At 61.8% G+C, this 55,837-nt stretch carries 59 protein-coding genes and 1 tRNA gene (1 of these 60 cut by a window edge); 39 read left to right on the forward strand and 21 right to left on the reverse strand.

Features of this window, described 5'->3' with window-relative positions:
* The first annotated feature begins 60 nt into the window (after positions 1 to 60).
* On the forward strand, positions 61 to 1,047 hold the full coding sequence (mvk, locus tag NJU76_RS00005; protein ID WP_254530763.1) for a mevalonate kinase: 987 nt from the start codon (positions 61 to 63) through the stop codon (positions 1,045 to 1,047).
* Positions 1,044 to 1,784 carry an isopentenyl phosphate kinase gene (locus NJU76_RS00010; RefSeq protein WP_254530764.1) on the forward strand — a complete coding sequence of 247 codons (741 nt, stop codon included), beginning with the start codon at positions 1,044 to 1,046 and terminating at the stop codon, positions 1,782 to 1,784. Before mvk ends, NJU76_RS00010 begins: the two co-directional genes overlap by 4 nt.
* Positions 1,785 to 1,837: 53 nt before the next feature.
* Here NJU76_RS00010 and NJU76_RS00015 read toward each other — a convergent pair whose 3' ends face one another.
* The gene (locus tag NJU76_RS00015) at positions 1,838 to 3,370 is read right to left on the reverse strand and encodes a TrkH family potassium uptake protein (protein WP_254530765.1); all 1,533 of its coding nucleotides are present in this window, start codon (positions 3,368 to 3,370) and stop codon (positions 1,838 to 1,840) included.
* Between the two features lie 198 nt (positions 3,371 to 3,568).
* Between NJU76_RS00015 and NJU76_RS00020 the strand changes: the two genes are divergently transcribed.
* Positions 3,569 to 3,772, forward strand: coding sequence for a hypothetical protein (locus NJU76_RS00020; RefSeq protein ID WP_254530766.1), 204 nt, complete (start codon positions 3,569 to 3,571; stop codon positions 3,770 to 3,772).
* A 30-nt stretch (positions 3,773 to 3,802) separates the two neighbouring features.
* Here NJU76_RS00020 and trkA read toward each other — a convergent pair whose 3' ends face one another.
* Entirely contained in the window at positions 3,803 to 5,134 is a 1,332-nt protein-coding gene (trkA, locus tag NJU76_RS00025) for a Trk system potassium transporter TrkA (protein WP_254530768.1), read from the reverse strand.
* Between the two features lie 390 nt (positions 5,135 to 5,524).
* Here trkA and NJU76_RS00030 point away from each other — a divergent pair, with 390 nt between their 5' ends.
* The 4 genes from NJU76_RS00030 (at position 5,525) to NJU76_RS00045 (ending at position 10,176) form a co-directional block, all read left to right on the forward strand.
* Entirely contained in the window at positions 5,525 to 6,877 is a 1,353-nt protein-coding gene (locus NJU76_RS00030) for a ribonuclease J (protein ID WP_254530770.1), read from the forward strand.
* A 1-nt stretch (position 6,878) separates the two neighbouring features.
* A complete protein-coding gene (idsA3, locus tag NJU76_RS00035; protein WP_254530772.1) occupies positions 6,879 to 7,931 on the forward strand; it encodes a geranylfarnesyl diphosphate synthase in 1,053 nt (350 codons plus the stop codon).
* 140 nt (positions 7,932 to 8,071) lie between these two features.
* Entirely contained in the window at positions 8,072 to 8,278 is a 207-nt protein-coding gene (locus tag NJU76_RS00040; RefSeq protein WP_254530774.1) for a twin-arginine translocation signal domain-containing protein, read from the forward strand.
* Between the two features lie 179 nt (positions 8,279 to 8,457).
* Positions 8,458 to 10,176, forward strand: coding sequence for a glutamate--tRNA ligase (locus NJU76_RS00045; protein WP_254530775.1), 1,719 nt, complete (start codon positions 8,458 to 8,460; stop codon positions 10,174 to 10,176).
* Positions 10,177 to 10,409: 233 nt separating this feature from the next.
* On the opposite strand, the gene NJU76_RS00050 is transcribed toward NJU76_RS00045, so the two are convergent.
* From NJU76_RS00050 to NJU76_RS00065, 4 genes are all read right to left on the reverse strand, one after another.
* Positions 10,410 to 10,574, reverse strand: a complete 165-nt coding sequence (locus NJU76_RS00050; RefSeq protein ID WP_254530777.1) for a DUF8014 family protein — start codon at positions 10,572 to 10,574, stop codon at positions 10,410 to 10,412.
* 69 nt (positions 10,575 to 10,643) lie between these two features.
* A complete protein-coding gene (locus NJU76_RS00055; RefSeq protein WP_254530779.1) occupies positions 10,644 to 11,129 on the reverse strand; it encodes a DUF456 domain-containing protein in 486 nt (161 codons plus the stop codon).
* Positions 11,130 to 11,223: 94 nt separating this feature from the next.
* Positions 11,224 to 11,760, reverse strand: a complete 537-nt coding sequence (locus NJU76_RS00060; protein WP_340681236.1) for an IS630 family transposase — start codon at positions 11,758 to 11,760, stop codon at positions 11,224 to 11,226.
* The gene (locus NJU76_RS00065; RefSeq protein WP_254530780.1) at positions 11,724 to 12,242 is read right to left on the reverse strand and encodes an IS630 family transposase; all 519 of its coding nucleotides are present in this window, start codon (positions 12,240 to 12,242) and stop codon (positions 11,724 to 11,726) included. Before NJU76_RS00065 ends, NJU76_RS00060 begins: the two co-directional genes overlap by 37 nt.
* 271 nt (positions 12,243 to 12,513) lie before the next feature.
* Here NJU76_RS00065 and NJU76_RS00070 point away from each other — a divergent pair, with 271 nt between their 5' ends.
* Positions 12,514 to 13,254, forward strand: a complete 741-nt coding sequence (locus NJU76_RS00070; protein WP_254530782.1) for an SDR family NAD(P)-dependent oxidoreductase — start codon at positions 12,514 to 12,516, stop codon at positions 13,252 to 13,254.
* Between the two features lie 108 nt (positions 13,255 to 13,362).
* Here the strand turns inward: NJU76_RS00070 and tmcA are convergent, their stop codons facing one another.
* Positions 13,363 to 15,726, reverse strand: coding sequence for a tRNA(Met) cytidine acetyltransferase TmcA (gene tmcA / locus NJU76_RS00075; protein ID WP_254530784.1), 2,364 nt, complete (start codon positions 15,724 to 15,726; stop codon positions 13,363 to 13,365).
* Positions 15,727 to 16,112: 386 nt separating this feature from the next.
* On the opposite strand from tmcA, the gene rpl7ae reads away from it, so the two are divergent.
* The 8 genes from rpl7ae (at position 16,113) to NJU76_RS00115 (ending at position 23,637) form a co-directional block, all read left to right on the forward strand.
* Complete coding sequence (rpl7ae, locus tag NJU76_RS00080; RefSeq protein WP_254530786.1) at positions 16,113 to 16,475, forward strand: 50S ribosomal protein L7Ae; 363 nt, start codon at positions 16,113 to 16,115, stop codon at positions 16,473 to 16,475.
* Between the two features lie 11 nt (positions 16,476 to 16,486).
* Positions 16,487 to 16,711 (forward strand): 30S ribosomal protein S28e, encoded by a 225-nt coding sequence (locus NJU76_RS00085; RefSeq protein ID WP_006064297.1) that lies wholly within the window; start codon positions 16,487 to 16,489, stop codon positions 16,709 to 16,711.
* Positions 16,711 to 17,103 carry a 50S ribosomal protein L24e gene (locus NJU76_RS00090; RefSeq protein WP_254530788.1) on the forward strand — a complete coding sequence of 131 codons (393 nt, stop codon included), beginning with the start codon at positions 16,711 to 16,713 and terminating at the stop codon, positions 17,101 to 17,103. The genes NJU76_RS00085 and NJU76_RS00090 overlap by 1 nt, the downstream gene beginning before the upstream one ends.
* A complete protein-coding gene (ndk, locus tag NJU76_RS00095; protein WP_254530789.1) occupies positions 17,100 to 17,564 on the forward strand; it encodes a nucleoside-diphosphate kinase in 465 nt (154 codons plus the stop codon). The genes NJU76_RS00090 and ndk overlap by 4 nt, the downstream gene beginning before the upstream one ends.
* Before the next feature lie 254 nt (positions 17,565 to 17,818).
* On the forward strand, positions 17,819 to 18,640 hold the full coding sequence (locus NJU76_RS00100; protein WP_254528552.1) for an IS5 family transposase: 822 nt from the start codon (positions 17,819 to 17,821) through the stop codon (positions 18,638 to 18,640).
* Between the two features lie 507 nt (positions 18,641 to 19,147).
* A complete protein-coding gene (locus NJU76_RS00105) occupies positions 19,148 to 19,561 on the forward strand; it encodes a DUF7344 domain-containing protein (RefSeq protein ID WP_254530790.1) in 414 nt (137 codons plus the stop codon).
* Positions 19,562 to 19,775: 214 nt separating this feature from the next.
* Complete coding sequence (gene sod / locus NJU76_RS00110; protein WP_254530791.1) at positions 19,776 to 20,378, forward strand: superoxide dismutase; 603 nt, start codon at positions 19,776 to 19,778, stop codon at positions 20,376 to 20,378.
* Positions 20,379 to 20,574: 196 nt separating this feature from the next.
* On the forward strand, positions 20,575 to 23,637 hold the full coding sequence (locus tag NJU76_RS00115) for an FAD-binding and (Fe-S)-binding domain-containing protein (RefSeq protein WP_254530792.1): 3,063 nt from the start codon (positions 20,575 to 20,577) through the stop codon (positions 23,635 to 23,637).
* Positions 23,638 to 23,646: 9 nt separating this feature from the next.
* Here the strand turns inward: NJU76_RS00115 and NJU76_RS00120 are convergent, their stop codons facing one another.
* Entirely contained in the window at positions 23,647 to 24,330 is a 684-nt protein-coding gene (locus NJU76_RS00120; RefSeq protein ID WP_254530793.1) for an RNA ligase partner protein, read from the reverse strand.
* A 138-nt stretch (positions 24,331 to 24,468) separates the two neighbouring features.
* Here NJU76_RS00120 and NJU76_RS00125 point away from each other — a divergent pair, with 138 nt between their 5' ends.
* From NJU76_RS00125 to NJU76_RS00135, 3 genes are all read left to right on the forward strand, one after another.
* Entirely contained in the window at positions 24,469 to 25,593 is a 1,125-nt protein-coding gene (locus NJU76_RS00125) for an RNA ligase (RefSeq protein WP_254530794.1), read from the forward strand.
* Between the two features lie 245 nt (positions 25,594 to 25,838).
* Complete coding sequence (locus NJU76_RS00130; protein ID WP_254530795.1) at positions 25,839 to 26,105, forward strand: DUF5827 family protein; 267 nt, start codon at positions 25,839 to 25,841, stop codon at positions 26,103 to 26,105.
* Positions 26,102 to 26,932 carry an ATPase gene (locus NJU76_RS00135; protein WP_254530796.1) on the forward strand — a complete coding sequence of 277 codons (831 nt, stop codon included), beginning with the start codon at positions 26,102 to 26,104 and terminating at the stop codon, positions 26,930 to 26,932. Before NJU76_RS00130 ends, NJU76_RS00135 begins: the two co-directional genes overlap by 4 nt.
* A gap of 136 nt (positions 26,933 to 27,068) precedes the next feature.
* Here the strand turns inward: NJU76_RS00135 and NJU76_RS00140 are convergent, their stop codons facing one another.
* Complete coding sequence (locus NJU76_RS00140) at positions 27,069 to 27,647, reverse strand: MBL fold metallo-hydrolase (protein WP_254530797.1); 579 nt, start codon at positions 27,645 to 27,647, stop codon at positions 27,069 to 27,071.
* 189 nt (positions 27,648 to 27,836) lie between these two features.
* Here NJU76_RS00140 and NJU76_RS00145 point away from each other — a divergent pair, with 189 nt between their 5' ends.
* The 3 genes from NJU76_RS00145 (at position 27,837) to NJU76_RS00155 (ending at position 30,387) form a co-directional block, all read left to right on the forward strand.
* Complete coding sequence (locus NJU76_RS00145; RefSeq protein WP_254530798.1) at positions 27,837 to 29,111, forward strand: helix-turn-helix transcriptional regulator; 1,275 nt, start codon at positions 27,837 to 27,839, stop codon at positions 29,109 to 29,111.
* Between the two features lie 126 nt (positions 29,112 to 29,237).
* Positions 29,238 to 29,312: transfer RNA gene (locus tag NJU76_RS00150), tRNA-Glu, on the forward strand.
* A 94-nt stretch (positions 29,313 to 29,406) separates the two neighbouring features.
* Complete coding sequence (locus tag NJU76_RS00155) at positions 29,407 to 30,387, forward strand: asparaginase (RefSeq protein WP_254530800.1); 981 nt, start codon at positions 29,407 to 29,409, stop codon at positions 30,385 to 30,387.
* Positions 30,388 to 30,849: 462 nt separating this feature from the next.
* Here NJU76_RS00155 and NJU76_RS00160 read toward each other — a convergent pair whose 3' ends face one another.
* Positions 30,850 to 31,209, reverse strand: a complete 360-nt coding sequence (locus tag NJU76_RS00160; protein ID WP_254530802.1) for a GerW family sporulation protein — start codon at positions 31,207 to 31,209, stop codon at positions 30,850 to 30,852.
* A 491-nt stretch (positions 31,210 to 31,700) separates the two neighbouring features.
* Between NJU76_RS00160 and NJU76_RS00165 the strand changes: the two genes are divergently transcribed.
* Together NJU76_RS00165 and NJU76_RS00170 are read left to right on the forward strand one after the other, a co-directional pair.
* The gene (locus tag NJU76_RS00165; protein WP_254530804.1) at positions 31,701 to 32,843 is read left to right on the forward strand and encodes a hypothetical protein; all 1,143 of its coding nucleotides are present in this window, start codon (positions 31,701 to 31,703) and stop codon (positions 32,841 to 32,843) included.
* Between the two features lie 72 nt (positions 32,844 to 32,915).
* A complete protein-coding gene (locus tag NJU76_RS00170) occupies positions 32,916 to 33,161 on the forward strand; it encodes a DUF8119 family protein (protein ID WP_254530805.1) in 246 nt (81 codons plus the stop codon).
* Positions 33,162 to 33,586: 425 nt separating this feature from the next.
* Here NJU76_RS00170 and NJU76_RS00175 read toward each other — a convergent pair whose 3' ends face one another.
* Positions 33,587 to 34,177 (reverse strand): DsrE/DsrF/DrsH-like family protein, encoded by a 591-nt coding sequence (locus NJU76_RS00175; RefSeq protein WP_254530806.1) that lies wholly within the window; start codon positions 34,175 to 34,177, stop codon positions 33,587 to 33,589.
* Between the two features lies 1 nt (position 34,178).
* Positions 34,179 to 34,424, reverse strand: a complete 246-nt coding sequence (locus tag NJU76_RS00180) for a sulfurtransferase TusA family protein (protein WP_254530807.1) — start codon at positions 34,422 to 34,424, stop codon at positions 34,179 to 34,181.
* 262 nt (positions 34,425 to 34,686) lie between these two features.
* Between NJU76_RS00180 and NJU76_RS00185 the strand changes: the two genes are divergently transcribed.
* From NJU76_RS00185 to NJU76_RS00195, 3 genes are read left to right on the forward strand one after another with little or no spacing between them, the layout of a single operon-like run.
* Positions 34,687 to 35,880 carry an MBL fold metallo-hydrolase gene (locus NJU76_RS00185; protein WP_254530808.1) on the forward strand — a complete coding sequence of 398 codons (1,194 nt, stop codon included), beginning with the start codon at positions 34,687 to 34,689 and terminating at the stop codon, positions 35,878 to 35,880.
* 20 nt (positions 35,881 to 35,900) lie between these two features.
* Entirely contained in the window at positions 35,901 to 36,392 is a 492-nt protein-coding gene (locus tag NJU76_RS00190; RefSeq protein ID WP_254530809.1) for a YeeE/YedE family protein, read from the forward strand.
* Position 36,393: 1 nt separating this feature from the next.
* On the forward strand, positions 36,394 to 36,855 hold the full coding sequence (locus NJU76_RS00195; protein ID WP_254530810.1) for a YeeE/YedE family protein: 462 nt from the start codon (positions 36,394 to 36,396) through the stop codon (positions 36,853 to 36,855).
* A gap of 28 nt (positions 36,856 to 36,883) precedes the next feature.
* On the opposite strand, the gene NJU76_RS00200 is transcribed toward NJU76_RS00195, so the two are convergent.
* Positions 36,884 to 37,582: a TMEM165/GDT1 family protein gene (locus NJU76_RS00200; RefSeq protein ID WP_254530811.1), complete on the reverse strand. Its 699-nt coding sequence runs from the start codon at positions 37,580 to 37,582 to the stop codon at positions 36,884 to 36,886.
* A 215-nt stretch (positions 37,583 to 37,797) separates the two neighbouring features.
* On the opposite strand from NJU76_RS00200, the gene NJU76_RS00205 reads away from it, so the two are divergent.
* The 3 genes from NJU76_RS00205 to NJU76_RS00215 all read left to right on the forward strand — a co-directional run bounded on the left by NJU76_RS00205 (position 37,798) and on the right by NJU76_RS00215 (position 42,656).
* Positions 37,798 to 40,392 carry a calcium-translocating P-type ATPase, PMCA-type gene (locus tag NJU76_RS00205; protein ID WP_254530813.1) on the forward strand — a complete coding sequence of 865 codons (2,595 nt, stop codon included), beginning with the start codon at positions 37,798 to 37,800 and terminating at the stop codon, positions 40,390 to 40,392.
* 114 nt (positions 40,393 to 40,506) lie between these two features.
* Positions 40,507 to 41,139 (forward strand): TMEM175 family protein, encoded by a 633-nt coding sequence (locus tag NJU76_RS00210; RefSeq protein WP_254530815.1) that lies wholly within the window; start codon positions 40,507 to 40,509, stop codon positions 41,137 to 41,139.
* A gap of 143 nt (positions 41,140 to 41,282) precedes the next feature.
* Positions 41,283 to 42,656, forward strand: a complete 1,374-nt coding sequence (locus tag NJU76_RS00215) for a TIGR00341 family protein (protein ID WP_254530816.1) — start codon at positions 41,283 to 41,285, stop codon at positions 42,654 to 42,656.
* Between the two features lie 32 nt (positions 42,657 to 42,688).
* On the opposite strand, the gene NJU76_RS00220 is transcribed toward NJU76_RS00215, so the two are convergent.
* On the reverse strand, positions 42,689 to 43,270 hold the full coding sequence (locus NJU76_RS00220) for an HdeD family acid-resistance protein (RefSeq protein WP_254530817.1): 582 nt from the start codon (positions 43,268 to 43,270) through the stop codon (positions 42,689 to 42,691).
* A gap of 387 nt (positions 43,271 to 43,657) precedes the next feature.
* Between NJU76_RS00220 and NJU76_RS00225 the strand changes: the two genes are divergently transcribed.
* Both NJU76_RS00225 and NJU76_RS00230 read left to right on the forward strand, forming a co-directional pair.
* Positions 43,658 to 43,951 (forward strand): DUF211 domain-containing protein, encoded by a 294-nt coding sequence (locus tag NJU76_RS00225; protein ID WP_254530818.1) that lies wholly within the window; start codon positions 43,658 to 43,660, stop codon positions 43,949 to 43,951.
* A 12-nt stretch (positions 43,952 to 43,963) separates the two neighbouring features.
* Positions 43,964 to 44,533, forward strand: coding sequence for a VIT1/CCC1 transporter family protein (locus NJU76_RS00230; protein ID WP_254530819.1), 570 nt, complete (start codon positions 43,964 to 43,966; stop codon positions 44,531 to 44,533).
* Between the two features lie 117 nt (positions 44,534 to 44,650).
* Here the strand turns inward: NJU76_RS00230 and NJU76_RS00235 are convergent, their stop codons facing one another.
* Positions 44,651 to 45,496, reverse strand: a complete 846-nt coding sequence (locus NJU76_RS00235) for a universal stress protein (protein WP_254532512.1) — start codon at positions 45,494 to 45,496, stop codon at positions 44,651 to 44,653.
* A gap of 688 nt (positions 45,497 to 46,184) precedes the next feature.
* On the opposite strand from NJU76_RS00235, the gene NJU76_RS00240 reads away from it, so the two are divergent.
* Positions 46,185 to 46,586: a helix-turn-helix domain-containing protein gene (locus tag NJU76_RS00240; RefSeq protein ID WP_254530820.1), complete on the forward strand. Its 402-nt coding sequence runs from the start codon at positions 46,185 to 46,187 to the stop codon at positions 46,584 to 46,586.
* A gap of 310 nt (positions 46,587 to 46,896) precedes the next feature.
* Here NJU76_RS00240 and NJU76_RS00245 read toward each other — a convergent pair whose 3' ends face one another.
* Entirely contained in the window at positions 46,897 to 47,532 is a 636-nt protein-coding gene (locus NJU76_RS00245; protein ID WP_256566669.1) for a YIP1 family protein, read from the reverse strand.
* Between the two features lie 400 nt (positions 47,533 to 47,932).
* Between NJU76_RS00245 and NJU76_RS00250 the strand changes: the two genes are divergently transcribed.
* The 5 genes from NJU76_RS00250 (at position 47,933) to NJU76_RS00270 (ending at position 51,380) form a co-directional block, all read left to right on the forward strand.
* Positions 47,933 to 48,355, forward strand: a complete 423-nt coding sequence (locus tag NJU76_RS00250) for a CBS domain-containing protein (protein ID WP_254530822.1) — start codon at positions 47,933 to 47,935, stop codon at positions 48,353 to 48,355.
* Positions 48,356 to 48,632: 277 nt separating this feature from the next.
* Positions 48,633 to 48,995, forward strand: a complete 363-nt coding sequence (trxA, locus tag NJU76_RS00255) for a thioredoxin (protein ID WP_254530823.1) — start codon at positions 48,633 to 48,635, stop codon at positions 48,993 to 48,995.
* The gene (locus NJU76_RS00260) at positions 48,992 to 50,038 is read left to right on the forward strand and encodes an NAD(P)/FAD-dependent oxidoreductase (protein ID WP_254530824.1); all 1,047 of its coding nucleotides are present in this window, start codon (positions 48,992 to 48,994) and stop codon (positions 50,036 to 50,038) included. Before trxA ends, NJU76_RS00260 begins: the two co-directional genes overlap by 4 nt.
* Positions 50,039 to 50,195: 157 nt before the next feature.
* Positions 50,196 to 50,600, forward strand: coding sequence for a universal stress protein (locus NJU76_RS00265; protein WP_254530825.1), 405 nt, complete (start codon positions 50,196 to 50,198; stop codon positions 50,598 to 50,600).
* Between the two features lie 282 nt (positions 50,601 to 50,882).
* Positions 50,883 to 51,380, forward strand: a complete 498-nt coding sequence (locus NJU76_RS00270; protein ID WP_254530826.1) for a universal stress protein — start codon at positions 50,883 to 50,885, stop codon at positions 51,378 to 51,380.
* 59 nt (positions 51,381 to 51,439) lie between these two features.
* Here the strand turns inward: NJU76_RS00270 and NJU76_RS00275 are convergent, their stop codons facing one another.
* A complete protein-coding gene (locus NJU76_RS00275) occupies positions 51,440 to 51,769 on the reverse strand; it encodes a DUF7344 domain-containing protein (RefSeq protein ID WP_254530827.1) in 330 nt (109 codons plus the stop codon).
* Positions 51,770 to 51,944: 175 nt separating this feature from the next.
* Between NJU76_RS00275 and NJU76_RS00280 the strand changes: the two genes are divergently transcribed.
* On the forward strand, positions 51,945 to 53,327 hold the full coding sequence (locus NJU76_RS00280; RefSeq protein ID WP_254530828.1) for a TIGR00341 family protein: 1,383 nt from the start codon (positions 51,945 to 51,947) through the stop codon (positions 53,325 to 53,327).
* A 136-nt stretch (positions 53,328 to 53,463) separates the two neighbouring features.
* Here NJU76_RS00280 and NJU76_RS00285 read toward each other — a convergent pair whose 3' ends face one another.
* From NJU76_RS00285 to NJU76_RS00300, 4 genes are all read right to left on the reverse strand, one after another.
* Positions 53,464 to 53,892, reverse strand: coding sequence for a pyridoxamine 5'-phosphate oxidase family protein (locus NJU76_RS00285; RefSeq protein ID WP_254530829.1), 429 nt, complete (start codon positions 53,890 to 53,892; stop codon positions 53,464 to 53,466).
* 64 nt (positions 53,893 to 53,956) lie between these two features.
* Positions 53,957 to 54,664 (reverse strand): DUF2238 domain-containing protein, encoded by a 708-nt coding sequence (locus tag NJU76_RS00290; protein WP_254530830.1) that lies wholly within the window; start codon positions 54,662 to 54,664, stop codon positions 53,957 to 53,959.
* Positions 54,665 to 54,825: 161 nt separating this feature from the next.
* Entirely contained in the window at positions 54,826 to 55,446 is a 621-nt protein-coding gene (locus tag NJU76_RS00295; RefSeq protein WP_254530831.1) for a metal-dependent hydrolase, read from the reverse strand.
* Between the two features lie 172 nt (positions 55,447 to 55,618).
* Positions 55,619 to 55,837, reverse strand: partial view of a universal stress protein gene (locus NJU76_RS00300; RefSeq protein WP_254530832.1) — the end only. Its footprint extends 678 nt past the window's final position; the window shows 219 of its 897 coding nt (coding positions 679–897); its start codon lies off the right edge, out of view; the stop codon is at positions 55,619 to 55,621.

A 55,837-nucleotide genomic window follows, 5' to 3' on the forward strand; every position in this document is an offset into this window, starting at 1 on the left:
CCACCAGCGGGACGGTCCGGAGAAGATAGGTATTAACCGTCGTCGTGCGAACGGCCGGGCATGACACTCTCGAGCGCTCCCGGCAAAGTGTACCTGTTCGGGGAGCATGCGGTAGTTTACGGCGAACCGGCCGTTCCGTGTGCGATCGAGCGGCGGGCGCGGGTCGGCGTGCAACGACGTGACGACGGCAAGCTCCGGGTTCACTCGAAAGATCTCAGTCTGAACGGCTTTACGGTCGAGTACGACGGATCGACCAGCAACGGACCGGACATCGACGTCTCGGAATCGTTGATTAGTGCCGCGATGGGCTACGTCGACCACGCGATCGAGCAGGTCCGCGACGCAACCGACGAAGACGAGGTGGGCTTCGACGTAACGATCGAGAGTGACATCCCGCTCGGCGCGGGACTCGGTTCCTCCGCGGCAGTCGTCGTCGCCGCGATCGATGCCGCCACCCGCGAACTCGGAGTTACCCTCGAGACGGACGAACTCGCAGAGCGAGCCTACCGGACAGAATACCAGGTCCAGGACGGTCAGGCCTCGCGGGCGGACACGTTCTGTTCGGCCACCGGCGGCGCGGTCCGTGTCGAAGGCGAGGACTGTCGCTCGCTCGATGCGCCGGACTTGCCGATCGTGATCGGATTCGACGGTGGCGCAGGCGATACCGGGAAACTGGTCGCGGGCGTGCGCGACCTGCGCAACGAGTACGATTTCGCCGCCGATACGGTCGAAGCGATCGGCGACGTCGTCCGCAACGGTGAGGACGCGCTCGCCAACGGGGATATCGACGAACTCGGCCGATTGATGGATTTCAACCACGGGCTGCTGTCGGCCCTCGGCGTCTCCTCGCGGTCGCTCGACACGATGGTCTGGGCGGCCCGCGATGCGGGCGCACGGGGTGCGAAGCTAACCGGTGCTGGCGGCGGCGGTTGCATCGTGGCGCTGGACCCGACACCGGAGACCGAGACGGCGCTGTCGTTCACGCCCGGCTGCGAGGACGCCTTCCGTGCCGAACTCTCCGAGAAGGGGGTGGCGCGACTCGAATGATCGTCCTGAAACTCGGCGGCAGCGTTATCACCGAGAAAGATCGCGCGGAGACGCTCGATGGCGAGGCGATCGAGCAGGCGAGCGATACGATTTCGGCGGCGCTGACCGGCGGACCCGAAGACCTCGTGGTCGTTCACGGCGGTGGCAGCTTCGGTCACCCCAACGCGAGCGAACACGGCGTCAGTACGACCGAGGGAACTCGTGACGCGACGGCGGTCATGGACATCCACGGCGCGATGAAGACGCTGAACGAGTTCGTCCTGAGCCGACTGCTCGAGCGAGACGTACAGGCGGTACCGGTGCATCCGTTTTCGGCAGCCTATCGAGACGGTGCGGGGACGCTTTCCGTGCCGACCGGACAGATCGAGGCGATGCTCGCGGAAGGGTTCGTGCCCGTCCTTCACGGAGACGTGATCGCCCACGCCGGTGTCGGTGCGACGGTCGTCAGCGGAGACGAACTCGTGGCCGAACTCGCCCGACGCCTCTCGGCAGACCGCGTGGGCCTCTGCTCGACGGTTCCCGGTGTGCTGGACGAAGACGACGACGTCATCGATCGCATCGACGATTTTGAGGCCGTCGCGACGGTGCTCGGTGCGAGCGATGCGACCGACGTGACCGGCGGAATGGCCGGCAAGGTTCGAACGCTGCTGGATCTCGAGGCCGAGGCGGCGATTTTCGGCCTCGACGCGCTGGAGTCGTTCCTCGACGGGTCGAATCCGGGGACCACGATTGACTGATCGCGAGTCGACGAGCGTGGCGAGCGGCGAGCAGCGAGCGGTATCGTGCGCGGTCAACGGGTCCAAAATCCGCCGGTAAACATGACGAGGACCGGGATTATTTCGAGCCGGCCGATCCACATGAGAAAGATCAGCAAGAGTTTCGAACCGATCGGGAACTCGTGGTACGACCCAAAGGGGCCGAGAAATCCGAATCCGGGACCGATGTTCCCGATCGTCGCGAGACTCGCGCTAAACGCCTCGAGCGGCGTATCGACGAGATGGTTGGCGTCGAGAGCGATGAGCAGTGTCGCGATGGCAAAGATGAAGAGGTACAGGAAGGTGAATCCGAGCACGCCGCGGATCGCGTCCTCGTCGACGACGTTGCCGCCGAGGCGAATCGGGCGGACGACCTCGGGGTGGGAGGCCGTGAACAGTTCACGGCGGAGGAATTTGAACACGATCAGCCACCGTACGACCTTGACTCCACCGCCGGTGGAGCCGGCACAGCCGCCGACGAGCATTGCGAACAGGAGAACGATTTTGCCGGTCGAACTCCACTCCGCGAAATTACTGGTCGCGTACCCTGTCGAGGTCAACAGTGATGCGATCTGGAAGGAACTCTGTCGGAGCGAGTTCTCGAATACGCCGTCCGTGACGCCGCCGAGTTCCGAAAGCGGCGGTGCGGCACCGGTATATAGTATTCCGGCGAGCACCGCTGTCAACGCGGTGATCGCCCCGATGTAGGCGCGAAATTCGGAGTTGCGCACGAACCGATGGCGCTCGCCGCTGAAGACGTGCCAGAACAACGCGAAGTTGGTCCCGGCGACGATCATAAACGGCACGAACGTCCACTGAACGATCGCAGAGAACGCCGCGACGCTGTCGGCTTCGGGCGAGAACCCGCCCGTCGGAAGCGCCGTGAACCCGTGAGCGATCGCGTTGTACAGCCCCATTCTGGGAGCCATCCCCACGAGGTGGAGGCCATAGAGAATGGTGATGAATGTGAGGGTAAAGACGAAGTAGACGAGCCAGAGGATACGCGCTGTCTCGGCGATTCGCGGCGTCAACTTCTGTAACTCCGGTCCCGGTGCCTCCGACTGAACGAGCTGTGCGCCGCTCACCGCTAACTCGGGTAAAATCGCGACCATTAATACGATGATACCCATCCCGCCGAGCCACTGGGTGAGCTGTCGCCACATCATCACGGCGTGAGAGTGGCGGTCGAGCGAAATCTCGGCGAGGACGGTCGCTCCCGTCGTCGTGAACCCGGACATCGATTCGAACAGCGCGTTTACCGGATTGGCGAGTGTCGATTCGGTTCCCCAGCCCGCGAGGATATACGGCACTGCACCGACGGTCGCAACGGCGAGCCACGATATCGCGACGAAGAGCATCGCTTCTCGGACCTGTAAGTCCGGGACGGGACTGAGTCGCTCGAGTGCGAAGCCGACCACGATTGCCAGGCCGATCGTCGCGACGAACGGAAAGACGGGCTCCGAATAGACGAGCGCGACGACAATCGGAACCAGGAGCGGGACGGAAAGGTATTTGATGACAGTCCCGACGAGCGCGATACTGGCGCGCCAATCGGTTCGAAGTCTCATAGAAATATTCCGACCCCCGATTTTCGTCTGGACACGTTACAGTATCGATTTTGGGTAAGTCGTATTAATCCATCGTCACACGATTGCCGGCGAGGGGTGCCCGATCCTGAACGGCGCCTACGAAACCAGTCCCGACAGGGAACGCCCCGGGCCGCCACCGCAGAGAGGTCTATACGTGAATCGCACGTAGGCTGCAATATGATCGCTCGGTTCCCAAGCATTCGACATCCACGTTCGTTTTACGACGTGTTCGGCGTCGTTGCGACGGCAGTAGCCGTCATGGCGGTCGTCCTCGCCGTTCGATATGGATCGGTAGTCCGCCTGGAGATGGTTCTCTTGATGACGATCGTCTTCTTCTGGGTCGTGTGGGCCATCGAACGTATCCTCGAGGAAGCCAGCTAACCGTTCGGCGACCGCTGAAACTGTCGCAGATCAGATCAATTCGACGACATCGTCGAGAACCGTCGCGTCGACGAAGACGATCACGTGATCGCCAGGTTGAACGACCGTCGATCCGCGGGGAGTGATGTGTTCGCCGCTTCGAGAAATTGCACCGATGACGACGCCGGCCGGAAGGTCGTTCGTCGCGTCGGCGATTTTCCGGCCGACGAGAACGCTGTCGACGCCGACTTCGATCTCGATCACCTCCGCGCGATCGTGCTCGAGCATCGCGACCTTTTCCGTGTGATCGGTTCGCGTAAAGCGGACGATTTCCTCGGCGGTCTCCTCTCGAGGGTTGATCGCGACGTCGATTCCGACGGTCTCGAAGAGATCAGCGTACTCGGCGGTTTCGATGACGGCGACGGTACGGTCGACGCCGAGGCGTTCTGCGAGCAGGGAGACGAGGAGGTTCTTCTCGTCGCTGTCGAGTGCGGCGACCACGACGTCCGCTTCACCGACGTGTTCCCGTGCGAGGAAATCGGCGTTCGTCGCGTCGCTTTCCATGACCATCGTGTTCGGTAACGATTCGGCGACCTCACGGGCGCGGTCGTGATCTTGCTCGATCAGTCGTGGACGAAAGCCGTGATCTTCGAACTCGCGAGCAGCCTGGAATCCAATCTCGCTCGCGCCGACGATGACGACCTCTTCTGCGTCGTCGGGCGCCGTCGCGACCTCGTCGGCGAAGTCGGTAGTCGATTCGGGGCTGCCGATCACGACGATCCGGTCACCGCCCCGAATGACCGTGTCGCCTCGAGTCACGATCATCTCGTCGTCCCGGAAGAGTGCAGCGAAGGTCAGCGAATCGTAACAGTCGGCTTCGCTGACGGTCCGGTTCGCGATCGGGCTGTCCGCCGGAATGTCGAACTCGGCCATGCGGACGAGTCCGCTGGCGAACGTATCGACGTCGTGAGCACTGGGCAATCCGGAGATACGGAAGATCGTCTGGGCCGTCAGCAAGTCGGTACACACCATGAAGTCGACGCCGAAGGCACCTTGCGATCCCTGCCAGGTTTCGAGTAGCGTCCGCCGACGAACCCGCGCGATGGTGAACACGTCGGTAACGGCCTTCGCCGCGCCGCAGACGACGGCGTTGGTTTCGTCGTTGTCCGTACAGGCGATGACGAGCCCGGCTTGCGAGAGGCCGGCCTCGCGCAGGATTTCGAGATCAGTCCCGTCGCCGTGGATCGTTAACACGTCCAGCGCATAGGTGAGTTCTTCGGTCACCTCGGCGTCGCGGTCGACGACGACCACGTCGTGGGTCTCTTCTAAATTTGCGGCGATCGAACGGCCAACTTCGCCGGCTCCGACGATGATTACGTACACAACGATGCCTCCAAAATCATAGTTGCTGCCCACCGATTTCGAGGCAACCGGCAAAGGAATTACGATGCACGACCCGGTCTCGAGTCGAACCCAAACCATGCGCGACGCAGCCGCCAGCCGCAATCTCCGCCGCGGCACCGAGTGGGTTGGCTCGCGTGACGACCCAACCCGCTGCGTTTTTAACACCCGGCCGTGTACAGGTACCTAGCGAAACCCGCGGGCAAGTGCGTTCGGGGCTCACGATGTCGTGAGCCGGCGACGACGGGCCGACCGTCATCCGGGCGCATAGCGGGATGGCCGACGCGCTGCAAGATGCCGGGGCCGCACAACCGGGAGTCCGCGGACCGTTTCGATGAGAGTCCACAACGCGACTTTCAGTGCTACAGAATCATGGAAATCGAAATCGCAACCATCGGCGGCTACGAAGAAGTCGGACGGCAGATGACCGCCGTCCGCGCCGGCGACGACGTCGTCATCTTCGATATGGGTCTGAACCTCTCGCAGGTACTGATCCACGACAACGTCGAAACCGAACGAATGCACAGCCTCGACCTGATCGACATGGGTGCTATCCCCGACGACCGGGTCATGAGCGACCTCGAAGGCGACGTAAAGGCGATCGTCCCGACGCACGGTCACCTGGACCACATCGGTGCCATCTCCAAACTGGCCCACCGGTACAACGCGCCGGTCGTCGCGACGCCGTTTACGATCGAACTCGTCAAACAGCAGATCGAGGGCGAACAGAAGTTCGGCGTCGAGAACGACCTGATCAAGATGGACGCCGGCGAGACGATGGCAATCGGCGACAGCGGCAAGGTCGACCTCGAGTTCGTCAACGTCACCCACTCGATCATCGACGCGATCAATCCCGTCCTCCACACACCGGAGGGAGCGGTCGTCTACGGGCTGGACAAGCGAATTGACCACACGCCCGTCATCGGCGATCCGATCGATATGGACCGGTTCCGAGAGATTGGGCGTGAGGGCAACGGCGTTCTCGCTTACATCGAGGACTGTACCAACGCGAGCAAGAAGGGGCGCACCCCCAGCGAGCGAGTCGCGCGCGAGCACCTTCGCGACGTCCTCTACAGCCTCGAGGACTACGACGGCGGCATCGTCGCGACGACGTTCTCTAGCCACATCGCTCGTGTAAAGTCGCTGGTCGAGTTCGCGGACGATATCGGCCGTCAGCCCGTTCTGCTGGGTCGGTCGATGGAGAAGTACTCCGGCACCGCAGAACGGCTCGACTTCATCGACTTCCCGACCGATCTGGGAATGTTCGGCCATCGGAAGTCCGTCGACCGCACGTTCAAGCGGATCATGAACGAGGGGAAAGGCGACTACCTACCCGTCGTCACCGGCCACCAGGGCGAGCCGCGCGCGATGCTCACCCGGATGGCACGCGGCGAGACGCCGTATGAACTGGACGACGGCGACAAGGTCGTCTTCTCGGCCCGCGTTATTCCGGAGCCGACCAACGAAGGCCAGCGCTACCAGGCAGAGAAACTGCTCGGCATGCAGGGCGCGCGGGTGTACGACGACATTCACGTCTCCGGCCACCTCAATCAAGAGGGCCACTACGAGATGCTCGACGCGCTTCAGCCCCAGCACGTCATTCCGGCTCACCAGGACATGAGCGGCTACTCGAGCTACGTCAACCTTTGCGAGAGCGAAGGCTACAGCATGGGGCGAGACCTCCACGTTACGCGCAATGGGAACCTCATCCAATTAGTCGACTGATATGACGAGCCCCGAGGCACGTGAGGAAGCGGTGCTCGAGGCAGTCCGGCACCGGCGCGAACAGGTCAACGAGGCGATCACAGAGGAGTTACCGATCCAGCAGCCGGAACGGCTCTACGAAGCGTCCCGGTACCTGCTCGATGCGGGCGGCAAACGGCTGCGGCCGGCCGTCCTGCTAACGACCGCAGAGGCGCTGTGTGACGTCGAATCTCTCACGGCGGAGTATCGATCGTTCCCGTCGCTCGACGAGGACGGTCCGGTCGACGTGATGGCAGCCGCTGTCAGCGTCGAGGTCATCCAGTCGTTCACCCTGATCCACGACGATATCATGGACGACGACGATCTCCGACGTGGCGTTCCCGCCGTTCACGAGGCCTACGATATCGAGACCGCGATTCTCGCCGGCGACACGCTCTACTCGAAGGCATTCGAGATCATGCTCGAGACGGGGGCCCAGTCTGATCGACTCGTCGAGGCGTTTTCCATCCTCTCGACGACCTGTACGAAGATCTGTGAGGGCCAGTCCCTGGACGTCACATTCGAGGAGCGGACCGACGTCTCGCCCACGGAGTACCTCGAGATGGTCGAACAGAAGACGGCCGTCCTGTACGCCGCCTCCGCGTGTCTCCCCGCAATCTTACTGGGAGCGGATGACGATACGGTCGATGCCCTCTACGGTTACGGCCTGGACATCGGTCGCGCGTTCCAGATTCAGGACGATGTGTTGGATCTGACGGTTCCGAGCGAGCAACTTGGAAAACAGCGAGGCAGCGACCTCGTCGAGAACAAGCAAACGCTGATAACCGTCCACGCCCGCAGGCAGGGCGTCGACGTCGATACCTTAGTCGATACAGATGACGTCGACGCGGTCACCGAAGCCGAAATCGACAACGCAGTCGCCGAACTCGAGGCGGCCGGCTCGATCTCCTACGCGAACGACACGGCCCGCGACCTCGTCGAACAGGGGAAGAGCCGACTCGATGTGCTGCCGGATAACGAGGCCCGCAACCTCCTCTTCGAGATCGCAGACTATCTGATCGAGCGCGGGTACTGAGACGTTCGTTGCCCGACCGAACGCGGGTACTGTACGGGATCCGGCTCGCCGTCCAAAAGCCGGCCACACTCGCGTCTCGCTGTAACTCACTGCTCGATACCGACCTGATCTTTTTGCGGATACCTCAGCGACCGACGGACGTGACCGAAGGCACGTCTCGATCGGGGGCGGGGCACTCCCGACGTGGATTCCTCGCAACGGTCGCGGTCGCCGGATCGGCCGCGACGGCAGGTTGCGTCGGGTCGCTGCTCGAGACCTCCCCATCGAACGAAATCGAAGCCGAAACGTCGAGTCAGCCGTGCAAGGGGACTCCCGGCGAATTTCACGAAGCGGACCTCGAGGACTGATACGGACTGCTGTAAGTCATTGCCGGTGCAACCGCGACCGCCCTGCGGTTGCACCGGTACATCGTTACAGCAGACCGTATGAGGCGGGAGCGAGGTGGCCGCCGTGCGCCCGGGCCGACACGAGCGGGAGATACGACGAATCGCGAGGGTTTTGGGCCGGGCACGAATACCGGTCGGTAATGAACGATGAGTTACGCGAGCAGGTCGAGCGCGAGGCGGAGAAGCACGCGCTGTTGAACGCTGTCAAACACCAGAGCGACGCCGCCGTCGGCGCCGTGATGGGGCCGTTGATGGGCGACAATCCGGACTTTCGTGAACACGCCGATGCCGTTCCAAGCGTCGTCGGCGGCGTCGTCGCACGGGTCAACGAACTCGAGTACGACGAAAAGCGTGCCCGTCTCGAGGAACTGGCACCCGAGGAACTCGCCGAAATCGAGGCCGAAGACGAAGCAGACGAACACGATTTGCCAGACCTGCCGAACGCGGACGACTACGACGAGATCCGAATGCGGTGTGCGCCGAACCCGAACGGCCCGTGGCACGTCGGCCACGCCAGGATGCCCGCCGTCATCGGCACCTACCGCGACCGCTACGACGGCTGGTTCTGCGTCAGATTCGACGATACCGACCCCGAGACCAAGCGCCCGGACCTCGATGCGTACGAAGCGATTCTCGAGGACTGCGACTACCTCGGCTTCAAACCCGACGCGACATACAGGGCGAGCGATCGACTCGAGACCTACTACGGTCACGCTCGCGACCTGATCGAGATGGGCGGCGCGTACACGTGCTCGTGTTCGGGCGAGGCGTTCTCCGATCTGAAAAACAGCGGCGAACCGTGTCCACACCGGGACAAAGACGCCGAGACGGTTCTCGAGGAGTTCGAAGCGATGATCGACGGCGAGCACAGCAGCGGCGAGTTGGTCCTCCGGGTCAAAACCGACATCGAACACAAGAATCCGGCGCTTCGCGACTGGGTCGCGTTCCGGATGATCGATACGCCACACCCCCGGGAAGAGGCGAGCGGATACCGGTGCTGGCCGATGCTAGACTTCCAGTCCGGTGTTGACGATCATCTGCTCGAGATAACCCACATCATCCGCGGCATCGACCTGCAGGACTCCGCGAAACGCCAGCGATTCGTTTACGACTACTTCGGCTGGGACTACCCCGAGGTGATTCACTGGGGCCACGTCCAGCTCGACGAATACGACGTGAAGATGAGTACGTCGACCATCACGGCGCTGATCGAGGCCGGCGAACTCGACGGCTGGGACGATCCGCGGGCACCGACGCTGAAGAGCCTTCGACGGCGCGGAATTCGAGGTGAAGCCATCGTGGAGGCGATGGTCGACCTCGGCACCTCGACCAGCGACGTCGACCTCGCGATGAGCACGATTTACGCGAACAACCGCGAACTGATCGACGACGAGACCGATCGACGGTTCCTCGTCCGCGACGGCAATCAGCTCCCGCTCGCCGGCAGTCCGCCCGACGAAGCGAATCCGCCACTGCACCCCAACCACGAGGACCGCGGCGTTCGCGAGATTCCGGTCGGCGATTCCGTCCTGCTCGAGCCAGAGGACCTTCCCCAGCGCGAGGACCGCATCTGGCTCAAGGGACTGGGCTGCTTCCAATTCACGCGCGACGTGTTGCAGTATACGGGCGAGGACATCGACGTCGTCCGCGAGGGTGACGTAGACGTCGTCCACTGGGTGCCGGCCACAGAGAGCGTCCCTGTCCGCATGCGGACGATGGAAGGCGACGTGACCGGACGGGCGGAGCCGGGCGTCGCCGACATCGAACCAGACGAGATGGTCCAGTTCGAGCGAGTCGGGTTCGCGAGAATCGACCGCCACGACGAGAAGGAGACCGTCGCGTACTACGCGCATCCCTGACTGTCGGCGACTTTGTCGCTCAGTCGGCGTTCTGCCTCGGCGTTCTGCCTAATCGTACGCGCTCGCACGTGCGTGGAATTAGCGAACAACCGTTCCGATAACCGACGCGATCGCGTGGTCACGGTCGGCGCAGTGGCGTGGCCGAATTTCGCTTATCCGGCGCCGGCCACGGGATCGTCGCCGTCCGCGCTCGCCGTGACCCAATGGCAGCCGTGCTCGGGTCTAACGTTGCGTCACTCGAGCAGATCCGCGGCCCGATCCGGATCCGGATCGGCGACGACGCCGTCCTGTCGGCCAAGAACGCGGGCGTGGGCGGCGCAGACGAATCGGTTCTCGTCCCAGGGGATGTGTAACTCGACGGTACCGGGGCGCTCGCAGTCGGATTCCGAACACTCCATCTAGTCGTGTGAACGGCAGCCACGGCTTCAGTGTTTCCCCGCGGGAAGACGCGGTCCGCGCTCGAGGAATCAGAGAAGGAAGACGGCGACGACGAACCCGAAGAGGATCGACGTGGTCAGGAGGACCTGGACCGCCGTCGACGCGAGGATTCCGATCGTCGTGTAGATGGCCGAGCGGGTGCTCCCCTCGAGTTCCCCGTTTCGGACGAACTCGAGCGCGAAAACTGTTCCGAAGAGGCCGACGAGGAGGCCGAGTGGCCCAGTGACGACCATGAGGATGAGCCCAACGATAGCCGCGACGGCGGTCGTCATCCAGGACGCGCCACCGGCCCGCGCGGCGATCGACCCGCCGAAGAACTCGATGAGTGCAGTCAGGATGGCGAGGGAGACGAGAACCGCGAACGTGAGTACGCTCAGTTCGGTGAAACCAGTGCCCCACCAGTAGAGCGCGAGTCCGGCGAGCGAGAGGAGTCCGCTTGGGACCATCGGAGCGGCCGCCCCGACGATACCGCCGAGGAGCAACGCGATCGCCAGGACAGTGACGAGATCGACCATATCGGAAGTAACGAACGACGAGGACAAAACGGTGCTGCCTTCGACGGTGTGCAACCGTTCGGAGAGCCGAGAGACACGAGTCCAGCTATAGTGATTAGCAGAGATACTCATAGATTTGCGGTGAGTTGAGTGCTGGCAGAGCCATTGAGAGATATTCGTTGACGTCATCGAGTGTTCGAAAGAGGTGGTTGGCTCGGCCCTCACGGAGCTGTCGCCAACAGTTTTCGAGCGGGTTCATTTCCGGCGAATGCGCCGGCAAGAATTCCAGAAGCAGGCCGTCTGCGGCGGCCTGCTTCTTCAGCGTCTTCGCGATGAAGTAGCTCGCATTGTCCAAGACAATGGCGAGCTTCTTGCCGAATTCGTGCTGTATCGCCCGAAGAAAGTGCTTTGCGATTTCAGCGTTGAACCGATTCGACGTCAGAGCAACAAAGCGCTCACGGTCGTCGGTGACTGCTCCGAGCATGTTCACCTTCTCACGAGCGCCCGAGACCGGCAGTCTCGGGCGCGAATTCACCGGGAACCAATCGGGTTTTTGCTCGGTTGCGACTTTCTGCGTGTGTTGGTCGATGGCGACGATTCGATACCCTTCAGCCTTCAGCGTCGGCCACTTTTTTTGAACTCCGCACGCCAGCGTCGCTGTTCTTCTGGGTCAGCCTGGTAGTGAATCGGCCGGGCTGTCTGGACCGACAGCCCGGCCTTTTTCATCAGGCGGTACATGTGCGCGTGAGAATACTTAACGCCGAAGTTCTCGGCGATGTATTCACGGACGAGGGATGGTCTCCAGGCTGGTGCGTCGATGCCAGCTTCTGACGGCGGCGCCTGAAGCGTCGCCGTCAGTTCGTCCCACTGATCGTCGGTAAGGCGAGGACGGCTCCCGCCACGAGGGAGGTCGCCGAGCGCGACGCCCTCGCGCTCGGCGACAGTGTCGAGCCAGTCGTAAACGGTCTGTGCGGGGATCCCAAGGAGACGTTCGATCTCGTATGGAGAAGAGCCATCGGCGTAGAGCAGTGCAACGGTCAGACGTTTGACCGCCTTTGGATCAGTTTCCGTGCGCAGTTGCTGGCGCAACTGCTCCTCATCGACATCAGCCAGCTTCTTTCCCCATCCGGTCATACCCGTCTCTACGCACCGTGAAGATATGAACCAGAGTGCTGATCCCTATAGTTCGTACACCCTCGAGATGGCCTGTCAGGGACCGACGGGGTGCGTACGATCCGAGCTCGCAGCGGTGAACGTGGATGCGGTCCGAGACTCGGCGGTAGACATAGATACGGTCTGCGTCGGAGGTGATGGATGCGGTCGGAACAGACGGTTGGACGGCTGGAACTGGAACGACTGGAACGAACAGCGAATGATATACGCATCAGCAACCGAACGTGTCGGTATGAATCAGCACCGTGGAGCGATCATCGTCGGCGGATCGTCGGGTATCGGGGAAGCGCTGGCCCGACGGCTCGCGGCCGATGGCTACGAAATCGGCCTCGCTGCACGCCGAACGGATCGCATGCGTCGGATCGGGAAGGAACTCCCAACCAAATCGTACGTCGCCACGATGGACGTTAGCGATACCGAGGACGCCCGGGAGGGATTTTGTGAACTCGCCGACGCCATGTCGTCGGTCGACGTCGTCGTCATCAGTTCCGGCGTCGCACACGTAAACCATGACCTCGAGTGGGGCCCCGAACGCGAGACGATCGACGTCAACGTCCGCGGGTTTACGGCCATCGCGACCGCCGCGATGCAGTACTTCGAGCACCACTCCGATCAGGTGAGCGAAACGGACGGCCACCTCGTGGGCATCTCTTCGGTCGCGGCCCACTTCGGGACCGGCGGCGTACAGGCCTACAATGCCTCGAAGGCCTACGTGTCGACGTACCTCGAAGGACTGCGCAGTCGGCAAGCAGACAGCGATACGAACGTGACGATCACGACCGTCGAGCCGGGGTTCGTCGACACTGATCTCTCCCTGGGTGGTTTCTGGGAGTCGTCGCCGGAGACGGCGGCCGACCGGATCGCTCGAGCGATCTACAAGAAACGAAACCACGCGTACGTTACCCGACGGTGGCGGCTGATCGCGTGGTTCCTGGATCTGGTCCCCGAGAGGTTGCTTCGGCGGTTGTTCTGACACCTCTGTGATATCAGCTGCGGGACTCATACGGTCTGCTGTAACGGTTTATCGGCGCAACCGCAGGGTGGTCGCGGTTGCACCGGAACTGACGTACACCAGTCCGTATCAGTCGTCGGCGAAGCGATTTCGTACCGAACGCGCCGCATCCGTCCCGTAGTGATCGACGAGCGGGCACAACGCGTCGCCGAGTGCACGCATGCACTGCCCGGTGGAGTGGTACTCGAGTCGGTCGGCGACGGTCGACCAGTCGCGTCCCTGAAGCACGCGGAGGACGAGCAGTCGTTCCTCGCGGTCGTTCAGGTCGACGGGATTGGGATCGGTGATGAAGTATCGGACGACGAGTCGCCTGAACGGACCGGGATCGACGTCGAACAGTCCCGGTCCGTAGGCGGCACCGGCGACGACGTGCCACTCGTGGTCGGTCAGCGTGAGGGGCGGTCCAGCGCTCGATTCGACGCTCCGGAGTACTGCTCGGGCGACGTCCGGATCAAGGTCGTCCAGCGCATCCGAACAGAGGGCGGCGAATCGGCCGGCGAACCAGTCCGCGTGGCGGTCGTGGAGCGTCCGACCCGCGTCGCTCGTGGGAGCGAGCATGAGCGCGGAGTACTCGCCACTGGCGTCGTTACGAGTAGTCGAGACGTGAACGGTCCGGTAGCCGTTTTCGGTCCAGAACTCGAGGAGGCCGGGCGTCGCGCCGAAGCCGGTTCCGAGCCAGTCGAGTGCGTCGTCGCCGTCCTCGTCGGCGACGATGGCCTCACCCCCTGCATTGCTGAATTCCTCCTTGACGCGTTCCAGCAGGCAGGAACCCAGCCCACGCGACCGAACGGCGTGGTGGGTCGCGATGCGGACGACGCGAATTCCCGCAGACTCGCCCGCCGCTTCGTCGCGTAACTGGCTCGTTAGCACGTCCGGAAGCATGTTGCCGCGAACGCGGCCCCCCTCGTACATCATCGATCGAGTTTCCGGGGACAGGTTTCCCTCGCGTGCCAGCAGTGCGACGCTGACCACGTGGCCATCGTAACGGAGTGCGCGGGCCTCGAGGTTCGGTGCGTCGAGCAGTCTCGCGAGGTCGTTCGGTTCCGTTCGGTAATGTGCGAGGACGAGGAGACCGAACGCCTCCCGGAGGAGAGTTTCGTCCTCGATGAGGGCCGCCGGCTCGAGTCGACGATAGACGACGGTTTCCGGCCGAGCGTCGGTCACAAGCGCCTCGACCGGCGGTCGAGCGTCGAGGAGCAGCGCGCGGAAGGCCCACACTTCGACGGGATCACCCGCGGCGTATCGAATCGGCTCGACCAACGTGCACTCGGTTACGTCGTGACCGCTCTCTGCGAGTCGGTCCCGGAATCGGACGGAGAATCCACGGCCGGCACCCTCGTAGCCGTGGACGGTCGTCGCGAACGCGACCCGGTCGGCGGCGAGCAGCGCTTCGAGCGTCGCAACCGGGAGCGCAGCAGCCTCATCGACCACGACGATATCGGCCGCCTCGAGTCCCGCGACGGCCGCCGTCGGTTCGAGAAATCGAACGGTTCCGCCGGTCGCGGTTTCGACCCGCCCAGGCTCGATGACTGTGGTCCTCTCGAGGCCTTCGATGCGCTCGCCGTCGCTCCCGCTTTCGTGGTCGCTGTCGTCCTCGTCGTGCTCCCTCGCGAGTGTCTCGCAGAGTTCGCCGGCACGGTCGAACAGTTCGCTCGCGTTTCCGGCGGCCGGTGCGGTCACGAGGACGTCGTTTCCGCAGGTGGCGAACGCACCAGCCGCGAGCCCTGCCGCGCTCGATTTGCCGCGGCCGCGGTCCGCCTCGAGGACGACTGCTCGCTCGTCGTCGAACAGTCCCTCCAGCGCAGCGACGGCTTCGGCCTGATCCGACGTGAGGCAGGCCTCGTAGGTGGCGTCCGGAAAACGGTGCTCCCGTGGAAGGCCCGGGGCGACCGTGGCAAGTCTGGGTGCGGGATCGGTCAGCCCGTTGGTCTCGAGTCGACCGCGCTCAAGGTCGACAATCGCGACACCCCGATGTGCTCTGAGGGTCTCGACGAAACGGCGTTTGAATCGGCCGGTGACGTCGTCCAGTTCGAACGGCGGGACGGCCAGCGAGGCGTCGAACTCGGTTCGGCGATCCGGCCAGGCCTCAAGCGACGGCAGTAGTAAGACGAGCAGCCCACCGCCGTCGACTGCGCCGACGACTTTCCCGAGCGCGTTCGGCCGAAAGTCGTCGTGGGCGTCGAGAGCGATCACCGTGCGGGTCTTCCCGAGGAGTTCGCCCGCGTGTTCCTGCGGGAGTTGCTCACAACGGAGTCGATCCTCCGTGCCGATGAGCGTCGTCTCGGTGATCGCAACGGGGAGCGATTCGAGGATCGACTGGAGAGCGTCGTATCCACGGTTGCGTGGGCCGGAAAGAACGACAATTCTGCGTTCGTTCGTTCGCGTCGCTTCCTCGTGGAGCGAGACGGCACAGTCGACGACGTCGACGTCCATGTGTTCGTACTTGGCGCTCGAGAGTAATAGGCACCGACGACCGACTAGAGGCGCTCACCGCCGCGGACCTCGCGCGCCGTCCACTGGACCCGTGCGGCCCACCACGTATTACCCGGCACCACCACACTCGTCCGGCCCGACCACAACGGAAGAATGTAGCTCGCACAACACGTCCTGATGCCGAACGGTCCATGCGGTAGTATCGCATGGCTTCGGTCGTTTGAACACGCTTTTAAGGGGGGCAGCGCTATTCGAGTGTACACCCTACGCGGGGTTGATGATGCTCCTAGCCTCACAGGACTTCCGCCGAGTCGAACTCGGCCCGGGTGCCCAGCTCCCGGATGGCAGGGGAGTGCGAGCCCGCGCGTAGGAGAGGTGAACAACCAATGTCAGTCTACGTAACAACCGACATCCCAGCCGACCTCGCCGACGACGCCCTCGAGGCGCTCGAGGTCGCACGAGATACAGGACGTGTAAAGAAAGGAACCAACGAAACGACGAAGGCCATCGAGCGCGGTAACGCCGACCTCGTCTACGTCGCCGAAGACGTGTCTCCCGAGGAGATCGTGATGCACCTCCCGGAACTCGCCGACGAGAAGGGCATTTCGGTCGTCTTCATCGAGACCCAGGACGATGTCGGCCACGCCGCCGGTCTCGAAGTTGGCTCGGCCGCCGCGGCGATCGTCGATGCCGGTGAAGCGGAAGACGACGTCGAGGACATCGCCGACAAGGTCGAGGAACTCGACTGAGGTGATCAGAGATGAGTGCTGAAGAGGAAGAAAGCGGCTCTACGCCCGCCGAGGTCATCGAGATCGTCGGCAAGACCGGCATGCACGGCGAAGCCATGCAGGTCAAATGCCGAATCAAGGAGGGCGAGAACCAGGGACGCATCATCACCCGTAACTGCCTCGGGCCGGTCCGCGAAGGGGACGTACTCCAACTTCGCGAGACCGCTCGCGAGGCTGATTCCATCGGTGGACAATAATGGTCGAAAAACGAACCTGCGACTACACGGGCGAAGAAATCGAGCCCGGCACGGGCATCATGTACGTCCAGAACGACGGTACTGTACTCCACTTCGTCGACTCGAAGGCGGAGAAAAACTACAAGCTCGGGCGCGAACCGCGCGACCTCGAGTGGACCCAGGAAGGCCGCCGCGGCAAGGGCACCGCCCAGACCGACACGGCCACCGACGAGGACGTTTCCGCTGACGAAGGCGCAGAAGCGGAAGCCGAAGCGGAATCCGAGGCCGAAGCCGACGGCGACGAAGACAGCGACGAGGCCGCTGCCGACGGCGATGAAGACAGCGACGAGGCCGCTGCCGACGGCGATGAAGACAGCGACGAGGACGAAGCCGAGACCGAGGCCGAACAATGAGCGAGCACGAGCGCACGTTCGTGATGGTCAAGCCAGACGCGTTCGCACGCGGTTTAGTCGGCGAAGTCATCTCCCGACTCGAGGACCGCGGACTCAAACTCGTCGGCATAAAAGTCGAGACCATGCCCCGCGAGCGAGCGGAGGAACACTACAGCGAGCACGAGGACAAGTCGTTCTACGACGATCTCGTCGAGTTCATCACCTCCGGTCCGGTCGTTCCGATGGTCTGGGAAGGCCAGGACGCGACACGGCAGGTCCGCCATATGATCGGCGAAACCGATCCCCTCGAGGCCGACCCCGGCACTATCCGTGGTGACTACGCGCTGGACCTCGGTCGGAACGTCGTTCACGCCGCGGATCACGAGGACGAAGGCGCGAACGAACGAGAAATTGGGATTCACTTCGACGACGACGAATTGACCGACTACGAACAACACGACGCCGAGTGGCTTTACGAATAACTCTCTCGAGGTCCGTTGACCGTCCCACCCTAGGCGAACGACGTGCCAAGAAATCGAGTCCGAATGTTCCCGACCGTTCCTCCCAGTCTACGGTGACCGAGCAACGTGTACGCTCAGCGCGGTCGGTCTCTCCACTATCAGCGGTCGGCCCATCACCGCCAGTCGCTGACCGTCTTTTTTTGTGCTCTGTAGGATCGCTAGACGGCGTCGCCTCAATCTCGTTATCTTCGTAGAAAGCGAAGAGACGGATTACTTTGGTATCCGAATTCCGTCTCCTCACCCGAGAAATCGTTGCGAAAGCTAAAAACGTTGTCGAGAATCCGGACGAACCCGCCGACCCCGTAGGGGGTGGCGGGTTCGCCGAATGGGCGATGCTCACGTTGCAAGCACTGCGGATCGAACTCGGGAAATCCTACCGCCAGACAATCGATCTGTTGAGCGAAATGCCCGGCATTCTCGACGAAATCGGCCTCACGCGGCTTCCGCATTTTACCGTCCTGCGTGACTGGTTTGAGACTATCTCGATGGAGACCTATCGTGCGTTTCTCGGCGAATCAGCCGAGAAACGCACTGGCCATGCCGCGATCGACTCGACTGGTTTCGACCGCGACCAGCCCTCGCGGTACTACGCGACGCGAAAACACTACCGCGTTCGCTCGCTCAAAGTCACTGCCCTCGTGGACGTGAAAACGCTGTACGTCTACGATGTTCACTGTACGACCACGAAAAAACATGATGCGAAGATTGGTCCGCAGGTCGCTCGGCGAAACGCCGAGGACCTGCGGTCATTGGCCGCTGACCGTGCTTACGATGGAAAGCCATTCCGAGACGATCTTCATCTTGATCGCATCCGACCGTTGATCAAACACCGGATCTACTCCTCGCTCGACCGGGCACACAACGCCCGGATGAGCAGCTGCTGGTACAATCGCCGCTGGATGGTTGAGACTGTCTTTTCGTCGATCAAGCGCACGCTCGGCTCCGCCGTGCGTGCGCGAAGCTGGCACCTCGAATTCCGCGAGATGGTGCTCAAATGTGCCGTCTACAATCTTCGTCGAACAGTTAGATATCCGTAGAATCAACCGCAGTGTATCGGTTTTCGACCGGCGGTGGCATTAGTGAAAACGCCGAAATCAAGCTTCGTCTAGCGATCCTACGAAGCATTTTTTTGCTCACGGTCGTTCTCGATCGACCCATCGACGGCTACGTTCGTCCACGAGAAACGGATTATCTCGGTCGGGGTGGCAGCAGTCGTCGGGGGAAATCACGATTCGAAGCGCACACCGAACACGGAACATCGAGAACGAGGGCGGTCCGAGTCGACGCCGCGTGAGGCAAGCTCTTTCCAGTCAGTCACGTCTCCGTTCGAGGTCAAATTCGTCTCGACGGTACCGAAACAGTCGGTTTATTACTATTATATTCCTTGTTTTAACTGGGAAAGAACCGATTTCCGGTTATAATACCGAAACATCGTAACGGATATAACACAGGTATTTTTCTAGGTAGACGTAAGGTCTAATGTGTCGGCCCGAGAAAGATCGACCGGTGGTTTCGAATGGTAACATACGGTAGGTGGTTCGTGAATGCGTGAAACAGAGGGAGAAGCGACATCATTTACGGCAGATACGACGCCGTCGCTCAGCCTCGTTTTCGATCTGCTCTCGAATAACAGACGCCGGTACGCGCTGTACTATCTCAATGATCAACCGGACGGCGTCGCCTCCGTGGAGGCCCTCACCGAGAACGTTTTCAAGATCGAGCGAACGACCGAAACTCCGGAAGGAACGCTGACGAGTTCGGCGTCAGATATTGGTCCCGCAGGCGACCCGGAGGACCAGCAAACCGGAATCCGCACGGAACTTCAGCACGTTCATCTCCCGAAACTCGAGGATGCAGGCATTCTCGAACACGATCAGCGGAGCGAGACGGTTCGATACTGGAGTCAACCGTCGCTCGAGGAGTGGCTCGAACACGCGTACCACAAAGAAATCGCGTAAGCGAACCTGATATCACACAACGTCACAGTCGACGTGACGATGGGGACGTTCTGATAGAAGGCGCTGAAAGGTTTAACACGCAGCCCGTGGTGGGGTCCACCGGAGTGTCGGTACATCGCCCGACAGACCGGCCGAGTATTTATGAGGTGTGATACCGTTTCACTCCTCAAAACTTAACAAGCGAGATACCGATACAGACAGTGAGGTGCATACTATGGCTAACAATGAACTTCCACCACTCCCATACGATTACGACGCGCTCGAACCGTCGATTTCCGAGCAGGTACTGACCTGGCATCACGATACCCATCATCAGGGGTACGTCAACGGCCTCAATGCCGCCGAGGAAACCCTCGCGGAGAACCGCGAGAGCGGGGACTTCGGCTCAACGCCCGGCGCACTGAGCAACGTCACCCACAACGGCTGTGGTCACTACCTTCACACGCTGTTCTGGGAGAACATGTCCCCTGACGGCGGCGGTGAACCCGAAGGCGACCTCGCCGACCGTATCGAGGAGGACTTCGGCTCGTACGAGGGCTGGAAGGGCGAGTTCGAGGCTGCTGCCGGTGCCGCCGGTGGCTGGGCGCTTCTGGTATACGACCCGGTCGCAAAGCAACTCCGAAACGTGGCGGTCGACAAGCACGATCAGGGTGCGCTCTGGGGCTCCCACCCCATTCTCGCGCTCGACGTCTGGGAACACTCGTATTACTACGACTACGGCCCGGACCGTGGGGACTTCATCGACGCGTTCTTCGACGTCGTCAACTGGGAGAAGTCCGAAGAAGAGTATCAGAAGTGCCTCGACCACTTCGAATAATTCGGCCACCGAGACGAGCGACGAGCCAGTCAATCCCGACGTTTTTATCGCCGGTGAAAAATTCATCGCGAGTGATACCACAGGCCAGTATGCTACCAGTTCGACCCCCATCGCCGATTCGCTCGAGTTAATATCGTTTCTGTGATACGTCTGGCTGCGATGGTTTAACTACGTGTGGGACAATTTCACATCGTACATGGCTGCCGAGGACAGCAGCGCGGAAACGACCGCCGAGGACCGGACACAAGAGCGCCAGCGCTCACGACTCGAGGCGCACCAGGAACCAGACGCCCTCGTCGAGGGGCTCGCAGCCGACCTGCGGGCCGCCTGTGACGGTGACGTTCGATTCGACGAGTACACCAGGGTTCTCTACGCAACGGACGGCAGCATTTACGGCGCGCAACCGGCGGGCGTCGTCTTCCCCCGAGACACGGCCGACGTCCGCGCGGCCGTGGCCGTTGCTGCCGATTACGACGCACCCCTGTTGCCGCGCGGTGCTGGCTCCTCACTCGCAGGACAGGCGGTAGGTCCGGGATGTGTGATCCTCGATCTGTCACGACACATGGACGCGATCCGCGAGATCGATCCGGCCGAGCGAACTGCCGTCGTTCAGCCGGGCGTCGTACAAGACGTACTCGATACTGCACTCGAACCACACGGCCTCCGCTTCGCGCCCGATCCCGCTTCCTCGAACCGTGCGACGATCGGGGGTGGGATCGGAAACAACTCGACTGGGGCGCATTCGGTGCGCTACGGTATCACCGATGCCTACGTCGAAGAGTGCGAGGTGGTCCTCGCCGACGGGTCACTGATCCGGACGCGAGATGTCGTCCTCGACGGTCCGACGTGGGATCGGATCGTCTCGAAGGACGACCGCGAGGCCGCGATTTATCGAACGGTGCGAGCGATCGTCGAGAACAATGCAGACGAGATCGAGTCGCGCTATCCGAACCTCAAGCGCAGCGTCAGCGGGTACAACCTGCAGAAGGTGATCACTGAAACAGGCGAGGGAGACCGGATCATCAACCTCTCGAAACTGCTGGTCGGCGCCGAAGGGACGCTCGGAGTCGTCGTCGAAGCAACGCTCTCGCTCGTGACCCGACCCGATGAAACGGCTCTCGCCGTCTACTGTTACGACGACCTGCTCGAGGCGCTGGCCGCTGTCCCGGACGCGCTCGATGTCGAGGCCAGCGCGGTCGAACTCATGGACCGAGAAGTGTTCCGACTGGCTGCCGAATCGTCGGAGTACGCCGAGTACGCGGAGCCGATTCCCGACGGAACGGCGGCGGCGCTGATGCTCGAATTCGACTCCGAAGTGGTCGACGAGTTGCCGGACGCGATTGACGTGGCGACGACGGCTCTGGTAGCTGACGGAAACGCGTTCGACTCCCTCGAGGCGTTCTCACTGGCGAAGCAGGATCGGCTCTGGAAGCTCAGGAAGGCCGCCATTCCGCTGTTGATGAGCATGAAAGGCGATCCGAAGCCGTACCCGTTCGTCGAGGACGCGTCCGTCCCACCTGCGGAACTCGCTGAGTACGTGGCCGGGTTTCAGGACATCCTCGACGCGCACGATACGGCGGCCGCCTACTTCGCACACGCAGGCGTCGGCACGCTTCACATTCGGCCGGTGTTAAACCTGAAAGACGGTGACGACGTCGAGAAAATGCGTGCGATCGCCGACGACGTCACGTCGCTCGTCGTCGAACACAACGGTTCGTTCTCGGGCGAACACGGCGACGGCCTCGCACGAACCGAGTTCAACCCCAAACTGTACGGTCCCGACCTCTGGGCGGCGTTCAAAGACCTCAAGTCGGCGTTCGACCCGGACTGGCGGATGAATCCAGGGAAGGTCGTCTATCGAGATGAAGAGCCGACCGACATCCGCGAACACCTTCGATATGGGCCAGACTACGCCTCGCTCGAGCCGCAAACGACGCTTGACTTCGAGGAGGACGGCGGCTTCTCGCACCTCGTGGAGCTCTGCAACGGTTGTGGGACCTGTCGGCAGACCGATACCGATGTGATGTGTCCGACGTATCGAGCGACCGAGGAGGAAATCGCCACTACGCGGGGGCGAGCCAACCTGCTCAGAGCCGCGATCAGCGGGGAGATCGATCCCGAGGAGCTCTACGGCGAGCGATTCCAGGACGACGTACTCGACCTCTGTATCGGGTGCAAGGGCTGTCAGAGCGACTGTCCCACGGGGGTCGACCTCGCGAAGCTCAAGGCCGAGGTCAAACACCAGTACCACGACCGCGAGGGGACCAGCCTCCGAGAACGGCTGTTCGCGAACGTCGACCGGCTCGCGTCGATCGGGAGTGCGCTCGCGCCCGTTTCCAACCGTGCCGCGAGGCTGCCTGGCTCCCGAACCGCCCTCGAGAAGACGGTCGGGATCGCGCACGACCGAACCATGCCGACGTTCCGGCGGGAATCGCTCGTCGAATGGTTCCGGGAGCGAAGCGCCGCCGTCGATCCAGAGACCGCGACGGCCGGAGTCGTCCTCTACCCCGACACGGACACGAACTACTCGAATCCGGCACCAGGCAAAGCCGCCGTCGAGGTTCTCGAGGCCGCGAACATCCACGTCGCCGTCCCCGACCTGGGACCGACCGGGCGCGCGGCCTACTCCCAGGGGATGCTCGAGGTCGCAGCCGAGCAGGCGCAGGCATTACTGGACGACCTCGAGCCCTATCTCGAGCGGGGCTGGTCTGTTCTGTTCGTCGAACCGTCAGACGTCGCGATGGTCGTCGACGAATATCGGTCCCTGATCGCTGATACGCGCACAGAGACGCTCGCAGCGAACGCGTTCGGTGTCTGTGAGTACGTAGACGTGAATCGGCTGGACGACGCGTTGTCGTTCGACGCCGCAGTGACGACGGACACACCCCTGACATTTCACGGCCACTGCCACCAGAAGGCCCGTGGTGTGGATCATCACGCGGTCGGCGTGCTTCGGCGAGCGGGCTACGCCGTCGACCCCGTCGAGTCAGGCTGCTGTGGGATGGCCGGCAGCTTCGGCTACGAGGCCGAACACTACGACCTCTCAAAAGCGATCGGGTCGCTCCTTCGGCAGCAACTCGAGGCGAGCCAGAACCGCGACTCCGGGAACGGCCGACCGACGGCCGACGAATCCGGTGAGGGCGGCGAACCGGCCGTCGTCGCGCCGGGGACCTCCTGTCGGACGCAGATCGGCGACTTTGACGGGTACGACCGGCCCGACCATCCCGTCGAACTCCTCGCGCGAGGACTCGAAACGTAGCCGGTCCGGTCACTCGTCCTCGATGCCGGTCGCTCGCAGATATTCCTGGAGTAGCGTCGGGAACTGCCCGCCGCGAACGTACCGGAGTCCGAACTCGTCGGCCCAGGAGATGATACCCCGGTCTTCGGTGACCACGCCTGCGTCCAGTTCTCGCGCGAGGATCAGCAAATCGAAATCTTCCCGAGAATCGAGGACGCCCTGTCGGAGGGCGCGCCGGTACTTGTCTCGCATGTCCGAGAGGATCCGATCGGCCTCGGTCATGTATTCGTCTCGACCGTCCGTGTCCGAGCTGGTGACGAGCTCGTCCGGGTCGAGCTGTTCGACCTCGCGGATCGCCTTCTCCGACACGCGGAGGCCGCGATCCACTCGGTCACTCATCTCGTCGATGAAATTATTGACGACGTTCGCCGGAATCGTCACGCCGTACCGGTCAGGGCTCTTACGAACGACCCACGTGTCGAGCCGCGAGAACACATCCTCGTCGACGTTTCGCTCGCGCAACATCGTTCCGAGTTCATCGTGGATCGACGGAGGCACGTAACAGGAGATATTGAGCTCGAGTCGAGCCGTCGAGATCAGATCGAGCAGGCGATGGATGGCTTCTTCTAGCGACTCGTCGTCCTCGCGTATCTCCTCGGTGATGAACAGCGACGTGTCCAGTACGAACCGTTGACGTGGCAATGCTCCGGGCATAGTCGTCGTTTGGACGCTAACCTACATAGGCTCCAGCCCCAGGTCCCCCCGCGACGCATCATCGAAACCGACCGTCGACACCATCCGTCGACAGACGACCAACTCGGTTTTTTCACCGAGAGCGTCGTCGAACGACGTATGGATCGGGACGCGTACCTCGAGCGGCTCGACGCCTCCACCACGGAGCCCACCGACCTCTTCGAACACTTCGAGCAGCGGTCGGTGGCAGGTCGAACGCACCACATTCTTACCGCTGCCCGCCACGGCGTGGAGCGCGGGACCGTCGTCGTCGAGGAGACCGACATCATCGTCCGCGGCTATCCGAGCGTTCCGCGGACCCTCGTACTCGATCCAGGGATTCCCTCGTTCTTCGAGGGGGACGAAACCGTCACGATCGAGGAGAAACTCGACGGGTTCAATGTCCGGATCGCGGACGTCGGCGATCACCTCGCGTTCACTAGGAGCGGATACGTCTGTCCGTACACGACGGCTCGAGCGCGCGATCGTCTCCCGCTTGCGGACTTCTTTGCGGACCACCCGGATCGAACCATCTGTGCCGAGCTTATCGGGCCGGAGACGCCGTACACGATACACGAGTACGATGACGTCGACTCCCACGACTTTCGAGTGTTCGACGTCCGCCACCGCGAAACGGGCTCGCCGCTCCCCGTCGACGACCGGCGGGCGCTCTGCGAAGAGTATGGCTTTTCCCAACCACAGCTCTTCGGGCGAGAGGAACCGTCCGACGCCGTCGCGGCGGTTCGGGACGCCATCGCCGACCTCGACGTGGCAGGGCGAGAAGGGGTCGTCCTCAAATCGGGAGACGGAGATGCGATGATCAAGTACACGACGGCGTCCCAGCACCACGACGAACTCGCATACGCGTTTTCGCTTCCGTTCGATCACGGTCGGGACTTCGTCTTTTCGCGGATCGTTCGCGACGCGTTTCAGGCCGCCGAGCTAGACGACGACGACCGGATTCGGGAGCGAGCGCAAGACCTCGGCGAGTCGATCCTCACTCCGATGGTTTCGACGATTCGAGACGTGGCCGACAGCGAGACCGTCGGAGAACGGCATACAGTCAGGGGCGATCCCGACTCGATCGACGCGCTATTCGATCACCTGCACGACCAATCGATGACGATCGAGCTGAAATCGGACCGCCTCGAGGACGGCGAGCGCGTCGTCGAGTTCGTAAAAGTGGCCGAGTCGACCCGCGATCGCATCCAGTACTACCTGGCGGGCGGAACACGACAGGAATGACCGATCCAGTTCTCTCGACGCGATCGGCTCCGACGAGTCGGGCGTCTCCCGGCAGCTCTGTTCGGCCTGTCCGCGCCGATCAGCGTCGGTCACGTCGTTGAGGGCTGTCGTCGATCCGGCGGTTTCGATATCGGTGAATTTCGAGGGAAGAGAAGAGTACTATCTCGTGGACTCGCGAGTCCCAACCATCGCACACGCGAGCGCGAACGAACGATTATAGGCCTCGACCCCCAGTACGAAGTTGTATGCCCGTCCCGAAATCCGAATTCGAGAACCTTCCGCCGTGTGACTTCTACACGCCCGAAGAACTCCTCGAGACGGATCAGATGTACACCGTTTACGAAATCGCACGCCTGTTGCAGGGTCTAGAGCCCGACGCGGACATCGACCGCGAGACCGAAGACATCCTCTTGGACTGGGCAATTCCGTGGATCATGACCCACGCGGACGACCTCGTCGTCGCCGAACCTCGCCATGAGGACGAACCTGGGTACTACGGCCTGAAAGAATGATCCTCCTCGTGGTCGGTTCTGATCGGGTCGACGCTGGCAAGACGACCTTTTCTACTGGGCTGCTCGATCGAACCGGTGCAGTCGGCTACAAACCGCGTGCTGGGAACGATTTCTGGTTCGATCACGACGATTGTCGGCGGGCGCTCGCCGACGGTCGACTCTACGGGAAGGACGCGGCGTCGCTCTCGGTTGCCGAGGGCCGGAGTCGACTGCCGGAGGACGTAAACCCCGTCCATCGGCTCTGGCAGCCTGCACCCGGCGGTGGAAGTGGGCTGCTCGGTCGAACGGACCGCGAGTTCGTCGTCGATCGAGTCGGTCACAGTATCGACGAACCGCTGTTCGTCCGCAACGCCACCGCAGACGTGCCGGACGCGGTGGCCGACGCGCTCCCACTCCAGGACGCGATTCCCATCGAGACGGTCGAGGAATTCAACGAACTCGCCCAGCGGCGATACGTTCCCGTGTTCGATCGATTGGCCGACGAGATAGAAGGGACCGATGTCGCCGTGGTCGAATCGTACAGCGACATCGCACTCCCCCTCGCGTCACTCGATCCGACGTCGGTCGCGGCAGTCGCAGCCGTCGAACCCAGTCGGGCGCGGATCTATCCGGGAGATCGGTACTGTCGCGCATGTGAAATCGCCAGTTCGAGTCCGAGAGACGGCGCTATTGAGAAGCGCGTTCCCGACGTCCTCGACTATCTCGACCCGCTCGAGCGCCTGGAACTTCCGCCACTGGGCGGTGACAGCCGGGCAAATCCAGCGCATGTCGCTCGCGCGTACGCGGCTGCGTACGATGCATTGCTCGACGCCGCCAGACAGGGGTAAGACGTCCGTTCGCCGGACGGTTCGAAGTGATTGCCGTGGCAGGTCGGTCGAGATTTCGGCACTACCGGACGACAGGTGTCCACCGTCCCGCTGGCGGTTCACCGGGTCGGAAAGCGGTCGAGACCGGCAAGCTGTCTCACATCTGGCGAGCCATTCGCGACGAGAGTTCGACGTGATCGTACGGATTCGCGGTCACGCTCGGCCCGTGTCCGGTGTGCATTTCCTCGAGTTCGGGATCGATCCGCTCGAGAACACGGTCGATACTCTCGATAAGGGTCCCCCGGTCACCTTCCTCGAGGTCCGTGCGCCCGAAGCTCCCGTTCTGGAAGACGAGGTCGCCTGCGAACAACACGCTCGCTTCTTCGGAGTAGAAACAGAGGTGGTCGTTCTTGTGCCCGGGTGTGTGCAGCGCCACGTATTCGTGGTCGCCAAGCTGAACCGTCTCCTCGTCGGCAATGGCGTGGTCGATGCCGTCGATCGACGTGTCGTATCCCCACGCGTCGATACCGAAGGCGTCGGTGACCGCGTCGAGATTGCCGACGTGATCGGGATGAGTGTGCGTGAGGACGACCGCCTCGAGCTCGTCGACGCGGGAGCGAACGGCGTCGACGACGTCGAAGTTCGCGCCGGTGTCGACGAGAACCGATCGATCGCCCGTCACGAGAAAGGCGTTGCTCGTAAACACCTGCACCCCCTGTGCGAGATTCGATATCATGGGATCCGCTACGCAGTCGATCACTTTGTGGGTGTCGACACGGATCGCGGCGCCTACGTCGCAAGGAAAACGGCGTCCGAACCGTCGGTGCCGGGACGATTCGGGGACGAGACGTGGAACCGACCGGTACTCATCACCCCCTTTCGTATTCACAAGGATTTTTAGCTACGGCACGTAGTGGGTAGACGAATGAATCGGCCGGTCTTCGTCGGGGTCGTCGTTCTCGCCATCCTCGCAGCGTTCGTCGGTGTCAGCGGACCGGTCGCGCTGGCGACCACTGGACCGCTCGTCCCGTCGCCAGCGGATACGTCCCCTGGGGGAGTTCAGCCAGCGACGATTGCCGCTGCTGACTCGAGTACTCTCGTCTCACAGGAGACCCAAAACTTCGACACGACGACGTTCGAAATCGTGGTTCACGAAAACGGGAGTGCGACGTGGACCTTTCGTCACGAACAGCGGTTCTCGAACGATGAAAACGCGACCGCAGCCCGGGAGGACTTCGAGACGTTCGCCGAAGAGTTCGAGACCAACGAGACGGGACTGTACGACCGGTTTCAAAACCAATCACAGCTACTGACGAAAACGGGGGCAGAAGAGACTGGCCGCGAAATGAAAGCGACGAACTTTCGACGGTCGGCCTATATCGAAGAACAGTTCACCGCGACGGGCGTCGTCGAAATGTCGTTCACGTGGGAGAAATTCGCCGTATTGAAGGATGGCCAACTCATCGCGGGTGACGTCTTTCAGGGGATTTACCTCGCGTCCGATCAATCGATCGTGCTCGAAGCCGGCGGCGACCTGCGGTTTCATAGCGTCGAACCCGAGGGAAGATACGCGGGCAGTTCGCTCGAGGATGCGGATTCGGTCCGGTGGAACGGCGAACGCGAGTTCGTCAACGGCCGTCCGCGCGCGGTTTTCGACCAATCTGACGGGAGCACCGTCGGGACCGACGGCGATGACCCCTCTACGGATAACAGCGGCGTCGGTTCCGTCTGGTACCTCGCAGGCGGATTCTTCGTTATCGGGGCTGCTATCGCACTAGCCGCGTGGTACAGCAGATACGGTCCCGGAGCTGCAAAATCCGCCGACAAAACGGCCGATCGGTCGGAGGAGCAACCACAGCCGTCTGCACGTGCGGGCGCAGCGGTCGAGGTAGCCGAGGAACCCGAACCGGAGCGACAGGCGACGATGGAAGCCGCCGACGGAACCGGTCCCGTTCCGCTCTCCGAGGACGATCTCCTGACCGACGAAGACCGCGTCGTCAAACTCATTCGGAAAAACGGTGGCCGGATGAAACAGGTCAACATCGTCGACGAGACCGGATGGTCGAAATCGAAGGTGAGCATGCTCCTCTCCGACATGGAAGACGAGGGGACGATCAGCAAGCTCCGGGTGGGCCGCGAAAACATAATCAGTCTCGAAGGCTTCGAACCCGAAGCGACGAAGTCGCCGTTCGAGGAATAGCGCTCTCGCGCTCTTCGACCGTCACGCGCGTGGGACTGTGCGCCACGCCCGAATCGAAAGCGCCCGACTCGAAACGGAATGCTTAAACATCGTACTGCGCTACGATGGGGTACGCAAGCGCGGTGGGCTCCGATAGTGTAGTCCGGCCAATCATATTGCCCTCTCACGGCAATGACCAGGGTTCGAATCCCTGTCGGAGCATTTTCCCGTTTTCAAGTGTTGTCTCCGTGAAACTACGCGAGCGGTCAGGACGACGGGCCGGGAAGCAAAGTAGTTCCGATCGAAATACCAGTACATGCCACAGGTTCGTGTGTTGAGTACCGGTGGAACGATCGCATCGACTGCTGGACCGAGTGGGGCGACGCCATCCAAAGACGGAGACGATCTTGTTGCTGCCGTCCCTCAGCTAACGGCGATTGCGGATACCGATGTTGAGTCCATCTGTGACGAACTCAGTTTCCATCTCTCGTTCTCGAATGTCGCATCGTTGGCTCGGGCTGTCGAACGCGCAGCCGACGAGGGTGTCGACGGTGTCGTCGTCACCCACGGAACCGACACGATGGAAGAATCTGCGTATTACCTCGATTTAGTGGTTGAGGCGACGGTGCCGGTCGTGTTCACCGGTGCACAGCGCCCCGCAGATAGGCCAGGTGCGGATGGACCGGCGAATCTTCTGCAGGCAGTCCGTGTCGCGGCTGACGACCGCTTTGTGGATGGTTCGTACATCACCTTTGGGAATCTCGTCCACGCGGCCAGATGGGTGACGAAGGCGCGGGCAGGTCGCCCAGATGCGTACGCATCTCCCGATGCAGGTCCCGTTGCAGAAATCACGGCTGACGGGCTATCGCTTCGACGCGATCCGCGCAGCGAGTCGGTATCGCTTCCCACCGTCGAGACAACGGCGCGGGTCGAACTGATTCCGAGTGGCTTGGCCGTCGACGGTCGGCAACTCGAGCGCGCCGTCGCTGATGGCGTCGACGGACTCGTCTTGGCGGCGAGCGGGATCGGCAACACGACACCCGAGGTCGGTGACGCGGTTGCCGACGCGATTGATATAGGTGTCCCGGTCGTCGTCGCAACGCGGTGTTTCGACGGTGCTGTGGGCGCTCGGTACGGCGGTCCAGGGGGCAGCCAGACGCTTCGTGATCATGGGGCAATTCCGGCCGGTGATCTGCCACCCTGGAAAGCGCGAATCAAACTCGGTCTGGCGCTCTCAGCCTACGACTCTGAGGACGTCTCGAAGGCATTCGAACGCCAGCGTGGTACACCGGAGTAATCTGCTGGTAGTAGGGAAAGCACGTCATTCGGGGTACGATGTGCCTATTCCGGTCGTTGTCGTACTTCCGATTCGGCATGGGTACGAACCCACTTGGTCAGCACTTCTGCCGTATCGGATTTCTGTACGTGTCTCCGATTCGTCGAAAATACGGATACTATAAGTCTGGTCTCGATACTGATTTTGGACTTTGTGGCCTTATTGAAACCCTCAATCAGTGATGGTTCTCAGAGGGACCGCCGTCTCGAGGTAAACCCACTGTTCGCCGAAATCGACGTAGGCAAACGGTACACACGATTGTGGTTTCCGTCGTCCGCCTTCGACTGGTCGGTGGTAGTGACCCGCTGTGTGGACCAGTTGCCGTCGACGATACTATCCCCGAGTTCGACCGCCTCCATCAGAATGACGTATTGCTCAGAGGAGTCATCACGCATAGAATCCCGGCAGAAAGTCAGCCAACCCTTATTTCCGGCCCAGCAAATATCCGAGAATTAGACAGATACTAGCTACTATGGCCAATTTCATCTTCTCGTTATATGAGATGAAACGGGTGTTAGCATCTGTTATTTCGACAACCCCCGCTGGAGTAGCCCAGACACCGCCTCCCATCCCTGCTCCCTCGCTATTTTCTCGTTCATTAGAAAGGGCTTCGGCGTCCTCACCGTCTTCCGGACCATATCCTCCGCCAAATCCATATGCTACCCTTGCAACGGGGATGATCTTTTTCTCATTGTGAGTGATTGGGTCACCGTACACGTGGGCGACGCCTGCGTGATCCTGTACCCGGTCAACGAATGCAGAGAGACGGTCTCCGCTATTCATACGTTTAATCTGGCGAGCCCCGACTATGTAGCTTCTGCCCCTGATAACGATAGTATCCGTTTCGCCCGAGATTGCACTCTAACGGGTCACTAGACACCGGAGACTGACGGTCGATCACGTCGTGAGTATCGGTACAGACCGTCCGGTCGCTAGAGAACGCTGATACGGACTACTGTACGTCCTGACCGGTGCAACCGCAGGACGGTCGCGGTTGCACCAGTACATCGGTACAAGCAGACCGTATGACGCACGAGCGCCTCAATCGCGCCGACCGCTGCCATGCCCGACGTACGGAACGCCGACCCGTAGCCGCTGGCGTCAAGTGCCGCACCGGATTCGATCGAATCGAGACTCACCGACTACGGCTATCTCACAGGGCCGGAAAGGGCGGAAAGAACATTAAGACTGAGTCCGTTACTCGGTGCAGACGGACCTCGCCGGTTCATCGAAGCCGATCCCAGCCGGCGACTGGTTTGACCGAGGGTGATATCATGGTACCAGCGAACGGCGGCCGGGGCTCGAGGAGCGGGAGCGGCCGCCGTGAGTTCCTCCGGACGGTCGCCACGTCCGGCTACGCTATCGGTGTCGCTACGTTCCTCGGCGTCGAGGACTTCCTCGGTGCCGGCTCCGGGGACGTCTCCATCGTGACAGCACTCGTCAGGTCGGATCCGGACGATCCGTGGTCGATCGAACAGCGGACGAAACGCGTTCCCGCGGACTGGTACGCTGCGGTCACGAAGGCGTTCGAGATCAACGACCTCCTCGCTCGAACCGGTGTGACCGGGTACCTCGGTAGTGCAGTCGTTCCGGGCGAGTATCGAAATCCCGGGGCGAGTATCACGGTCGATGTCTCTGTACGAGACTTCGATCAGACCGTCGATCTCATCGAGTCTCTGGTGAACGAGGTTTCCTTCCACGTCAACGCGGTCGCACAGGGAACTGCGTCGTCAAGCGACCGAGAGGGAAGACCGTTCAGGCACCTCTCCCACGTCGAGGACGGCCGTATTCCCGGCGGTGTCACCTGTCAAGTGGAGACCAGTAGGGCGACGCTTACTCCGACGCTCTACGATCCGAGTACGTCACAGACGCTCTTCGCGACGGCCAGTCACACCTTCGAGGGCCCATCTCCGGCTCGAGGCGAACTCTCACTCCTATTCGAAAACGGACAGAAAGCTCCGCTGGGCCACGTAAAAGCCGATCACACGGTTGAAGACGTGGTGACGGTCGCCCCCAATGGCACGTTCAGGCCCGACAGCGCCATCGACGGATTCCCCATGAAGCGCGTCCGAGGCCAGTTCACGAGGATGGGGCTGGCCGACCTCGCTGCCAGGGGAAAATCGCTCGAGAAAGTGGGCGCCAGAACCGGCCGGACGACCGGTCGAATCGAGGGCATCGACGCTATCACGTGTCTCACCGGGGACACGTGTCGACACGGCCAGCTGAGATGGGGAGACGAACGCGACATGGCCGATGGCGATAGCGGCTCCGTCAGTTACCGATGGGACTCCGACGCACAGGACGGGGGCGTCCTCGTCGCTGGATTCAACAACGCCCGGACCTGGTGGCCCGGGCAGAACTACATCTGGGGAACGGCCGCCTATCTCCTCACTGAACGGTACGGGTACCACTTCTAGAACCATGCGACGACGACTACCGCGTCGACTGAACGAGACCTCGAGCACTCGAGGGACGGAGCGACGTCGCGGATGACCGAGGACGGACGCGAGAGTACCCGGTCTACACGGGGACGATCGAGCCCGCGATGGCTCGTCACGGTCGCGGGTCGACTACTGACGGATCTCGTCATCGTCGGCGGATGGACGGTCCTCATCACGCTGCTCACGCTGTCGTCGAACTGGTCGCGAGTGCAGTTTTACGGCTTGCTCTTCATCGGAATCGGCTGCTACGTCCTGGTGACGGCCCCCTGGGTTCCTCGAGCTGGGAGCGACTGAATTCGTGGAACGCTTGTTGGAACTGCCGATTCGTCGACTTCGGGGCGGAATTAAAAGACCAGCGACGGAACGGTGGTCCGGAATATGAGAAACACTCGAGTGTACCACATTCTGGGGCGAAAACCATCAGATAGTATGATATATGAACTGATTCTACTGTTTCGGGTGTCGCGGGGTGACGCATCCGTTGTCGCGTACCCCCGGCACCCCCGATTCGTCTCGAAAGCGCGTGCATGGTCGAGGACGATCCGTCCATCGCGATCGTTTCGCGCGGTGATTATGCGCGAGACAGTCGAATCCATCGTCGTGCGGTGGCTCGAGACCGATATGGTCGACGCCGGCCGTGTCGACGATCACACAGTGGTGTGCATTCGTGGGTGCGACGCGAAATCGAACGTCACGATCGCGTCGGGTCCGGCCACGTGTTACACCAGTAGCTGGACGTCGGACTCGGCCATGTGCTGGATCGCGGTGGCCGCACCGACACCTGTCGTCACGCCGTCGTAGAAGTCGTCCTCGTCGTAATCCATCAACTCGATGGTCATCTGACAGGCCTGGAGATCGACACCGCTCTCGAGCGAGAGGTCGATCAGTTCCTCGATGGTGGCGGTCCCGTTCTCGTCAATCTTCTTTTGCATCATCTTCGTCGCCATGGTGTCCATCCCGGGGAGTGCGGCGACCGCGTTCGGAACGGGCATGTTGGGGTTGCCGACCGCACTTAGCTTGAGCTTCTTCGACTTCTCCTCGTGGAGAATGTCGAGCCCCCAGAACGTGTGGAAGACGACGACGTCCCAGCCGAAGGCGGCCGCCGTACTCGCCAGGATCAGCGGCGGGTACGCCATGTCGAAGCTGCCCTGGGTAGCGACGATCGTCATCTTCTGTTGGTCGTCGCCGCCCTCCAGGTCAGCAATCGACTCTTCGAGTTCCTCGACGCGCTTGCGCAGCGCCTGTACCTCCGTCGAGTCGGGTTCGACCTCTCCGTCGTCGACCGAAGCCGTGGTTTTATCCGTACTCATCTCAGGCCGTCTTCTTCACGTAGTGGCTGTAGAGGTCGCCGTCCTCGATTTGCTCGAGGAGGTCGACGCCGTCGGTTCCCTCGGCCCAGCCCCGAATGTCGCTCATACTACCCGAATCCGTCGCGACGACCTCGAGTACCTCTCCGGCCTCTATGTCATCGATGGCCTGCTTGGTCTTCACGATGGGCATTGGGCAAGACAGTCCTTTCACGTCGAGTGTCTCTGAAACGGTGTATTCTGAACTCATAGATGCGTTCTTTTTGTGCTCTGTATTGGAGCTATCATACAATATTGACCGATCCCATAAAAGGGTGTCGATTATTGTGCTATTCACGAACATCCGTTTGCCTACCGATTCCGGCCCATACTTCGATATGGGTGCATATGCGCACTAATACTGCCCCAGTCTCTCGATTTCTAGTTCGACGCTCGCTCAGTAGTATTGCGTAGATTAGTGCATATTATGAAAAACCTTATTACGTGGTAGCGTGTACTAACCACCGTATATCATGGACGACATGAACTTTCCCACGCCGGACGTCGAAATCGAGTCGGTGAGCCCGGACGACCTGAAGGATCGTATCGACGCGGGCGAGGACGTCACGCTCCTCGACGCGCGAATGGAATCGGATTACGACGAGTGGCGAATCGAAGGCGAGACCGTCGAGTCGATCAACGTCCCGTACTTCGAGTTTCTCGAGGACGATATCGACGCTCACGTCCTCGAGAAGATTCCCGACGGTCGCGAAGTGACGGTGCTCTGTGCGAAAGGCGGTGCAAGCGAGTACGTAGCTGGTACCCTCGCCGAGCGAGGATACGACGTCAACCACCTCGAGGACGGCATGAACGGGTGGGCGCGAATCTACGAGACCGTCGAGGTCGAGCGCTACGATGGCGCCGGAACCCTCCTCCAGTACCAGCGGCCCTCGAGCGGTTGTCTCGGATACCTGGTCTACGACGATGACGAGGCGGCAGTGATAGACCCGCTTCGCGCGTTCACGAGCCGGTACCTGTCGGACGCCGACGACCTCGGCGTCGACCTGAAATACGCGATCGACACGCACATTCACGCCGATCACATCTCGGGCGTTCGCGCGCTCGACGCCGTCGGTGTCGAGGGGATCATCCCCGAGGCGTCTGTCGACCGCGGGGTCACCTACGGCGACGAACTCACTCTCGCCGCGGACGGTGACGAATTCGAAGTCGGAAACGCTGTCATCGAGACGGTGTCTACCCCCGGACATACGTCCGGTATGACCTCCTACCTGATCGACGGCTCGCTGCTCGCTACCGGCGACGGCCTGTTCGTCGAAAGCGTTGCCCGTCCCGACCTGGAAGAAGGCGATGACGGCGCACCAGAGGCCGCCAGCCAGCTCTACGAGTCCCTGCAGGAGCGCGTGCTGACACTTCCCGACGAAACGCTCGTTGGCGGGGCACACTTCAGCGATGCGGCAGAATCGGCCGAAGACGGAACCTATACGGCATCGATCGGCCAACTAACCGACGAAATGGACGCACTGACGATGGAGGAAGACGAGTTCGTGGAGTTGATCCTCTCGGATATGCCGCCGCGGCCGGCTAACTACGAGGACATTATTCCGACGAACCTCGGTCAACAGGAGGCCACCGACGACGAAGCGTTCGAACTGGAACTCGGCCCGAACAACTGCGCTGCCAGCCAGGAATCGTTGGCCGGGGACTGATCGGAAGAGGCCGCTACAAAATGGTTCCCGAACAGGCCGTCCTCTCGCTTGCCGCTGACCCGTTTCCCAACGGGATCAGTCGGTATGCCGTCGGTGGGTTGCTCGTCGGACTCGGCGCACTCGTGATTTACGTCGGAACTGGAATCGCAGCTGGCGCGAGTACGTTCCTCGAGTCGACGCTGTCGTACGTTTCAGATCGATCGCAATTCCAGCGATACCGGCCGTCTCGTGATTGGCGTCTCGTGTTCACGCTCGGGATCATCCTGGGCGCGGCAGTCTACGCGGTCCGCTGGCAGGGCGAGGCCTGGACGACGGAGGTTACGGCCTGGCGACTACTGCTCGGTGGCTTCTTGGTCGGCATCGGGACGCGCATCGGCAAGGGCTGTACGTCGGGACATGGGGTCTGCGGGGTCGGCTCGGCCTCGAAAACGTCGATCGTCGGCGTGATCACGTTCCTGACCGTCGCGATCGTGACCGCACAGATTGTCGCTGCACTGGGGGTGTCTCCGTAACGTGAGTCCCGAGAGACATCAGTGGTTCATGCCGCTCGTCTTCGTCGGCGGCTTAGTATTCGGCTTCGGACTCGCGTTCAGTCACATGGCTCGCCCCGAAGTGGTGCTTTCGTTCCTCCAGTTTAGCGACTTCGGCTTGCTGTTCGTCATGTTCGGCGCGGCGACCGTCACTGGAATCGCCTTCGCGGTCATGCCGCGACTTGGCGTTCGTGCGCCGCTAACCGGAGATCGGTACGAGCGGCGGTTGAAGTCGTTCGACCGTAACGTCCTGATCGGCGGCTCGATCTTCGGCCTCGGCTGGGGCCTGTCGGGAATCTGTCCCGGCGCGGCCTACGCCAGCCTTGGTATTGGGAACGTCTCCATCCTCTGGGCGATCGGTGGAATGTTCGCCGGCGCATACCTCCAGGGTGCTTTGCGGAGCAACGAAATGGCGTCCGATACTGCCACGACCAGCGTAGACTGAGCGCCGTTCGCAACGCCCTTACGGCAACTTACAACGGTAGGACGGACACGCCGAAGACGTACTGGGCAACGATGTCCACTGCGAAAAGCAAGAACATAGCGGCCGCACTGCGTAGCACCCACGTGAGATTCAGGACCTGTGTCGTTCGAGAGAAAAACACCGCTGTCGCCAGGCTCACGGGAACGATCGCGAACATTTCTCCCACCCAGATTGCAGGCGAGGCGCCGTACTGGGCAGCGAGACTGATCGTGATCAACTGCGTTTTATCGCCGAATTCCGCGACTCCCATCGCCGAGAACGACGACAGATATCCACCGATACTCCACGACAGTCCGGATTTCGCCTCGTGCAGGAACCCATCTTCGTCGGCCTCGTGATCCCGCTGCGGGGTGCCACCGTCACTTCGTGGATCTCCGGAATCGGTGCGTAGCTGGTCGCCGCTGGTCTTCGCTATCTCGCTCGCGTATAGGATCCAGATCGCGAAAAATACGAACAGGGCGGCCGTTACTCCGTCGAGATACACCACCGGGATGGCACCTTTGAGCGCGTTGCCAAGAAGGATCTCGAGTGCCGTCCAACCGCCGAAGGCGGTCGCTGCACCGGCGACGACCACGTACGGATTGTACGTCGTCGCGAGCCCCGCGATCACGAGTTGCCCTTTTTCACCGGGCAGTGCGAGCAGTTGCAACAGAAATGCCGTTGCGAAGATTTCGATCCACGCCGCCATGTCCCAATACTGTCCGACTGGCCGTATGAACGCTTCGAGACCGATATCGCACGACTGCTCCCGATACGGTTTCTCGAGACCGATCCTGATTCGTGTTTCGGTGGAACGAATCGATTCTGGTGCGAGAACGCGACGGACGCCGCATCTGCCACGTCAATACGACGGGGTTGCGTTCCGTGATACGTCTATAAGCCTACAGGACGAAGACGGTCGCAATGCTCGAGTCGCCATACGAGGTCACGTCGGAGCAGGTCGTCGCTGACCTCGAGTCGCGACCCGAAGGGTTGACGAGCGACGAAGTGCGTCGACGTCTGGAGCGATACGGCGAGAACGAGATCGTTCGGGGCGGTGGACGGTCGCCCGTCGAGATCCTCCTCGCGCAGTTCGACAGCGTCCTGATCTGGGTGTTGCTGGCGGCGGCGATTCTCTCGATCTGGGCGGGTCACGCCGTCGACGCGGTTCTGATCGCGGTCATCGTCGTTGCAAACGGCGTCTTCGGATTCCTCCAGGACTACCGCGCCGAGCAGAGCCTCCAGGCGCTCCGCGAACTGGCCGCACCGACTGCGACCGTTCGCCGGGACGGCGAGTCGCTGCGAGTCGACGCCACCGAACTCGTTCCCGGCGACGTCGTCGTGTTTCGTGGGGGGGACGTTGTCCCCGCCGACGGCCGATTACTCGAGGAAACCGATCTCGAGGTCGACGAGGCTGCGCTGACCGGCGAGAGTGTTCCGGTCTCGAAATCAGCGGCGCCGGTGGAATCGGAAACGCCCCTCGCAGAGCGGGCGAGCATGGTCTACAAGGGGACCAGCGTCACCCGCGGGAAGGGCATCGCGGTCGTCACAGACACGGGCATGGAGACCGCAGTCGGCGAAATTGCTCGTGAACTCGCCGTAATCGAAGAGACGGAGACGCCGCTTCAGGGTGAACTCGACCGGCTGGGTCGTACTCTCGGGATCGGCGTCCTCGTTCTCTCCATGCTGGTCGGTCCGCTGTTGCTCTTGCGCGGAACGGGGGTGGTTCAGGCCACACTCACCGCCGTGTCGCTCGCGGTCGCCGCGATTCCCGAAGGATTGCCGGCGGTGGTCACGCTCACGCTCGCGCTCGGCGTTCGACGGATATCGGACGAGAACGCGCTTATCCGCCGGCTCCCGGCAGTAGAGGCCCTCGGTGCAGTCGACGTAGTCTGTACCGACAAAACCGGCACGCTCACGAAAGGGCAGATGACCGTTAGCAGGCTCTGGATCAACGACACGGTCCTCGCTATCGATGCCGGCCAGGATTCGGACCGGTCCGTCCACGGGAACGACGGCGACCAGCTTTCCGACCGCGAGGAATTGCTCTTGCGAATCGGCGTGCTCTGTAACGATTCGACGCTCGAAGATGGCAATCCGACCGAGCAGGCGCTGCTCGAGGCGGCAGACCGTCGCGGGCTCGATCGTGAGTCACTGCAGGACGAGAATCCGCGAACCGGCGAGATTCCGTTCTCTTCCGACCGAAAATGGATGGGGACCGTCCACGGCGACGTGGGCTACGTCAAGGGCGCGCCGGAGGTCGTCGTCGAGAACTGTGGTCGAATTCTGACGGCCGACGGCCCGATTCCCCTGACCGACGATCGTCGCGACCGGATCGAGACGGTCGTTCGCTCGTTCGGCGACGACGCGCTTCGTGTCCTCGCGATGGCCTACCGCGACGCGCCGGCGGGTTCCGACGATCTCAGGGATGGGTTGACGTTCGTGGGGCTTACCGGAATGATCGATCCACCGCGGACGGAAGTGGCCGACGCGATCGCGGCGACGAGGCGTGCCGGCATCGACGTAAAGATGGTAACTGGTGACAACGTACGAACGGCCGGCGCGATCGCCGAAACGCTCGGAATCGGTAGTGAGGTACTCGGTGGCCGGGAAATCGAACGGATGGACGACGAGACGCTGCGCGATCGAGTCGGGTCGATCGACGTCTTCGCGCGGACCTCCCCGGAGCACAAGGTGCGCATCCTGCGGGCGCTCCAGGGCCGCGGTCACAACGTCGCGATGACTGGCGATGGGGTCAACGACGCCCCGGCGCTGAAAAACGCGGATGTCGGTGTCGCGATGGGAATCCGCGGGACGGATGTCGCCAGACAGGCCTCGGACATCGTCCTGCTGGACGATAATTACGCGACGATCGAGCGGGCCGTCGAACGTGGACGGACGATCTTCGATAACATTTGGAAGTTCGTCGCCTACCTTCTCAGTGCGAACGTCGCGGAAGTCGCGCTGGTTTTTCTCGCCTCGCTGGCCGGCTATCTCATTCTGCCGGCCGTGCAGTTGCTCTGGATCAACCTGTTGACCGACGGCCTACCGGCGCTCGCACTCGGTGCAGATCCGAAAAGCGGCGACGTGATGGACCGGCCGCCGCGCGATCCGGATCGGGGAATCGTTAGCCGCGAGATGGTCGGACTGATCAGCGGAACCGGACTGGTCACGACTACCGTCATGCTCGCGCTCATGGTGGTCACTCTCCAGGGCGCGGCCGACGTCACTCCCTACGCGATGACGATGGTGTTTACCGGCTTCGTGTTCCTCGAGTTCGAGAAGCTCTACGTCATCCGCTGGCTGCGCGAGACGCCCGTACTGTCGAATCGATGGCTCGCGATCGCGGTCAGTGCGTCGATCGGACTCCAGCTCGCAGTACTTTACACGCCGCTCAATCGGTACTTCGAGACGGTTCCACTCGGCGTCGCGGATTGGGGGCTCATCGCGACCGTCCTCGCCGTCTGTTTACCCGCGTACGTCGGAATCGCGATCCTGGTCCGACGAATTCGGCGGTGAACCGGCCTCGAGACGCGTCTCCGACCCGATGTTGAACTGGCCGGCTCAGGGCGTAATGAGCGGGTTCGTCGACTCGTCCCACCGTCTATACCGATCGTCGTCGTAGTGGCCGGCATGAACCCTCCGGTGGGTCGCGAGAGAGAAGAAACGGACCGGCTCATTGCGTTGAGCGACGGCGTGATCGCGATCGCGATCACCCTGTTGGTGCTCGAAATCTCCGTTCCGACCGTCCCCGCGGGAAGTTCGCTGTCGTTTCTCCCCGAACTCGTCGCCGAGCAGTGGCACGAGTTCGTCGGATACGCGTTGAGCTTTCTGGTCGTCGGACTCTACTGGATCCTTCACCGCCGCGTATTCGTTCATATCGAGCGCCACGACCGGGGCGTGCTCTGGCTCAATCTCTGTTTTTTGCTCATGGTCGCGTTCGTCCCGTACGGAACCAATCTGTTCATCAACTATCCGAATCAGTTCGGGATCACGTTCTACTCGGGCGTGTTGGCACTAACCGGATTGAGTCTCGCGCTCCTATGGGGCTACGTGTCGCGAGAAGACCTTTTGGAGGAAGGTCTCGCGTCTCGGACCGTCCTCATTCAGGAGGCGCGGTTTCTCGCCTCGCCACTCGTGTTCATCCTCTCGATGGTCGTTGCGGTCGTCGATCCGTCGCTTGCGATCCTCACCTGGGTACTCCTGATACCGATCAACGCCGTCCTGCAGTCACGACTTATCGAGAGCCTGGAACGATCGGCGTGATGAGTACCTCGAGAGAACGCGCCAGAAACTCTCGGACTCGACAGCGCCGAATCGGCAATCGACGAAGGGATTACGGCATCGCGCGCGCGTGGAACCTGTTCGCTCCATTGTGCGTTTATGCACGGGCGCGTTGTACCGTCAGTATGCGCCTCGTGCAGGTGTTGATTCCGGAGGGGAATCGAAAGTCGGTACTGAGTGCGCTGGACGAACAGGGAGTCGACTACGCCGTGTTCGATGAGACGGGCAGAGGCGAGTTCGAGGCGATGGTCCAGTTTCCGGTCCCACCGACCGGTGTCGAACCAGTGCTCGATCAGTTACGAGCGGCCGGTATCAGCGAGAGCGCCTACACCATCGTGATGCCGACCGAGACCGTCGTCTCGAAGCGCATCACGGCGCTACAGGAGTTGTATCCCGGCGACCGAGTCTCGCGGGAGGAGATGAAGTCAACCGCACAGAGTCTCGCACCGGAACCCTTCACGTATTTCGCGTTCATCGTGTTGAGCACGGTCATCGCGGTCGGTGGCCTGTTACTCAATTCAGCCGCGACGATTATCGGCGCCATGGTCGTCGCGCCGTTGATGGGACCCGCGATTACCGCGAGCGCGGGCAGCGTCCTCGCGGATCGAGACCTGGCGACTCGGGGGGTCGCGCTGCAGGTCGTCGGTCTGTTGCTTTCGATCGCTGTGGCCGCGGTCCTCGGGGCGATACTCAGGGGAACGGTGATCATTCCGCCCGGGACGGATATCAGGGCGATCCCGCAGGTCGCAGAACGGACGAGCCCCGGCTTCCTCTCGTTGTTTATCGCCTTCGGATCGGGGATCGCAGGGGCGATCAGCGTCTCGCGCGGGTCGGGGTCGACGCTCGTGGGTGTCGCGATTGCGGTCGCGCTCATTCCGCCCGCGGGAACGGCCGGACTGGGAATCGCCTGGGGATTCGTCGGGGTCGCCACGACCGCCTCGGTGCTGGTATTGGTAAACCTCCTCTCGATCAACCTCTCAGCGCTGGCTATCTTCTGGTTCAGTGGGTATCGACCCGAATTGAGCGACCAACGAGAATCCGTGCGCCGTGCGGTGCTCAGACGCGGTCTAGTCCTCATCGTCGCGCTCGTCGGGCTGTCGATGGTTCTCGGACTGGTCACGGTAGCGTCCTACCAGACGACGACGTTCGAGCAGCGCGCGACCGCCGAAACGGAGCGGTTCTTCGACGAGGCCGCGCTCTCGGCGTACGAACTCGAGACCGTGGAGGTCCAGTACGACACCCAGGATATCATCCTCGGGGACGATCCAACCGTCTCGGTCATCGTCGGACGCTCGAACACGGCGGCCGTTCCGCCAGACATCGCGGACCGCCTCGATCGACACCTCCAGGAAACGACCGACGAGGACCCAGCAGTACGGGTCGGGTTCGTTGTCGCCCAGGAAACCGAACGGATTCCGCCGACGAGCGATCCCCCGACGAGTGTGTCGCTGGACGAGACGCCTCCTGTACACCTCCGTTCTGAACGGTCTGGATTGTGACCGGAAATCCGCAAAAATCGAACGGCGCTCGATCACGCCGCAGTAGCCGATTCCCCTCTGACGATGCGCCGTTCGGCCGACCCGACCGACAGTAACGCGACGCCACTGATGAGCAGATTGATGCCGAACAGTGTGCCGATCGCCCACAGCGCGGTCGACGGCCAGCCGGCCCAGAGCAAACCCGCGAGGAGGATCCCGATGACGCCGCTGACGGCCATCCAGAGCCCGTTGGCTCCACTCGGCATACTCAGTCCAGCGACGATTTCGACGATTCCAGCCACGAGCAGGTACGCGATCACGAGCAGCGTAAGCGTCGATAATCCGAGTACCGGGTTCGCTAGCAAGCCGATCCCCGCGACGACGTAAATCACCGCGAGTAACAGCTGTACCGCGCTCCCAGTCCAGCCGGGAACGGAAAACGCGTGGGCTACGTGGGCGAAGCCACCGACGACGAGCAGCGCACCGAGGAGTACCGACAGCGATACGCCGGTGACGAACGGGAACAGGATCGCAAGCAGCCCGAGGACGACCAGCAAGACCCCGCCCCCAGCAGGGATCCGCCAGTCCTGATCAGGGTCGATACCAGTCGAGTGTTCTACTGAAGTGTCTGCCATTTCGTGTCACCCAGTTATGGAGTACGACGCTACCGACCGTAAATACCACTTCTCAACGGGTAGTAGTTCACTCCATGCAACCTGTCACCGCCGAGTTCGACAGTCAAACCCGCTCGGACACTATCGTCGTGGCGGTTCTCGAGCAGGAGCAATCCGCGTCACGGCGTCCCCGACTAGCACTCGAGATGGCGTGGTCGGCTGTAGTGGCACAACGGTGCAATCGGCTGTGAGAACTGCCACGACGGCTTTCGTCCTCGACTGCTCGCCCGACTCCTGGACGTTCGTCCGTCGAACGATCGATCGTATCGGTGTTCGATCAACAATATCTGCCTGCTGCCGGTCTCGTCGTCCCCCGTCACTAAGGCCGTCGAACGAGAGGTACGCACCATGGCCAACCCGTTCCGTCGGCTCGTACTCGACGTAATGAAACCGCACGAGCCGGACATCCTCGAGTTTGCACAGGCTGTCGCTGACTGCGAAGGCGTCGACGGTGCGAACGTCGCACTGATCGAGACCGATCGGGTCGTCCAGAATCTCAAACTGACGATCGAAGGCGACGACATCGACGTGACAGCTGTCGAGGAAGACATCGCCGGTCTCGGCGGGACTGTCCACTCGATCGACGAGGTCGTCTGTGGAAATCGACTGGTAGACCAACAGGACACGCCACAGGATCACTGATCGGGTGAGATCGTGACTTCCCTTCGGACACTCCTCGAGGACGAGGACGTTAGATCGATCTCGCGACGATATTTCATCTCGAACGGGTTCGACGGCACGCTGACGAGCATCGGGATCGTCGTCGGAGCGTACCTGTCCGGCGTCACCGACGGGTTCACGGTGTTCACTATCGGACTGGGAGCGGCCGTCGGTCTCGGGACGTCGGGAGTCTGGAGCGTCTGGGAGATCGAACGGGCCGAGAAACAGGCGGAGTTGTTGCGAATCGAGCGTGCCATGCTGACCGACCTGCAGGACACGTCGCTGGAACAGCGACGGGCAGGCGCCCGGAAAGTAAACGCGGTCGCGAGCGGAATCGGACCGCTCATCGGAATCATCCTCCCGTTGGTACCGTTTCTCGCACACGAGGCCCTCTTCTCGTTGCTCGAGGCGACAGTGGTCGCAGTCGGCATCGGCGTGACCGTGCTGTTCACGTTCGGCGCGTATCTCGGATCGATCTCGAAGCAGAATTGGATCGTCGCCGGTATCCGCATGGGGCTTGCGGGCGTCGTCGTCGCGGTCCTCAATCTGTTCCTGCCCGGGTGACCGTGGGCCGCGAATTCGCGACGAAAATCGGCCAGTGGCCGTTTCGTCTGTCACTGACGTCGGGTCGCGCCGGTGATTCGTGGTGAGGGCGCGAATACGAGAACTGTGCTCGGGTGCTCAGGCGACCCGTGACGGCGGGACGAGCATGACGTTCCCGCTCGCACGGGCGACGACGTCCTCGGAGACGCTGCCGAGTAACAGTCGACGGAGCCTGCTGTGGCCCCGTGACCCGACAAGAATCGTCGTCGGTTCGTATTCGGCCTCCGCGGCGAGGATCTCGTCGGCCGGATCCCCCGCACGAACGTCGATGCGGGTCTCGATCCCCCACTCCTCGAGCCGATCTGCTGACTCCTCGAGTCGCTCGCTGGGGTCGTGCTCCTCGCCGGTAGACGGATCCGGTGGCGTTCTGACGTGGACCAGCGTGACCTCCTGTGTCGCGTGGTGCAGGTACGAAAACGCGTCGAACGCGCGCTCCGCGGTCGTGGAGAAGTCAGTCGCGTACAATATTCGTCGAAACAGGTGCTCCCTGACGACGTCCGGTTCCTCGGCGCCCCGTTCGATCCGATTGACGAGCAGTGGTGTCACGGTCGTTCGTGCGACGTTGCGCGCGGTCGATCCGATGACCCGGTTCTCGAGCGGGCTCGTCCCTCGAGAGCCGACGACGGTCAGACTCGCGCCAATCGCCTCGGCTAACCCGTTGATACGCCTGTACGGGGTGCCTCGCACGACGTGTGTCTCGACGTCGAAGCCGGCCGATTTGATGACGCGACGGTAGCGATCGATGGACCGCTTGCGTCTCTCATCGAAGTCGATACCGGGCATCCCGACGTGGACGTTGGACGGAATCACTGTCACGAGATTGATCTCCTCGATACCGATCCGACCGAGACACTCGAGACAGGTCTCGTTCTCGATCGTCGCTTCGCTTGCTGCCGATAGGTCTGTCGCACACACCGCGTTCATATCTGTCGTTCGTTCTCCACCCATACTATTGTTTCCCGACCCCAATATCGTACGGGTCCGTGGGTACTTCGACTGACTGACTCGACCGCCGTTGACGGCAGCGACCGAGCGGTTCCGCGATGTTGTATCCGAGAATCCCGGCCGCGGCCACGCTGTTCGACGCTTTCTCACCCTCAGTAGACGGCGTCCGATGCGTCGGTACGCTGCCTCTGCCTGGCGGTGGTCCGTCGTCGTGTGAATCGACTACTTCGTCGTCGACACGGGCCGAATCAGTTCAGTATAGACACGGTGGATGCGATGGGGTGACACCGCGGTCGTCCCACCACTGCTTCACGACGGCGCGTATGGCGCATGTATCGCGTCGAACACGGTCGAAACCGCCGATGTGGGAGCGGCGATTTCTCAGTCGTATTGCTACTCCGTGGTGGCTCGGTCGGCACCATTCGTCGCCGGACTCGAGGCGTGTCAGTCTCGGAAGCGGAGACTGCGGGCAGAGATACGTCGCGCGTGCTCTCAGCGTCGCTCGTCTCTGTCACGGTCGCGTCCGACGTAGTAACGACGGACACGGAGACTACACGTGCCAGACTGCTGACTGGCGTGTGGTCTCGATCCATGGAGTTGGTCGTCGAAATTGCACAATACTCACAAAACCCTTTTATCGGTTCGGGCCCTCCCTTGAGACAGTACCATGGCAAATTCAATGGCGGAACAACTGCAGCAGGATATGGTCTGCGAAGGGTTACTGGAGTGCGTCCACGGCCTCAAACAGCTCGATAAAGATTGCTTTAGGGTAATGGTCGGCAGTGAGAAGCCGTTGACGATCGACGAGGTCGCCGAGAAGGTCGACCGCGAGCGGTCGACCGCCTACCGGTCGATCCAGCGCCTGCTCCAGAGCGGGTTCATCCAGAAAGAGCAGATCAACTACGATCAGGGCGGCTACTATCACGTCTACCGTCCGACCGATCCGTCCCAGATCGCAAGCGACATGCAGCGGATGTTGAACGACTGGTACGCGAAGATGGGTCAACTCATCCAGGAGTTCGAGGACAAATACGAGCAGGCCGACGGTGTAGCCACCATCGAGGGATAAGGCCTCTCCAGGATCCCGCACACGTGACCGACCGGTCCGCCAAGCACGATGCTCGCGCTAATCGGGGATGCGGGTCAGTTTGAGAGCCACTACGTCCGGCAGCCGCGTCGATCGGGCGGCACTCGAGAGACGGGACCGCCGGTCCGAACAGTGGCTGAAATGAACCTCGCGTTCCAACACATGTGAGACGGGCGCGAGAGAAACGATGTGACGTCCGGCTCGCGGGCCTCATTCGGTCTGCGATACCGATGTGCCGGCGTACCCACAGGACGGTCGGGGTTGCTCCAGAACTGACGGACGGCAGTCCGTATCAGAGAAGGCCGACGAGCCGTATGAGAAACGCGATTGTGACAGGGATGCCCACGGTAAGCATCACGTTACGGCGGGAAATGTCGTGTAGTTGTTCCATTGCAACGGTCCAGATGGCACCACTCCATACTAACAGAACCAATCCCAGGATACCGCTACCGAGGAGTATCGGATCGTTTTGTAACTCCCGGAAGGCGTCCTGTGCGGCTTGCGTCGATTTCGGGAGTGACACGCCAGAGAACACGTAGTATGCGGCGATCGCCCCGCTGAACTTCTCGACGAGCAGCGGAATGAATCCCCACCCGGTGAACGAGAAGGTATGCTTGATCGACCCGGTCCCGCCGAATGCGAAGCGCGCGATGAGATAGAATACGACGCTGTACAGTATCCACGCCAGTAATACGACACCGAATGCGATGGCGATCCCGAAGAATGCCGAGACCGAACCGATCGTCTCAGCGGTTGATTCGTTTAATTGTTCGCCTTGGGCTTGAGCGGAATCAGACACGAATTGGCCCGTCAGTTCAGCACCCGGGATCGCACCGACTCCTGCGACGATGGCTGTTAGAACGACGATAAGCAGCGGAATGAGGATTCCGGGGGTTACTGACACGTCGACGAAAAAACTCGCTCGGATTAGTGAGTATTCCTACCATCGGCTAAAAATATTGTAGGTCAATATTAATATTTTGTTTATGGATATTGGTCGAATTAAAACCTCCGTGTCGATGGAGAGGACCACTGACCGCCCCCCACGCGAACGCCCCAGTGGAACTCCTCGTGCCCGAGAGGCGAAGTTCGCATCAGTACTGACGGGAGTCAGAGCCTGGCCAGTCCAAATCACCTGGTAAAAACGGTGTGTTCTCGAGACCGCAGAGAGAGCGGTCGATGGATCCCTTCGAATGAATCGTGCCACTCTCGAGATCGGTCCATCGCACACGACAGTTTCACTCGAGTGACAACCGAGCCAGGTGAACTGTCAGTTCGATACCGGCCAGCAACTATAGCGCTCGTCGTGGGAGGTACGAGGGGATATCATGCCAGTCGAAAACCTCGCCCGAAGCGACGTGATTTCGGCCACGACCGACGAATCGATTTACGAACTCGCATCGACGATGGACGACGAATCCGTCGGCAGCGTCGTCATCACCGACGACGGGATGCCGGTCGGCATCGTCACCGATCGAGACCTGATGAGGCACGTGCTCGCGGAGCAAACCGATCCCGACGACGTCGTCGCGGGAGACGTGATGTCGGAGGATCTGTGCACGATCGAACACGACGCCGGCTTCTATCAGGCGACGGAAATGATGAGCGAGCACGGGGTCAGAAGACTTCCGGTCACCGGTTCGGACGGCGAACTCGCGGGAATCATCACGATAGACGACCTGAACGAACTGCTTGCGGACGAACATCAGGAACTGGCGGAGATTATCCGGAAACAACGACCGCCGTACTGAGCGTCTGACGGCAGATACCGACCGATCGCAACCGGTGGTCTCGTTTTCTGCTGACGGCGCGAGAGTCGACCACAGTGTGCACCGAACGGATTCCGGAATTATATTGTGCAATTATTGCACTACAAAGGTCAATGGAACCCGTCTGTGTCTGGATAATTTTCTGCTCATACCGGAACTTTCCCAGCATCTCGCAATCTTTTCCGAGGGTTGCGGAGAGAGAGAGTATTGTATTGTAAACACAAAACCTTTAAACACTCCTGGTTCGTACGTGGGAGTGATGGCAACTGATGCATACGGCAGCGACTCCGAACGATCGACCGACGAACCGATCTATATCGATGGTGCGAGCCACCTCGATGACGTCGTTGACGAACACGACGTCGTCCTCGCGGACTTCTACGCCGACTGGTGTGGTCCCTGCAAGATGATCGAGCCCGTCCTCGAGCGGCTGGCAGCCGAGACGGACGCGGTGATCGCCAAGATAGACGTCGACCAAAACCAGCAGCTCGCCGGGGCCTACGGCGTCCGTGGGGTTCCGACGCTCGCGTTCTTCGCGGGCGGCGAGCAGGTCGAACAACACACCGGGGTCCTCCCGGCGGACCGTCTGCGAACGATGATCGAGGGATACGCGAACGAATGAATGAGGAATCGGGCCGATCCACGTCCGTCAGAGACGTCGTTATCGTCGGGTCCGGCGTTGCCGGTCTCTCGGCGGCAGTCTACGCCGCGCGAGCCGACCTCGAGCCGCTGGTCCTCGAGGGTCCGGAACCTGGCGGCCAGCTAACGCTGACGACCGACGTGGAAAACTACCTCGGCTTCCCCGAGGGAGTCGGTGGGATGGAACTGATCCAGCGCGGAAAGGATCAGGCCCGGAACTTCGGTGCCGAATTCAGCCACGGGAGGGTCGAGCGTGCGAGCCTCGACGAGCGCCCGTTCGAACTCGACCTCGCGAACGGCGACACGCTTCGAGCGCGGTCGCTGATCGTCGCGACGGGCGCGAGCGCTCGCTGGGTCGGGGCCGAAAATGAGGACGAACTGATGGGGTATGGCCTCTCGACGTGTGCGACCTGCGATGGCGCGTTCCACCGCGGCGACGACGTCCTCGTGATCGGGGGCGGCGACAGCGCGATGGAGGAAGCGCTCTTCCTCACAAAGTTCGCCGACAGCGTGACGATCGTTCACCGGCGTGACGAACTGCGCGCCTCCGACATCATGGCCCGCAGGGCCCGCGAGCACGAGACGATTTCATTCCGCTGGAACACCGAACTGCTCGAGATTCACGGCTCGCAGGACGACGGCGTGACGGGGGTGACGCTCGTCCGACACCCTGACGGCCACCCGAAAGAGAAGATCGACGCAGGCGAGGACGTCGAGTACGAGACGGTCGACGTCGGCGGCATCTTCTACGGCGTCGGCCACGTCCCGAACACGGACTTCCTTGCGGACACCGCCGTCGAACTCGACGACGCCGGACACGTGGGAACGCTTGATGGGCGGACGACCGAAACCTCGGTCGACGGTGTCTTCGGTGCCGGCGACGTGATGGACCCCGAGTACAGACAGGCCATCACAGCCGCAGGGACCGGAAGCATGGCCGCACTCGACGCGGAGACGTGGCTCGAGGAACGAGCAGTAGCGGAGACGCAGCCGGGGTCCGTCGTCGAGATGGAAGCAGACGATTAACGCAGTCGACCGGCCTGTGCATCGGTGGGGGCAAATTCTCGCCTCGCCTATCGGGATTCGTATCGGCGGCTGTTACGTCGGCATCTTCTACCGGCGACTCCCGTTTCCGACGGATCGGTAACTTATATGTCTCGCCCGGTGGTGGATGGCCCCGTCCATGTACGATACGATCCTCGTCGCGACGGACGGAAGCGATCCCGCCACTCGGGCCGCCGATCAGGCAATCGACCTCGCGTCGACGTTCGACGCCGACCTCCACGCGCTGTACGTCGTCGACACGCGACGGTACGGGAGTTCGATGATGGCGGACGCGGATGCGGTCGCCGAGGACCTGAAAGAGCAGGGGCAGGAAATTCTGGCGGACATCGCGTCCCGGGCCGACGTCGATGTGACGACCGACGTTCGAAGCGGACAGCCCTCTCGGCAGATCGGTGACTACGCGGACGAGATCGATGCCGACCTGGTGGTCATCGGCAATCGCGGCCTCACGTCCGGTGGCGAAATCGGGAGCACCGCCGAACGAGTCGTCAGGTACGTTAACCGTCCCGTAATCACGGCCTGAGGCGTGTTAGCTGGGGAAGAGAGTGTTACAGAAGATCACCCCCGTGTTGATTATACGGACTGCTGTACTCAGTTCCGGAGCACCCGCGACCGTCCTGTGGGTACGCCGGCACATCGGTACAGCAGACCGTACATACCCTCTTTTGTGGTGAGTAGTCGACCAGCCATTCTGGTCCTGTAATAGGTTTATCACAGCTGTTCAATATCTATGACGCCCTCGGGGAAGCGAACGTGAGAGACGGCATCCATCGAAATTATTGATCGAGAGCGAGAACCGATACCCATGACGTTCGTCGTTCCATTTGACGGATCCGTTCTCGCAGAAGCCGCCCTCGTTCGGGCCATCGAATACGGTGACGCGCTCGACGAGGACGTAACCGTCGTTTCGGTGATCCCCGAACGAACGCGATACGCACGAGAGAAGGGCTGGATCGGCGAGGACGAGGAGTACGACATCCCGGCTGTGGTCGACCGGCTTCGAGACCAGGTTCGATCGATCGCTCCCGATGCGACGTTCGCATACGAACGAATTCGGGAGTTCCCGCCGGAATCCCAGCTTGCGGATCACATCGAGCGACTGGTTCTCGAACACGACCCGAGCGTCGTCTTCCTCGGGAGCGACAACGTCGGCCGCGTCGTGACCCCACTGACGAGTGTGGGGGTCCACGTCGCCGCCGACGAGGCCTACGACGTCCTCATCGTTCGACATCGGCATCCGCCCAAACTCGAGGCAATCGACCAGCACGCAGACTTCTACGACGACACGGACTCGGTATCGTAGGATCCGTCAGCGGGACGTTCGACTCGGTCGTGGCCGGGTCGCGCTGCAGCCGGTCCGATTCACACCGTCGTCTGTTCGATCAACCCGAGAACGCTCGAGACGAGTTCGCACTCGTAATATCGGATCGTCTCGGTACGGGCATCGTACTCGACCAGCCCGTGATCCTCGAGTAACGGCAAGTGGACGTGAGCGAGTTCGAGTGCCCAGTCGTCGTCAGTCGTCGGTACCGAATCGAGCAGCGTCTCGCGGTCCATCCAGTTTCCTGATGCCGATTCCAGAACTGCGATCACCGATCGACGACGGGAGTCAGCGAGCAGCGACAGGATCTCGTCGACCTTGCACGTACATCGGATGGCTCCGTCCGAATAGCGGATCTGGCACTCGCACATGATCTTCAGTACTCCTCGAATCGACGTCGGTGAATAAAGCCGCACAGCGTGTTCCCACGAACTGAAAGCAACCGGCGTTTCGGACAGTTCATCGAGCAAGATAGTTCTGCGGGCCGCCCGATCGATCACGGACGACAGCGTACTATTATCGGTCTAATCGTCGTCAGAAAACCGCATGCGCTATCTCGAGATCACGGTTCCGAAGGGACGTCGACAGGCCGTCATCGAGATCCTCGAAGCGGAGGGAGTCGATTACGTCGTCAGCGACGAGACGAGCGACAGGGGATACACCGCAGTCATCCGATTCCCACTTCCGACGCGGGCCGTCGAGCCGGTACTCGATCAGCTGGCCGAGGCCGGGATCGACGACGCGCGCGTCGTCGTCATCGACGCGGAGGCGGTCATCTCGCGGGATTTCGACGACCTGCTGGAGCGCTACAGCCACGGCGGGACGGGCGAGCGAACCTCGCGCCAGGTTCTGCGGACGAAAGCCGACGAGCTCACACCCGCATTTTCGACGTACCTCGTCATGTTGGTGATCAGCGCCGTCGTCGCCACGTCGGGCCTGCTATTGGACTCGCCGGCCGTCGTCGTCGGGTCGATGGTCATCGCGCCGCTGCTCGGTCCCGCACTCGCCGCCAACGTCGGTATCGTTACCGCCGACGACCACCTTCGAACCACTGGATTTCGCTACCAACTCGTCGGCATCGCCGTCGTTATCGGGGCCTCAACTGTCCTCGCGCTGCTCGCCCGGCTCGCCGGTCTCGAGCCCGCGGGGGTCGACATCGTGATCGTCGCCGAACTGGAAGAGCGAGTTTCACCGAATCTCCTCTCGCTGGCCGTCGCACTGGGCGCCGGTGTCGCTGGAATCCTGAGCCTCACGAGGGGGTTCTCGGAGGCGATCGTCGGTGTGATGATCGCAGCCGCGCTCATTCCACCCGCGAGCGCCGTCGGGATTACGGCCGCGTGGGGGATGGACGGCGCCGCGATCGGTGCGTTCGTCCTCGTCGTCGTCAACGTTCTGTCGATTAACGCCGCAGCGCTGGTCACGCTGTGGATCGCGGGCTATCGACCCCAGGGGCTCTTCGAGGTGTCCCCCTCGCGCAGGCCGACGATCACGTACGCGGCGGTTTTCGGCATTACACTGCTCGTGCTCGCCGCTCCCCTCGCCGGCATCACGCTGCTCGAGATACGTACGACGCAACTGAAATCGACCGCCGAGGAAGAGGTCGCTACCGTCGTCGATGGCTCGGAGTATCACGCGGGAGAGGATTCGGTCGAGGTGATCCTGAACGACGACTATCCGGTCCAATCGATCGACCGCATCGTCGTCACGGTCACCGGGCGTGATCCCGGCCCGCATCCGACGCTCGGGGATCGAATTTACGAGAACATTTCGGCTCACGTGTCGGGTCCGCTCGTGGTCGAAGTTCAGTACATCGTCGCCGAGCGCCACGGGAACCGAACCGGCGAGCGACGGGTCGTCCACACCACGGGCGGGATTCGTGACCGGAGCCTCGAGCGAGTCAGAGACAGGGGTCGACGGCCGGTACACTGACGCGTCCGCAGTGAGAATCCGATTCTCAGTGCCCCGCCCAGCGCATCTCCCATGCACAGAGCCTCCAGCCTCCGATTCTCGGCGTTACCCGCTCACAGAACGCCACTCGTGGGACCTCCCACGGTATCGCGGACGGCTAGTCGACCGTCTCTCGACCGGCGACGGACGCCATCTCGAGTTCGTAGAGTTCGAATTCGACGTCTTCGACCGCTTCGTCGAACAGGTGAAACGGCGGGAACCACTCGTTGAGCGTCGCCTCGTCGACGTCGCGTTCCGACCTGGTAATGGGTCCGCGGATGTGGACGCTCCACGATCCGTCGGTCGCCCCACCGTAACAGACGAAGGTGGCGGTGTCGGTCGTCTCCAGGTAGCGACGCTTCGTGGTATCGTCGTGATAGCTCACGCGCAACAGGAACTGATCCTCGTCGTAGTGGTAGCTCAGTGGGACCGCGTACGCGTCGTTGCCATCTGCCAGTGCGAGGACGCCGTGATCACCGGTCCGCAGGCGCTTCTCGAGATCAGATTCGTCCATCCCCGTCGTGTAAACGTAGTCAGCGTGCTCCATAGGGGACGAAACGGGGCGAAGTGCCAAGTAGACTCACCCGTTTTCCGCTCACGGTCCGACTCGATCACCGGCGTCGGCCGAGATAAACGATCAGTGCCATGACCAGTGACCCGCCGAGGATCACTACGCCGCTTCCCACCAGCAGTCGTCTCGTCGTACGGGGATATGCAGCCGCGACCGGGACGAAGAGTCGCAGGTCGAGGACGACGACGATCAGGGTTCCGACCACGTCGAAAACGAGGTCCGACGCGGTGTCGCGCCATCCGTAGTGGACGAGGACGGGTTCGACGTCGTATCGGTCGCCGACGGCGCGGGCGACGAGTTCGATCAGTTCCCAGAAAACGCCGACGGCGATCATGAACAGTATTGTGATCACGGCGACACCACCGGCCCACTGACCACCAACGGCTGTCTCTTCGGCGATGACCACGAGCCCAGCGTAGACCAGTGCCGCAACGAGCATCGCCGACACCGTGTGCGTGAGCGTATCCCACCACCGAACGGAATCGTACGGCCCCAACATGCCGATCGAATGCAACAATCCGGCGACGGCGATCCACAGCGGAAGTTCCGGGCCGAAATCGACGGTCGCCGATCCCCCCTCTCGAGCGACCAGTTCGACGAGCAGCGGCAGGAACACGACGACGAAGGACACGAACGCGTTCACAGCCGCGGCGATGTCACGGCGGCGCATCGCCTCGAGGAGGACAACGAGAATACAGCCCTGAAATATCACCACGCCGAGCGACGGGAGACCGGAAATGAACCCCATTCGTTGGCCCGAATCACTGTCACGGAACTACTATAGTATTGGTGAACCGATCCGCCGATCGAAACCGGTCTCGATGAAATCGAATTCGAGGGCCCGCTTCGTTCGGGTCGCGTCACTCGAGTCGGTCGTCGGACCGGTCCGCTGGTCGGACGCGGTGACCCTCACTTGTCCAGATACCGCGTTGGGACGTACGCGATGACGCTGGCCGGCAGGGTCGTGACCAGTTGGCCGTCGAAGAAAACTTCGGCGATCGCAGGGAGAAGGCGACGGACCGCAGTGTACACGACTGCGACGGCCAGCGACGTCACGACGACCCATCGGAGTGCCCCCTCGAGAGTGAACAATAACGGGACGGCGAGCGTGACCGAGAGCAGGAGGTCCTCGGGTGCCCCGTCGTAGCGCACCCATCGGTAGGGAGCAATCCACCGATCGCGGTAGTGGTCGTAAACGGCGCGCTCCGAGGTCGCTTCCCACGGACGCAACTCGAGTCCGCCCCCGAAGATATCCGTGACGCTGTGGACGGCTGCACCGAGCAGGAAAAACGCGGCGACGACCGTCAGCAACGTCGGCGCGAACACGGCTATCGGCACGGTTACCACCCCGAGCGCGGAGAAGTAGACGGGGTAGTGAAGCGTCTTCCGATGCCCGATGTACATATCGAGGTCTGGGAATACGCCCCCCAGGAATCCCGCACCGAGTGCTGCGCCGGCGTACTCCGGCATCGCGAGCGCGTACGGAAGTGCGAGCAGCAAGCCAGTGAACGCGTGAGTCGGAAGCATCATCGTGTTGTATTACAAGGGACGGAACGGTTTTAACGCATCGGTGGGATCGACATCCCTCTGTTGTCCGACACAATACCGTGTTACCCGTGTGGTGGGTGTGCTTACCAGGGCCCAACTGTCCTGAGCGGACCACTGCGACACGCGCCCGCCCACGGCAGCATCAACCGGGCCGTTATTCCGGCCGCGCTACGACCAGTATCGGAACGTCGATCGTCCGTAACAGCGTCGAGGTAACGCTGCCGAGAACGTGGCGCTCGAGGTTCGATCGGCCGTGGGAGCCCATGACGACCAGATCGATGCCGTGGTCGGCGACGTACTCGCTGATTCCCGCGGCCGCACCGTCGAGTGCGGTCGTCCGAACGACCTCGGTCTCGACGTCCACGTTCGGTGC

Origin of the sequence: Natrinema gelatinilyticum, from assembly GCF_024266705.1 — an archaeon.
GTDB lineage: Archaea > Halobacteriota > Halobacteria > Halobacteriales > Natrialbaceae > Natrinema > Natrinema gelatinilyticum.

Coding starts and splice junctions, on each gene's coding strand:
- NJU76_RS00225 (WP_254530818.1), top strand. CDS start 43,658: ATGGCCAACCCGTTCCGTCGGCTCGTACTCGACGTAATGAAACCGCAC.
- NJU76_RS00020 (WP_254530766.1), top strand. CDS start 3,569: ATGATCGCTCGGTTCCCAAGCATTCGACATCCACGTTCGTTTTACGAC.
- NJU76_RS00135 (WP_254530796.1), top strand. CDS start 26,102: ATGATCCTCCTCGTGGTCGGTTCTGATCGGGTCGACGCTGGCAAGACG.
- NJU76_RS00280 (WP_254530828.1), top strand. CDS start 51,945: ATGCGCTATCTCGAGATCACGGTTCCGAAGGGACGTCGACAGGCCGTC.
- NJU76_RS00125 (WP_254530794.1), top strand. CDS start 24,469: ATGGATCGGGACGCGTACCTCGAGCGGCTCGACGCCTCCACCACGGAG.
- NJU76_RS00270 (WP_254530826.1), top strand. CDS start 50,883: ATGACGTTCGTCGTTCCATTTGACGGATCCGTTCTCGCAGAAGCCGCC.
- ndk (WP_254530789.1), top strand. CDS start 17,100: ATGAGCGAGCACGAGCGCACGTTCGTGATGGTCAAGCCAGACGCGTTC.
- NJU76_RS00115 (WP_254530792.1), top strand. CDS start 20,575: ATGGCTGCCGAGGACAGCAGCGCGGAAACGACCGCCGAGGACCGGACA.
- NJU76_RS00045 (WP_254530775.1), top strand. CDS start 8,458: ATGAACGATGAGTTACGCGAGCAGGTCGAGCGCGAGGCGGAGAAGCAC.
- NJU76_RS00260 (WP_254530824.1), top strand. CDS start 48,992: ATGAATGAGGAATCGGGCCGATCCACGTCCGTCAGAGACGTCGTTATC.
- NJU76_RS00120 (WP_254530793.1), bottom strand. CDS start 24,330: ATGCCCGGAGCATTGCCACGTCAACGGTTCGTACTGGACACGTCGCTG.
- tmcA (WP_254530784.1), bottom strand. CDS start 15,726: ATGGACGTCGACGTCGTCGACTGTGCCGTCTCGCTCCACGAGGAAGCG.
- NJU76_RS00205 (WP_254530813.1), top strand. CDS start 37,798: ATGCTCGAGTCGCCATACGAGGTCACGTCGGAGCAGGTCGTCGCTGAC.
- NJU76_RS00285 (WP_254530829.1), bottom strand. CDS start 53,892: ATGGAGCACGCTGACTACGTTTACACGACGGGGATGGACGAATCTGAT.
- NJU76_RS00070 (WP_254530782.1), top strand. CDS start 12,514: ATGAATCAGCACCGTGGAGCGATCATCGTCGGCGGATCGTCGGGTATC.
- NJU76_RS00170 (WP_254530805.1), top strand. CDS start 32,916: ATGACCGAGGACGGACGCGAGAGTACCCGGTCTACACGGGGACGATCG.
- NJU76_RS00180 (WP_254530807.1), bottom strand. CDS start 34,424: ATGAGTTCAGAATACACCGTTTCAGAGACACTCGACGTGAAAGGACTG.
- NJU76_RS00265 (WP_254530825.1), top strand. CDS start 50,196: ATGTACGATACGATCCTCGTCGCGACGGACGGAAGCGATCCCGCCACT.
- NJU76_RS00290 (WP_254530830.1), bottom strand. CDS start 54,664: ATGGGGTTCATTTCCGGTCTCCCGTCGCTCGGCGTGGTGATATTTCAG.
- NJU76_RS00015 (WP_254530765.1), bottom strand. CDS start 3,370: ATGAGACTTCGAACCGATTGGCGCGCCAGTATCGCGCTCGTCGGGACT.
- NJU76_RS00145 (WP_254530798.1), top strand. CDS start 27,837: ATGAATCGGCCGGTCTTCGTCGGGGTCGTCGTTCTCGCCATCCTCGCA.
- NJU76_RS00235 (WP_254532512.1), bottom strand. CDS start 45,496: ATGAACGCGGTGTGTGCGACAGACCTATCGGCAGCAAGCGAAGCGACG.
- NJU76_RS00215 (WP_254530816.1), top strand. CDS start 41,283: ATGCGCCTCGTGCAGGTGTTGATTCCGGAGGGGAATCGAAAGTCGGTA.
- rpl7ae (WP_254530786.1), top strand. CDS start 16,113: ATGTCAGTCTACGTAACAACCGACATCCCAGCCGACCTCGCCGACGAC.
- sod (WP_254530791.1), top strand. CDS start 19,776: ATGGCTAACAATGAACTTCCACCACTCCCATACGATTACGACGCGCTC.
- NJU76_RS00050 (WP_254530777.1), bottom strand. CDS start 10,574: ATGGAGTGTTCGGAATCCGACTGCGAGCGCCCCGGTACCGTCGAGTTA.
- NJU76_RS00295 (WP_254530831.1), bottom strand. CDS start 55,446: ATGATGCTTCCGACTCACGCGTTCACTGGCTTGCTGCTCGCACTTCCG.
- NJU76_RS00010 (WP_254530764.1), top strand. CDS start 1,044: ATGATCGTCCTGAAACTCGGCGGCAGCGTTATCACCGAGAAAGATCGC.
- NJU76_RS00250 (WP_254530822.1), top strand. CDS start 47,933: ATGCCAGTCGAAAACCTCGCCCGAAGCGACGTGATTTCGGCCACGACC.
- NJU76_RS00030 (WP_254530770.1), top strand. CDS start 5,525: ATGGAAATCGAAATCGCAACCATCGGCGGCTACGAAGAAGTCGGACGG.
- idsA3 (WP_254530772.1), top strand. CDS start 6,879: ATGACGAGCCCCGAGGCACGTGAGGAAGCGGTGCTCGAGGCAGTCCGG.
- NJU76_RS00160 (WP_254530802.1), bottom strand. CDS start 31,209: ATGAATAGCGGAGACCGTCTCTCTGCATTCGTTGACCGGGTACAGGAT.
- NJU76_RS00190 (WP_254530809.1), top strand. CDS start 35,901: ATGGTTCCCGAACAGGCCGTCCTCTCGCTTGCCGCTGACCCGTTTCCC.
- NJU76_RS00085 (WP_006064297.1), top strand. CDS start 16,487: ATGAGTGCTGAAGAGGAAGAAAGCGGCTCTACGCCCGCCGAGGTCATC.
- NJU76_RS00185 (WP_254530808.1), top strand. CDS start 34,687: ATGGACGACATGAACTTTCCCACGCCGGACGTCGAAATCGAGTCGGTG.
- NJU76_RS00130 (WP_254530795.1), top strand. CDS start 25,839: ATGCCCGTCCCGAAATCCGAATTCGAGAACCTTCCGCCGTGTGACTTC.
- NJU76_RS00165 (WP_254530804.1), top strand. CDS start 31,701: ATGGTACCAGCGAACGGCGGCCGGGGCTCGAGGAGCGGGAGCGGCCGC.
- mvk (WP_254530763.1), top strand. CDS start 61: ATGACACTCTCGAGCGCTCCCGGCAAAGTGTACCTGTTCGGGGAGCAT.
- NJU76_RS00055 (WP_254530779.1), bottom strand. CDS start 11,129: ATGGTCGATCTCGTCACTGTCCTGGCGATCGCGTTGCTCCTCGGCGGT.
- NJU76_RS00105 (WP_254530790.1), top strand. CDS start 19,148: ATGCGTGAAACAGAGGGAGAAGCGACATCATTTACGGCAGATACGACG.
- NJU76_RS00220 (WP_254530817.1), bottom strand. CDS start 43,270: ATGGCAGACACTTCAGTAGAACACTCGACTGGTATCGACCCTGATCAG.
- NJU76_RS00210 (WP_254530815.1), top strand. CDS start 40,507: ATGAACCCTCCGGTGGGTCGCGAGAGAGAAGAAACGGACCGGCTCATT.
- trxA (WP_254530823.1), top strand. CDS start 48,633: ATGGCAACTGATGCATACGGCAGCGACTCCGAACGATCGACCGACGAA.
- NJU76_RS00240 (WP_254530820.1), top strand. CDS start 46,185: ATGGCAAATTCAATGGCGGAACAACTGCAGCAGGATATGGTCTGCGAA.
- NJU76_RS00155 (WP_254530800.1), top strand. CDS start 29,407: ATGCCACAGGTTCGTGTGTTGAGTACCGGTGGAACGATCGCATCGACT.
- NJU76_RS00140 (WP_254530797.1), bottom strand. CDS start 27,647: ATGATATCGAATCTCGCACAGGGGGTGCAGGTGTTTACGAGCAACGCC.
- NJU76_RS00090 (WP_254530788.1), top strand. CDS start 16,711: ATGGTCGAAAAACGAACCTGCGACTACACGGGCGAAGAAATCGAGCCC.
- NJU76_RS00175 (WP_254530806.1), bottom strand. CDS start 34,177: ATGAGTACGGATAAAACCACGGCTTCGGTCGACGACGGAGAGGTCGAA.
- NJU76_RS00275 (WP_254530827.1), bottom strand. CDS start 51,769: ATGTGCGAGTGCCAGATCCGCTATTCGGACGGAGCCATCCGATGTACG.
- NJU76_RS00200 (WP_254530811.1), bottom strand. CDS start 37,582: ATGGCGGCGTGGATCGAAATCTTCGCAACGGCATTTCTGTTGCAACTG.
- NJU76_RS00065 (WP_254530780.1), bottom strand. CDS start 12,242: ATGACCGGATGGGGAAAGAAGCTGGCTGATGTCGATGAGGAGCAGTTG.